This window comes from Bacillus sp. MSP13, from assembly GCF_000815295.1.
Taxonomy (GTDB): Bacteria; Bacillota; Bacilli; order Bacillales; family Bacillaceae; genus Bacillus; species Bacillus vallismortis.
The window spans coordinates 1-57,406 of record NZ_JXAQ01000008.1 but is presented as its reverse complement, the minus strand read 5'-3'; the positions used below and the strand labels follow the sequence as shown (position 1 = coordinate 57,406).

Annotated in this window: 57 protein-coding genes, 1 pseudogene and 1 other annotated feature (1 of these 59 cut by a window edge); of the genes and pseudogenes, 44 read left to right on the top strand and 14 right to left on the bottom strand. The window is 45.0% G+C overall.

Features of this window, described 5'->3' with window-relative positions:
• On the top strand, positions 1-629 hold the 3' portion of the coding sequence (locus SC79_RS09230; RefSeq protein WP_010329564.1) for a pseudouridine synthase. It extends 91 nt beyond the left edge of the window; 629 of the gene's 720 nt are visible here — the last part of the coding sequence; the start codon falls outside the window, past its left edge; it ends in the stop codon at positions 627-629.
• A gap of 377 nt (positions 630-1,006) precedes the next feature.
• Here the strand turns inward: SC79_RS09230 and SC79_RS09225 are convergent, their stop codons facing one another.
• Complete coding sequence (locus SC79_RS09225) at positions 1,007-1,228, bottom strand: DeoR family transcriptional regulator (protein ID WP_003152337.1); 222 nt, start codon at positions 1,226-1,228, stop codon at positions 1,007-1,009.
• A gap of 290 nt (positions 1,229-1,518) precedes the next feature.
• Here SC79_RS09225 and SC79_RS09220 point away from each other — a divergent pair, with 290 nt between their 5' ends.
• Both SC79_RS09220 and SC79_RS09215 read left to right on the top strand, forming a co-directional pair.
• Positions 1,519-2,229, top strand: coding sequence for an ABC transporter ATP-binding protein (locus SC79_RS09220; RefSeq protein WP_039074791.1), 711 nt, complete (start codon positions 1,519-1,521; stop codon positions 2,227-2,229).
• Complete coding sequence (locus SC79_RS09215; RefSeq protein WP_039074790.1) at positions 2,226-3,383, top strand: ABC transporter permease; 1,158 nt, start codon at positions 2,226-2,228, stop codon at positions 3,381-3,383. The genes SC79_RS09220 and SC79_RS09215 overlap by 4 nt, the downstream gene beginning before the upstream one ends.
• A 37-nt stretch (positions 3,384-3,420) precedes the next feature.
• Here SC79_RS09215 and pbuO read toward each other — a convergent pair whose 3' ends face one another.
• A complete protein-coding gene (pbuO, locus tag SC79_RS09210; RefSeq protein WP_039074789.1) occupies positions 3,421-4,719 on the bottom strand; it encodes a hypoxanthine/guanine permease PbuO in 1,299 nt (432 codons plus the stop codon).
• Between the two features lie 96 nt (positions 4,720-4,815).
• On the opposite strand from pbuO, the gene pepV reads away from it, so the two are divergent.
• Positions 4,816-6,207, top strand: coding sequence for a dipeptidase PepV (gene pepV / locus SC79_RS09205; protein WP_039074788.1), 1,392 nt, complete (start codon positions 4,816-4,818; stop codon positions 6,205-6,207).
• Positions 6,208-6,238: 31 nt separating this feature from the next.
• On the opposite strand, the gene cysK is transcribed toward pepV, so the two are convergent.
• Positions 6,239-7,174 carry a cysteine synthase A gene (gene cysK, locus SC79_RS09200; RefSeq protein ID WP_039074787.1) on the bottom strand — a complete coding sequence of 312 codons (936 nt, stop codon included), beginning with the start codon at positions 7,172-7,174 and terminating at the stop codon, positions 6,239-6,241.
• A 148-nt stretch (positions 7,175-7,322) separates the two neighbouring features.
• Between cysK and thpR the strand changes: the two genes are divergently transcribed.
• The 5 genes and pseudogenes from thpR (at position 7,323) to SC79_RS09175 (ending at position 11,546) form a co-directional block, all read left to right on the top strand.
• Positions 7,323-7,874, top strand: a complete 552-nt coding sequence (gene thpR, locus SC79_RS09195; RefSeq protein WP_039074786.1) for an RNA 2',3'-cyclic phosphodiesterase — start codon at positions 7,323-7,325, stop codon at positions 7,872-7,874.
• A gap of 25 nt (positions 7,875-7,899) precedes the next feature.
• On the top strand, positions 7,900-8,814 hold the full coding sequence (locus SC79_RS09190; protein WP_039074785.1) for a hypothetical protein: 915 nt from the start codon (positions 7,900-7,902) through the stop codon (positions 8,812-8,814).
• Positions 8,815-8,862: 48 nt separating this feature from the next.
• A complete protein-coding gene (locus tag SC79_RS09185) occupies positions 8,863-9,792 on the top strand; it encodes a YegS/Rv2252/BmrU family lipid kinase (protein ID WP_039074784.1) in 930 nt (309 codons plus the stop codon).
• A gap of 10 nt (positions 9,793-9,802) precedes the next feature.
• Positions 9,803-10,569: pseudogene (locus tag SC79_RS09180) on the top strand (type I pullulanase); the annotation flags it as partial.
• A gap of 179 nt (positions 10,570-10,748) precedes the next feature.
• On the top strand, positions 10,749-11,546 hold the full coding sequence (locus tag SC79_RS09175) for a phosphotransferase family protein (RefSeq protein WP_039074855.1): 798 nt from the start codon (positions 10,749-10,751) through the stop codon (positions 11,544-11,546).
• Here SC79_RS09175 and SC79_RS09170 read toward each other — a convergent pair whose 3' ends face one another.
• A complete protein-coding gene (locus tag SC79_RS09170; RefSeq protein WP_010329575.1) occupies positions 11,547-11,825 on the bottom strand; it encodes a YtzH-like family protein in 279 nt (92 codons plus the stop codon).
• Between the two features lie 205 nt (positions 11,826-12,030).
• Between SC79_RS09170 and trmB the strand changes: the two genes are divergently transcribed.
• The 3 genes from trmB (at position 12,031) to SC79_RS09155 (ending at position 15,373) form a co-directional block, all read left to right on the top strand.
• Positions 12,031-12,672 carry a tRNA (guanosine(46)-N7)-methyltransferase TrmB gene (trmB, locus tag SC79_RS09165; protein WP_039074783.1) on the top strand — a complete coding sequence of 214 codons (642 nt, stop codon included), beginning with the start codon at positions 12,031-12,033 and terminating at the stop codon, positions 12,670-12,672.
• Positions 12,673-12,741: 69 nt separating this feature from the next.
• On the top strand, positions 12,742-13,587 hold the full coding sequence (locus tag SC79_RS09160; RefSeq protein WP_039074782.1) for a YtnP family quorum-quenching lactonase: 846 nt from the start codon (positions 12,742-12,744) through the stop codon (positions 13,585-13,587).
• An 82-nt stretch (positions 13,588-13,669) separates the two neighbouring features.
• Complete coding sequence (locus SC79_RS09155; protein WP_039074781.1) at positions 13,670-15,373, top strand: NAD-dependent malic enzyme; 1,704 nt, start codon at positions 13,670-13,672, stop codon at positions 15,371-15,373.
• A 48-nt stretch (positions 15,374-15,421) separates the two neighbouring features.
• Here SC79_RS09155 and SC79_RS09150 read toward each other — a convergent pair whose 3' ends face one another.
• Positions 15,422-15,739 (bottom strand): PepSY domain-containing protein, encoded by a 318-nt coding sequence (locus SC79_RS09150; protein WP_003223432.1) that lies wholly within the window; start codon positions 15,737-15,739, stop codon positions 15,422-15,424.
• A gap of 158 nt (positions 15,740-15,897) precedes the next feature.
• Between SC79_RS09150 and SC79_RS09145 the strand changes: the two genes are divergently transcribed.
• Positions 15,898-16,971, top strand: coding sequence for a M42 family metallopeptidase (locus SC79_RS09145; protein ID WP_039074780.1), 1,074 nt, complete (start codon positions 15,898-15,900; stop codon positions 16,969-16,971).
• A gap of 57 nt (positions 16,972-17,028) precedes the next feature.
• Here the strand turns inward: SC79_RS09145 and SC79_RS09140 are convergent, their stop codons facing one another.
• On the bottom strand, positions 17,029-17,475 hold the full coding sequence (locus tag SC79_RS09140; protein ID WP_010329580.1) for a YtoQ family protein: 447 nt from the start codon (positions 17,473-17,475) through the stop codon (positions 17,029-17,031).
• Between the two features lie 78 nt (positions 17,476-17,553).
• On the opposite strand from SC79_RS09140, the gene SC79_RS20960 reads away from it, so the two are divergent.
• From SC79_RS20960 to motS, 13 genes are all read left to right on the top strand, one after another.
• The gene (locus SC79_RS20960; RefSeq protein WP_121643765.1) at positions 17,554-17,670 is read left to right on the top strand and encodes a hypothetical protein; all 117 of its coding nucleotides are present in this window, start codon (positions 17,554-17,556) and stop codon (positions 17,668-17,670) included.
• Positions 17,671-17,709: 39 nt separating this feature from the next.
• The gene (locus tag SC79_RS09135; protein ID WP_010329581.1) at positions 17,710-18,033 is read left to right on the top strand and encodes a thioredoxin family protein; all 324 of its coding nucleotides are present in this window, start codon (positions 17,710-17,712) and stop codon (positions 18,031-18,033) included.
• Positions 18,034-18,047: 14 nt separating this feature from the next.
• The gene (locus SC79_RS09130) at positions 18,048-18,857 is read left to right on the top strand and encodes a DUF1444 domain-containing protein (protein ID WP_082022631.1); all 810 of its coding nucleotides are present in this window, start codon (positions 18,048-18,050) and stop codon (positions 18,855-18,857) included.
• A gap of 15 nt (positions 18,858-18,872) precedes the next feature.
• On the top strand, positions 18,873-19,478 hold the full coding sequence (gene ytpR / locus SC79_RS09125) for a YtpR family tRNA-binding protein (RefSeq protein WP_039074779.1): 606 nt from the start codon (positions 18,873-18,875) through the stop codon (positions 19,476-19,478).
• 158 nt (positions 19,479-19,636) lie between these two features.
• Positions 19,637-22,525 (top strand): DNA translocase FtsK, encoded by a 2,889-nt coding sequence (locus SC79_RS09120; RefSeq protein ID WP_039074778.1) that lies wholly within the window; start codon positions 19,637-19,639, stop codon positions 22,523-22,525.
• A gap of 250 nt (positions 22,526-22,775) precedes the next feature.
• Positions 22,776-24,074, top strand: coding sequence for a UDP-N-acetylmuramate--L-alanine ligase (gene murC / locus SC79_RS09115; protein ID WP_039074777.1), 1,299 nt, complete (start codon positions 22,776-22,778; stop codon positions 24,072-24,074).
• 161 nt (positions 24,075-24,235) lie between these two features.
• Positions 24,236-24,658 carry a DUF948 domain-containing protein gene (locus SC79_RS09110; RefSeq protein ID WP_010329586.1) on the top strand — a complete coding sequence of 141 codons (423 nt, stop codon included), beginning with the start codon at positions 24,236-24,238 and terminating at the stop codon, positions 24,656-24,658.
• Positions 24,659-24,687: 29 nt separating this feature from the next.
• Complete coding sequence (locus SC79_RS09105) at positions 24,688-25,143, top strand: YtxH domain-containing protein (RefSeq protein WP_039074776.1); 456 nt, start codon at positions 24,688-24,690, stop codon at positions 25,141-25,143.
• Between the two features lie 23 nt (positions 25,144-25,166).
• Positions 25,167-25,493: a bacillithiol system redox-active protein YtxJ gene (gene ytxJ / locus SC79_RS09100; RefSeq protein ID WP_039074775.1), complete on the top strand. Its 327-nt coding sequence runs from the start codon at positions 25,167-25,169 to the stop codon at positions 25,491-25,493.
• A gap of 236 nt (positions 25,494-25,729) precedes the next feature.
• Positions 25,730-26,806 carry a bifunctional 3-deoxy-7-phosphoheptulonate synthase/chorismate mutase gene (locus SC79_RS09095; RefSeq protein ID WP_039074853.1) on the top strand — a complete coding sequence of 359 codons (1,077 nt, stop codon included), beginning with the start codon at positions 25,730-25,732 and terminating at the stop codon, positions 26,804-26,806.
• A gap of 273 nt (positions 26,807-27,079) precedes the next feature.
• Entirely contained in the window at positions 27,080-28,084 is a 1,005-nt protein-coding gene (gene ccpA, locus SC79_RS09090) for a catabolite control protein A (protein WP_039074774.1), read from the top strand.
• A gap of 63 nt (positions 28,085-28,147) precedes the next feature.
• Entirely contained in the window at positions 28,148-28,966 is an 819-nt protein-coding gene (gene motP, locus SC79_RS09085; RefSeq protein ID WP_039074773.1) for a flagellar motor protein MotP, read from the top strand.
• A complete protein-coding gene (gene motS, locus SC79_RS09080; protein WP_039074772.1) occupies positions 28,956-29,684 on the top strand; it encodes a flagellar motor protein MotS in 729 nt (242 codons plus the stop codon). Before motP ends, motS begins: the two co-directional genes overlap by 11 nt.
• A gap of 10 nt (positions 29,685-29,694) precedes the next feature.
• Here motS and SC79_RS09075 read toward each other — a convergent pair whose 3' ends face one another.
• The 3 genes from SC79_RS09075 to acuA are packed head-to-tail and all read right to left on the bottom strand — an operon-like array spanning position 29,695 to position 32,155.
• On the bottom strand, positions 29,695-30,861 hold the full coding sequence (locus SC79_RS09075) for an acetoin utilization protein AcuC (RefSeq protein ID WP_039074771.1): 1,167 nt from the start codon (positions 30,859-30,861) through the stop codon (positions 29,695-29,697).
• The gene (locus SC79_RS09070) at positions 30,858-31,502 is read right to left on the bottom strand and encodes an acetoin utilization AcuB family protein (protein ID WP_039074770.1); all 645 of its coding nucleotides are present in this window, start codon (positions 31,500-31,502) and stop codon (positions 30,858-30,860) included. The genes SC79_RS09075 and SC79_RS09070 overlap by 4 nt, the downstream gene beginning before the upstream one ends.
• 20 nt (positions 31,503-31,522) lie before the next feature.
• Positions 31,523-32,155: an acetoin utilization protein acetyltransferase AcuA gene (acuA, locus tag SC79_RS09065; protein WP_039074769.1), complete on the bottom strand. Its 633-nt coding sequence runs from the start codon at positions 32,153-32,155 to the stop codon at positions 31,523-31,525.
• 159 nt (positions 32,156-32,314) lie between these two features.
• Between acuA and acsA the strand changes: the two genes are divergently transcribed.
• The 3 genes from acsA (at position 32,315) to sr7p (ending at position 35,903) form a co-directional block, all read left to right on the top strand.
• Positions 32,315-34,033: an acetate--CoA ligase gene (gene acsA, locus SC79_RS09060; RefSeq protein WP_039074768.1), complete on the top strand. Its 1,719-nt coding sequence runs from the start codon at positions 32,315-32,317 to the stop codon at positions 34,031-34,033.
• A 54-nt stretch (positions 34,034-34,087) separates the two neighbouring features.
• Positions 34,088-34,325: a binding site (T-box leader), on the top strand.
• 49 nt (positions 34,326-34,374) lie between these two features.
• Entirely contained in the window at positions 34,375-35,643 is a 1,269-nt protein-coding gene (tyrS, locus tag SC79_RS09055) for a tyrosine--tRNA ligase (RefSeq protein ID WP_039074767.1), read from the top strand.
• Between the two features lie 131 nt (positions 35,644-35,774).
• Entirely contained in the window at positions 35,775-35,903 is a 129-nt protein-coding gene (gene sr7p, locus SC79_RS21520) for a small protein SR7P (protein ID WP_052245585.1), read from the top strand.
• A gap of 21 nt (positions 35,904-35,924) precedes the next feature.
• On the opposite strand, the gene rpsD is transcribed toward sr7p, so the two are convergent.
• A complete protein-coding gene (rpsD, locus tag SC79_RS09050) occupies positions 35,925-36,527 on the bottom strand; it encodes a 30S ribosomal protein S4 (RefSeq protein ID WP_039074766.1) in 603 nt (200 codons plus the stop codon).
• A gap of 294 nt (positions 36,528-36,821) precedes the next feature.
• Between rpsD and SC79_RS09045 the strand changes: the two genes are divergently transcribed.
• Positions 36,822-38,564 (top strand): diguanylate cyclase domain-containing protein, encoded by a 1,743-nt coding sequence (locus SC79_RS09045; protein ID WP_039074765.1) that lies wholly within the window; start codon positions 36,822-36,824, stop codon positions 38,562-38,564.
• Positions 38,565-38,598: 34 nt separating this feature from the next.
• On the opposite strand, the gene SC79_RS09040 is transcribed toward SC79_RS09045, so the two are convergent.
• Positions 38,599-39,090, bottom strand: a complete 492-nt coding sequence (locus tag SC79_RS09040; protein ID WP_039074764.1) for a GAF domain-containing protein — start codon at positions 39,088-39,090, stop codon at positions 38,599-38,601.
• 126 nt (positions 39,091-39,216) lie between these two features.
• Here SC79_RS09040 and refZ point away from each other — a divergent pair, with 126 nt between their 5' ends.
• Positions 39,217-39,840 (top strand): transcriptional regulator RefZ, encoded by a 624-nt coding sequence (gene refZ, locus SC79_RS09035; RefSeq protein WP_010329652.1) that lies wholly within the window; start codon positions 39,217-39,219, stop codon positions 39,838-39,840.
• On the opposite strand, the gene hisJ is transcribed toward refZ, so the two are convergent.
• On the bottom strand, positions 39,833-40,642 hold the full coding sequence (gene hisJ / locus SC79_RS09030) for a histidinol-phosphatase HisJ (protein ID WP_039074763.1): 810 nt from the start codon (positions 40,640-40,642) through the stop codon (positions 39,833-39,835). The two genes, refZ and hisJ, sit on opposite strands and share 8 nt — an antisense overlap.
• Positions 40,643-40,838: 196 nt before the next feature.
• Here hisJ and ezrA point away from each other — a divergent pair, with 196 nt between their 5' ends.
• Positions 40,839-42,542 (top strand): septation ring formation regulator EzrA, encoded by a 1,704-nt coding sequence (gene ezrA / locus SC79_RS09025; protein ID WP_039074762.1) that lies wholly within the window; start codon positions 40,839-40,841, stop codon positions 42,540-42,542.
• 99 nt (positions 42,543-42,641) lie between these two features.
• On the opposite strand, the gene brnQ is transcribed toward ezrA, so the two are convergent.
• On the bottom strand, positions 42,642-43,976 hold the full coding sequence (gene brnQ / locus SC79_RS09020) for a branched-chain amino acid transport system II carrier protein (protein WP_039074761.1): 1,335 nt from the start codon (positions 43,974-43,976) through the stop codon (positions 42,642-42,644).
• Positions 43,977-44,177: 201 nt separating this feature from the next.
• Here brnQ and SC79_RS09015 point away from each other — a divergent pair, with 201 nt between their 5' ends.
• From SC79_RS09015 to SC79_RS08995, 5 genes are all read left to right on the top strand, one after another.
• The gene (locus SC79_RS09015; RefSeq protein ID WP_039074760.1) at positions 44,178-45,323 is read left to right on the top strand and encodes a cysteine desulfurase family protein; all 1,146 of its coding nucleotides are present in this window, start codon (positions 44,178-44,180) and stop codon (positions 45,321-45,323) included.
• 3 nt (positions 45,324-45,326) lie between these two features.
• A complete protein-coding gene (gene thiI / locus SC79_RS09010; RefSeq protein ID WP_039074759.1) occupies positions 45,327-46,532 on the top strand; it encodes a tRNA uracil 4-sulfurtransferase ThiI in 1,206 nt (401 codons plus the stop codon).
• 92 nt (positions 46,533-46,624) lie between these two features.
• The gene (locus SC79_RS09005; RefSeq protein ID WP_010329658.1) at positions 46,625-46,840 is read left to right on the top strand and encodes an alpha/beta-type small acid-soluble spore protein; all 216 of its coding nucleotides are present in this window, start codon (positions 46,625-46,627) and stop codon (positions 46,838-46,840) included.
• Positions 46,841-47,019: 179 nt separating this feature from the next.
• Positions 47,020-48,609, top strand: a complete 1,590-nt coding sequence (mbcS, locus tag SC79_RS09000; protein WP_010329659.1) for an acyl-CoA synthetase MbcS — start codon at positions 47,020-47,022, stop codon at positions 48,607-48,609.
• Between the two features lie 21 nt (positions 48,610-48,630).
• Positions 48,631-50,220, top strand: coding sequence for an amidohydrolase (locus SC79_RS08995; RefSeq protein ID WP_039074758.1), 1,590 nt, complete (start codon positions 48,631-48,633; stop codon positions 50,218-50,220).
• Positions 50,221-50,454: 234 nt separating this feature from the next.
• Here SC79_RS08995 and SC79_RS08990 read toward each other — a convergent pair whose 3' ends face one another.
• Positions 50,455-51,258 (bottom strand): NAD kinase, encoded by an 804-nt coding sequence (locus tag SC79_RS08990; protein WP_010329661.1) that lies wholly within the window; start codon positions 51,256-51,258, stop codon positions 50,455-50,457.
• A 186-nt stretch (positions 51,259-51,444) separates the two neighbouring features.
• On the opposite strand from SC79_RS08990, the gene sppA reads away from it, so the two are divergent.
• The 7 genes from sppA to SC79_RS08955 all read left to right on the top strand — a co-directional run bounded on the left by sppA (position 51,445) and on the right by SC79_RS08955 (position 57,375).
• Positions 51,445-52,452: a signal peptide peptidase SppA gene (sppA, locus tag SC79_RS08985; protein ID WP_039074757.1), complete on the top strand. Its 1,008-nt coding sequence runs from the start codon at positions 51,445-51,447 to the stop codon at positions 52,450-52,452.
• A 12-nt stretch (positions 52,453-52,464) separates the two neighbouring features.
• Positions 52,465-52,959, top strand: a complete 495-nt coding sequence (locus SC79_RS08980) for an RDD family protein (protein WP_039074756.1) — start codon at positions 52,465-52,467, stop codon at positions 52,957-52,959.
• Between the two features lie 75 nt (positions 52,960-53,034).
• The gene (locus tag SC79_RS08975) at positions 53,035-53,715 is read left to right on the top strand and encodes a DUF2953 domain-containing protein (protein WP_039074755.1); all 681 of its coding nucleotides are present in this window, start codon (positions 53,035-53,037) and stop codon (positions 53,713-53,715) included.
• Between the two features lie 13 nt (positions 53,716-53,728).
• A complete protein-coding gene (ytfJ, locus tag SC79_RS08970) occupies positions 53,729-54,184 on the top strand; it encodes a GerW family sporulation protein (RefSeq protein ID WP_003223504.1) in 456 nt (151 codons plus the stop codon).
• Positions 54,185-54,292: 108 nt separating this feature from the next.
• Entirely contained in the window at positions 54,293-54,796 is a 504-nt protein-coding gene (tpx, locus tag SC79_RS08965; RefSeq protein WP_010329664.1) for a thiol peroxidase, read from the top strand.
• Between the two features lie 58 nt (positions 54,797-54,854).
• On the top strand, positions 54,855-55,841 hold the full coding sequence (locus tag SC79_RS08960) for a class I SAM-dependent methyltransferase (RefSeq protein ID WP_039074754.1): 987 nt from the start codon (positions 54,855-54,857) through the stop codon (positions 55,839-55,841).
• Positions 55,842-56,187: 346 nt separating this feature from the next.
• Complete coding sequence (locus tag SC79_RS08955; RefSeq protein ID WP_010329666.1) at positions 56,188-57,375, top strand: acetate kinase; 1,188 nt, start codon at positions 56,188-56,190, stop codon at positions 57,373-57,375.
• Positions 57,376-57,406: the final 31 nt, after the last annotated feature.

The following is a 57,406-nucleotide window of genomic DNA, read 5'->3' as shown; positions in this document are numbered from 1 at the left end:
GCAAACCGGCCAAAGATGTAAAGGCGCACGTTGATCCTGATGCGCAAGAGGTTACTGTATACGGGGAACCGGTTGATTACCGGGAATTCATTTATCTCATGATGAATAAGCCGCAGGGAGTGCTGTCTGCGACTGAGGACAGCCGTCAGCGGACAGTGGTCGATCTGCTGACGCCGGAAGAGATGAGATTTGAGCCCTTTCCCGCCGGAAGACTTGATAAGGATACAGAGGGCTTTTTGCTGCTCACAAATGACGGCCAGCTGGCACATCGGCTTCTATCGCCTAAAAAGCATGTTCCCAAAACGTATGAAGTCCATTTGCAATCACAGATTTCACCGGAAGCTATCGCGGATTTGGAAGCGGGTGTTTACATAGAAGGCGGCTATAAAACAAAGCCGGCAAAAGCGGAAGTCAAGACAAACGACAACGGCAATACCGTGATTTACCTGACGATTACTGAAGGGAAATACCATCAGGTCAAGCAGATGGCAAAGGCGGTCGGCAATGAAGTGATGTATTTGAAACGGCTATCAATGGGGCGTGTTTCTTTGGATCCTGCCTTGGCGCCGGGAGAATACCGTGAGCTTACGGAAGAAGAACTTCATTGGCTGAATGAGCCGCAGGCATAAAAAAATCCCGCATTTTCGATGCCGGATTTCAGCGTGACGACAAACCCTCGCATTCGTTGTCAGTCCTGCGCGTTGGTGCTCACGTGAAAAAAGATCAGCGGCTAAAAGCTAGAGCGTCCTGCTCAAACGCCCTTACCGCATCCTGCGGAAGTCTGCTCCAATGCTCGTCCTTTCTAGACTTCAAAGGTTTTCAATCACGCTGAAAGATGACAAAGTCATAAAACGAAAACTGTTTTATGACTTTGTCAACAATCTGAAATCCCGCATTTCGATATGCGGGATTTTTTATCTATAAGCACACAAAAACAAGGCTCAGACGGTTCTTCGCCTTGTATCGATCAGACCGCTATCAGGCGGCCCTATGTAATATGCAATGTTTATGATGTAATCTTTACTTTCTTTCTCGTTGTCTCCCACTTGCCACGGCTTGGACTATGAACAAGATCATTATATGCCAACACATTTAAGTCTCTTTGAATTGTTCTAGGTGTAATGCCGAATTCGTCAACCAGTTCCTGTGTTGTCACAAGGCCTTTTTCTTGAATGAACATGTAAACTGATTTAATTCGAGTTAGCATACGGTTTGTTGAAGGTTTCAAAAAACCACTCCCTATCATAAGATCGGATGGACTTGACTAACCACAACTCACGACTATCAACTGCGTACGAAAAAGCAACAAAGGCAGACATTTTTTCATTTTTAGATAATTCGCCCTCATTATACACGATATCGCAGCGATGAATCTAGGGATAACTCCTATTAACTTTTTCCAATTTGAGCTGGGCGGCCATCCTTGTTGGATTACTATGTATTTCGGCACAATATTATTATGGTTAAAGAAACTTTTTTTATTCTGTTACGTAGTAAATTCTGGAGGAGGAGTGAAAATTGACAAAATTGCTTGAGGCTTCAATAGAACAGGCAGGATATACAAGCCGAAAAAAAGTGCTCAACGATGTTTTTTTGGAAGTTGGAAAAGGGGAGCTTGTCGGACTGATCGGAGCAAACGGAGCTGGAAAAAGCACCGCTATCAAAGCGATACTCGGCCTTTCGGAAGACTTTAAAGGGCATATTGACTGGAATGATTGTTCATTTGCCTATATTCCGGAGCACCCCTCTTTTTACGAAGAACTGACGCTGTGGGAGCATTTGGATTTGGTCAGTAGGCTCCGCGGTATGGAGGAGAGTGAATTTGCGCCGCGGGCCGAAAGCTTGCTGCAGGCGTTTTCGCTTGATCATGTTATGCACGAGCTGCCTGTCACCTTTTCAAAAGGCATGCAGCAAAAACTGATGCTCATTCAAGCTTTTCTTTCTAAGCCGGATATGTATGTGATTGATGAACCATTTATCGGCCTTGATCCGATTTCAACGAAACGTTTTGTGGACATGCTTAAAGATGAAAAACAAAGGGGAGCCGGCATTCTTATGTGCACACATGTACTCGATACCGCAGAAAAAATCTGTGACCGGTTTTACATGATTGAGAAGGGCTCTTTGTTTCTCCAAGGTACATTACAAGATATTCAGGAACAGGCCGGATTAGAGGGGCAGTCGTTGCTAGACTGTTTTTATAAGGCGGTCCAAGGTGATCAGTCATGAACGGGCGATCGTTCTTTTTTCGAAGGCTGCTTGACTACTATAGGTATCAAATTAAGGTGTTGAATGCGGTCATTGATTGGACAGTCGCTCTCTATATTGTTTTACCGGCGCTTGCTTTTGTCATCTATCAATATATCGATTTGATGAACGGAAGAGGCCTTTTTTATGAGTGGTCTGAGATGATGGAATGGAGATGGCTGTATGCTTTGTGTGTGCTGATCGTGTGCACGGGCTCGGTCCATACGTTTTTAATGGAAGCGGACATCGTGTTTTTGCTGCAAAAGAGAGAGATAATCTATCAGCTCAAACGGTACGCGCTGGTGTATTCGTTTTTGGTCACGCTGGCTAAATGGATGCTGCTCTTTTTCATTGCTCTTCCCTTCATTAGTTATTCTGTTCACATTACATGGGCAGAAAGCGCGGCTTTATTTTGCTATCTTTTTGGCCTTCATATGTTCTTCTTATCCTTAAAGCAAGACAGGATCAGAAAGCCGCACTCCATGTCGAGCCGGATTGCCGACGTTTTTGTCAGAGCCGTTCTTTTCTCTGGTTCTGCGATCCTGATCGTTTTCGCTGAGTGGGGATTGCTTGCACTCATCGGCACTTTGTTTTTGATTGTCTCCCTGGTCCGCGGTTTGAAAAAGGCAGCATCGTTTTCAGCTTTTGAAGCAGAGGTGACTGAAGAGAAAAAAAGCCGGCTTGCGCTTGCCGGGCTTGTGATGATGATGAGCCAGGAGTCGGAAGTGCCGAAAGTGAAGGACAGGATGAGAAGAAAACCGTTAGTATACCGGAATTCAAGAAGGATATTTAAAAGAAGGACAATTGATACAGGCTATAAGGAATTGTTTTTGAAAGTTTTTTTGAGAAATAGCGAGTATATAAGGCGGATGTGCATGCTGTTGTCAGCATTCATCATTCTCATCTTTGTCTCCCCGATCTGGCTGAAGCTGATTGCGATTCTGGTGTATACAGGTGTTTGCCGTTATATCCTTGAGCTTATCTTTGACAAAGTGATGGATGCGCCGATTTTAATTGGCGCCGATAAGGAGAGTGATGAGTATCACCGATCTAGAAATAGCTGTGTGAATACCCTGCATTATGCATTTGTCGCCTGCTGCTCTTTAGCGGCCGCTGTCTCTTTATTGTTTACATAAAAAACCCAAACGCTGCCGTTTGGGTTTTCTGTATAAGCTATAAGATAAACAGCTGGATGAAAAACAGAATGGCGAAAACGATCACGAGCGGATGAATTTCTCTCCATTTTCCGCGCGCTGCTTTTACAATCGGGTACGAAATAAAGCCAAGCGCGATGCCTGTAGAAATGCTGGATGTCAAAGGCATCGACAGAATGACGAGAAACGCAGGAAATGCTTCGTCCATCTCTTTCCAGTTCATATTGGAAACCGAGCGCATCATCAGGCTGCCGACGATAATTAAAGCAGGAGAGGTGATGGCGGCTATGCCGGATAAGGCGCTGACAAGCGGACTGAAAAACATTGAAACCCCAAACAGCACTGCAACAGTCAAAGCGGTAAGCCCCGTTCTTCCCCCGGCTGCGACACCTGCGGAAGATTCAACAAATGCGGTCGTTGGACTTGTGCCGAAAACCGCCCCTACTGTTGTCGCCGTTGAATCAGCAAGCAGCGCTTTTCGCACGTTCGGCAGCTTGTTATTTTTCATCAGCCCGGCTTGCTCTGCTACGCCGATCATCGTGCCTGTCGTATCAAATATCGTGACCAGAAGAAAAGAAAAGACAACAGCGTACAGGCCGTGATGAACGACATCGCCAAAAGCGGAAAGCGGGTTTGAAATGATCAGGCCGTCCGGCAAATGAGGAAGCGACATAAACCCCTTAGGCAAATGCAGCTGGCCGGTAAAAAAGGCGATCAAAGCAGTCGCTGCCATTCCGATAAATAAGGCGCCGCTTACGTTCAGAACCATCAAGATCACACTGATCAAAAGCCCGATCAGCGTTAAAATCACACCAGGTGAATGCAAATTGCCGAGAGTAACCAAGTTTGATTCATCAGCCGCCACAATTCCCGCCTGCCGCAAGCCAATAAAAGCGATAAACAGCCCGATCCCGGTTGTGATCCCGTATTTTAAATTATTTGGAATCGCTTCTATAAGTTGTTTTCTTAAAGGCGTTAACGATAGAATAATGAAGAGAACCCCTGCTGTAAATACGGCGCTGAAAGCTGTTGCGTATGTGATGCCGCCATCGCTTGCGCTTACGACATGAAAGGCTAAATAAGCGTTCAAGCCCATGCCGGGCGCAATAGCAATCGGATAATTTGCTGCCAGGGCCATCCACAGCGTTCCGACAATGGAGGCAATAATCGTTGCGGTGAAAACCTGGTCGAAAGGAACCCCGGCGTTGGCCAGAATGACCGGATTAACCACAACGATATAGACCATGGTGAAAAAGGTCGTCAGCCCTGCTATGATTTCTTGCTTTATGGACGTTTGCTGCTCTTTTAGATGAAACATAGTATCCTCCAATTACGAACGTTTTAACAAAACACCATTAATATTATTCGTTTTATTTAGTTTTTGCAAGTGATTTCTTGCGGAAAGGGGATCATGATGAACTGGGAAGTTGAAGTCATCAGAAAAAAAGAGGATTTAATTCGTGATACACAGGCATTTTTGAGAATCAACAGTGTAATGGATGAAACAACCGCCGGACCCGGAAAACCGTTTGGAGAAGGAGTAAACGCCAGCCTGACTTCCTTGCTGGAGCTTGGAGGAAAAGAAGGCTTTGCCACAAAAAATCTTGACGGCTTCGCAGGCCATATTGAGTGGGGCGAGGGAGATGACATTGTCGGCGTACTTTGCCATGTTGACGTCGTACCGCCGGGAGACGGGTGGACAAGTGATCCGTTTTCAGCTGATATTCGTAACGGACGGATTTATGCAAGGGGCGCCATTGATGACAAAGGTCCGACAATGGCTGCGTTCTACGCGCTGAAAATCGTGAAAGACATGAACCTGCCGCTGTCCAAGCGTGTCAGAATCATTATCGGAACAGATGAAGAAAGCGATTGGAGATGCGTGGAGCATTATTTCAAGCATGAAGAAATGCCAACGCTGGGTTTTGCGCCTGACGCCGATTTTCCGATTATTAACGCGGAAAAAGGGATCATTGATGCTTCATTGCTCATCCCGCTTCGCTCAAAGCAAGCTGATTCTGAGGCATTGCTTGTCTCGTTTCAGTCAGGCCTTCGCCTGAACATGGTGCCTGACGCTGCGGAAGCTGTCATTGAAGGACCGAAACAAGAAGAGATTCTTGCTTCGTTTAAAGACATGCTTCGCAAGACGGATCAAAAAGGGGAAGCTGACATAAAGAACGGACAGCTCATTTTGCGTATGTACGGGCTTTCCTGCCATGCGATGGAACCGAACAATGGAATCAATGCCGGCATTTTATTGTGTGAATTTCTGCAGCAGGCTGAGCTTGACGAAGCAGGACAGCGATTTGTACAAGTTGTGACAGATAAGTTTTCAGGCGATACGAGAGGAAAGAACCTGAATATTGATTGCGAGGATGACATTAGCGGAGAGCTGACATTAAATGTCGGGACGCTGCGCTATACGAAAGGGCAAGGAGGCGAGCTTGGCATCAATATCCGCTATCCTGTGACTGCAGAAAGCAAAGTGATCCGTGATGCATTCGAAAGCGCCTCTGAATTTGAGCTGGGAGAATTCAAAGACAGCAAGCCGCATCACGTGTCAGCAGACCATCCGTTAGTCAAAACCCTGCAAAAGGTTTATGAAGGCCAGCTGGGCAAAAAAGCTGATTTAATCTCAATCGGCGGGGGGACTTATGCCAGATCTTTAAAAGCCGGTGTCGCGTTCGGCCCGCTCTTCCCCGGACGCCCTGACAGCGCACACCAAAAGGATGAATATATTGAAATCGATGATTTGCTGAGATCGACAGCGTTATATGCGCAGGCGATCTACGAGCTTGCAAAATAAAAGACGGGCTTCTTCTGAAGCCCGTCCTTTTTTAAATAAATGACCATAAATCAGTTGATAAATACCGTTCTCCCGTATCGGCTGTCATGCAGACCACGACTTGGTCAGGAGAGAGGCGTTTCGCTGTTTCGATTGCCGCATAGCAGGCAGCGCCTGATGAAGGGCCGACAAGTATTCCTTCTTCAGCAGCAAGGCGTCTAGTCGTCGTATAGGCGTCTTCATCAGAGATTTTGATAATTTCGTCATAGACGTCTTGATTTAAGATGGGAGGAATAAAGCCCGGGCTTGTCCCTACAAGCTTATGTGCGCCGGGCTTTCCTCCGGATAATACAGGCGAACCCGCGGGCTCGACAACATGAACCGTGATATCCGGGAAAAGCTCTTTGAGCGCTTCGCCTGTTCCGGTAATGGTTCCTCCTGTTCCGGAAGAGGCGACAAAAGCGCCGAGCGGTTTGCCGATTTCCTCTATTGCCCGGGCAATTTCAGGCGCCGTTGTTTTTCGGTGCGCGTCAGGATTTGCGGTGTTATCAAACTGCATGGGAATATAGCTGTTCGGAATTTGTTCAGCAAGCTCTTTTGCTTTTTTGATGCTGCCCGGCATTCTTTCTGCTCCGGGTGTTAACACAACCTCTGCGCCGTAAGCTTTTAGAAGGTTGATTCGTTCCTTTGTCATCGTATCGGGCATGACTAAGATTGCCTTGTAGCCGCGTGCCGCCGCATTCATGGCGAGCCCGATGCCGGTATTTCCGCTAGTCGGCTCTATAATCACTGATCCCGGTTTGAGCAAACCGTTTTGTTCTGCTTCTATTATCATATGATAAGCGGCTCTGTCTTTCACACTGCCGCTCGGATTGAAAAATTCAAGCTTTAAATAGACTTGTGCCGCGTTTTCCGGCTGAAGCCGATTCAATCTCACAAGCGGTGTATCTCCAATCAGGTCAGCTGTATTTTTAACGATTTTCAACATTGTCATTCCTTTCTGAATAAAACAAGTGTCATATAATATCCTAACATAATAAACGTTTGTGCGAGAGTGTTTTCATACACTGTTCCTCTATCCGTACAGCCTCTTTATTGATAAAATAATAGCAGTTGCAGAAGGGAGTGTCAGACGGATGCCAGATATACGGCCTCATTATTTCATCGGCGTTCCCATTCCTGAGGGAATTGCGAATCCGATTTACCGGGCTGCGAAAAACGAGCCGGTTTTGACGTTTCAAAAATGGGTGCACCCGCTTGACTATCATATTACGTTAATTTTTCTAGGAGCGGCGGATGATACACAAATCCAGCAGCTTGAAGGCTCGCTGGCTGCGCTTGCTTCAGATACCGATCCGTTTCCGATTGAGTTTGGCAAGATTGATGTATTCGGCGATCGGAGAAGGCCGCGTGTTTTACACCTCGAGCCAAAGAAAAACAAGGCACTTGACATCCTTCGGGAACAAACAAAACAGGCTGTTCTTCAAGCCGGATTTCAAGTGGAAAAAAGGCCGTATCACCCGCATATGACGCTGGCCAGAAAATGGACAGGCGAAGAAGGATTTCCGTCACATGTTCCATTTGAAAGCGGCGAGGTTTCGATGCGGGCTGAACGGTTTTCGCTCTTTCAAATACACTTAAACCAATCGCCAAAATACGAAGAAATATTCAAATTTCATTTATCATAATTCATTGCGGAGTGGAGAAACCAATATGGCACAAATCATCAAAATTCATGATTATATATCGAGATATGAGCTTGATCCGTACCATTACATCAATCAGTTTGTACGGCTGAAAAAAGAGCGCTGGCTTTCACTATTAGAAGCAGCGGAGCGCCAGCATGAAGAAAGACAATCCAGGGCCGAAGAGCCGGAACCGGTGCAAAAACGAAAAAAATTTTCATTGAAAAGAAGAAAAGAAGAGATAAACGCCGATATACAAGAAGAGAGACACCAGTGGTTTGAGGAAGAGGACAATTTCCATGTAAGGCTGCCGACGAGCAGAATGGGTCTTGCTTCTTTTTATAAAAGACATTTATATGAATTTCAGCTTAAATGGGCAAGCTCTACTCTTGCAGAAATGTCTCATCTCTCAAACCAGGTGAAGCAGGACCGCATTTTGCGTTATCTGACCCAGCAGCTGCCTGATTCTTATTTCATTATGTATAAGCCTGTGCTGAAAATTCAGCAGGCGGCGGTTGAATTAAGCATTGTGATTATTTCCCCTCTAGACATTTATTGCGTTACGTTCTTAGAGGCGGAGGAAGACAGTGTGTACATAGGGTCTAAAAATCGTTTTTGGGAGAAGAAAACAGCCTCTCAAACTGCATCAGTGTTAAATCCGGGGCTTAGCCTGTTTCGAACGGAATCCGTTGTGTCAAAGATCATAAAGGAAAAGCAGGCCGATATACCGGTTCGCAAATTGCTTCTGAGCAGAACATCGTATATCGATTATCCGGAGGCGCCATACGGATTGGAAATAGTGGATAAGCGGAGCGCCGAAGAGTGGATGGAGCGGCAGAAGAAAAACACCGCCCCGGTTAAACATCATCAGGTAAAGGCTGCAAAGGCTCTATTGTCTTACTGCATGTCTGATTCCTATCGCAGACGAGAATGGCTGGAGTAAAAGAGAACGATTTGAGCGGTTTTCTCATAACATAAGCAGGTGAGAAAGATGAGCCATTGGTTTTTTATTATTAATCCGACAGCGGGGCATCGAAACGGCCTGCGTGTTTGGAAGTCTATTCAAAAGGAATTGATCAAACGAAAAGTCGAGCACCGCTCATTTTTAACTGAACACCCGGGACACGCAGAGGTGCTCGCCAGGCAGATTTCAACGATACAGGAATACAAGCTGAAGCGCCTGATTGTCATTGGCGGAGACGGAACCATGCATGAAGTTGTCAACGGACTGAAAGATGTTGACGATATCGAACTAAGTTTTGTGCCAGCGGGTGCGTATAATGATTTTTCGAGAGGATTCTCTATTAAAAAAATGGATCTGATACAGGAAATCAGGAAACAAAAGCGTCCGTTAACCAGAACCTTTCATTTAGGAAGCGTTCAATTCCTTCAGGATAAATCACAGATCCTTTTTTTTATGAATCATATTGGAATCGGGTTTGACGCATATGTTAATAAAAAGGCGATGGAATTTCCGTTAAGGCGGGTTTTACTGTTTCTGCGCCTGCGATTTCTTGTGTACCCGCTTTCCCATTTGCACGCCTCGGCGACCTTTAAGCCGTTTTCATTAGCTTGTACAACGGAAGGCGAGACGCATGAATTTCATGATGTGTGGTTTGCGATTGCATCCAACCATCCATTCTATGGAGGCGGCATGAAGGCGGCGCCGCTTGCAAATCCGCGCGAGAAGGCATTTGATATCGTGATCGTTGAAAATCAGCCGTTTTTGAAAAAATATTGGCTATTATGTCTGATGGCTTTTGGTAAACATACAAAGATGGCCGGTGTTACGATGTTTAAAGCAAAAGACATTACGTTTTACACGAAGGACAAAATTCCGTTTCATGCTGACGGTGAAATCATGGGAACCACCCCGTTTCGTTTGGCATCCAGTCCTTCACCCCTAAAGATCAAAACATAAACGCCGTTAGAATGATACGTTTCGTGATGCTGTGAAAGGGAACACCTTTCACCTCATGGCAGCGGGCTTTGCGCTCGGCTGCGGCGAAGCAGCAGAAACCGTTATGCACGGAATTGACGGGTCTTCGGGATGGAAGGCATTAGCTCCAATCGTTCCTGAACCGAGCCAGTCCATCAATTATGTTAAGTCACACGACAATCACACTTTTTGGGATAAATGTCCTTTGCGCTGCCTCAAGAAACTGACAGCCGAAAGAGGAGCAGGAAAAGGCTGGCAGCCGCGATTCTCTTGCTTGCTCAAGGAGCGCCGTTTATTCACAGCGGACAGGAATGTTTCCGAACGAAGCAGGGTGTGGAAAACAGCTATCAATCCAGTGACAGCATCAACCAGCTGGATTGGGGTCGGCGTGAAACATTCAAAGAAGATGTTGACTACATCCGCAGACTGATGTCGCTAAGAAAAGCGCACCCGGCGTTCCGTCTCAGATCGGCTGCAGACATCAAGCGCCATTTGGAATGTTTGATGCTCAACGAACACCTCATCGCATACAGGCTTTTTGATCTCGGCGAGGTTGATGAATGGGAAGACATTATCGTTATCCACCACGCGAGTCCGGAATCTGTGGAGTGGAAGCTGCCAAACGACAAAACGTACCGGCTTTTATGTGATACATCGGGTTTTCGGCAAGACCTGAAAGAAATCAAGAAAGCGGTTGCGGTAAACGGCCTCGGAACGGTTATCTTATATTTAGCATCAGATCTTAAGAGTTTTGCTTGACGAAGTTTGTGCTATAGCGCTAAAATTTAAAGGACGGCTATTGATTAGCATATGAGACTCTCAATAGCTGTCTTTTTTATTTTCATGCGATTCGTACGAAAAAGGCACTCGCTGGATAGACTAGAGACGATGAGCCTTTATTCTAAAATATTTTAAGAAATGATGGGTTGAACATTGATATGAACTGGTTGGGACAATTACTAGGTAGCGATTGGGAGATCTTCCCCGCCGGAGGAGCTACAGGAGATGCATATTATGCGAAACATAACGGGCAGCAGCTTTTTTTAAAACGTAATAGCTCACCTTTTTTAGCTGTTTTATCCGCCGAAGGCATTGTTCCGAAGCTGGTTTGGACAAAACGGATGGAAAATGGGGACGTGATTACGGCCCAGCACTGGATGACCGGCAGAGAGCTGAAGCCAAAAGATATGAGCGAACGGCCCGTTGCTGAATTGCTTCGTAAAATACACACATCAAAAGCCTTGCTGGACATGCTGAAGAGACTTGGAAAAGAACCGCTGAACCCGGGGGCTCTTTTGTCTCAGCTTAAGCAGGCTGTATTTGCTGTGCAGCAATCTTCGCCGCTGATTCAAGAAGGGATCAAGTATTTAGAAGAACATCTGCATGAAGTGCATTTCGGTGAGAAAGTCGTTTGCCATTGTGATGTCAATCATAATAACTGGCTATTGTCTGAAGACAACCAGCTGTATTTAATTGACTGGGACGGCGCCATGATCGCCGATCCGGCGATGGATCTCGGCCCTTTGCTGTACCACTACGTCGAAAAGCCAGCTTGGGAGAGCTGGCTGAGCATGTACGGCATTGAGCTAACAGAGGGCCTGCGCTTACGAATGGCTTGGTATGTGTTAGCCGAAACAATCACTTTCATCGCCTGGCATCATGCAAAAGGCAATGATAAGAGATTTCATGATGCGATGGAAGAACTGCATATACTCATGAAACGTATCGCTGGATAATCAGGAATATGAATCCATTTGCTCTACCCATTGAGACAGGCTGGTTTGATGCTCTTGTATGTGTGAGTCGATGGATTTGGACGATATTCCTGATTGGCTGTAGCGGTAAACATCTTCAAGCACGTTTTTGAAGTTTGAATCAAGCTCGGTGTTTGCCATGAGCGATTTAATCACGCGTTCAAGCTGCTCGTACTCTGCAACGGTTCCGCAGCAGTCCAATTGATGGTCAGTCAATATATCCTTTAATAAATGAACTTGATGCTCATAATGTAAACCCATAACGGTACACATCCCTTCAGTATCATACGGGTTAAATTGTTCAAAACAGAGCGTTTTTATACATGTGCAAGGAGTGTTCCGACAGACGGGAACCTCTTTTTTTTATACTCAGCTTTAGCAGCCACGCTTTAAAAAAACGAGCTTGCGGGTCTTTTTAATTCATGGTATGTTGTTAGTCGAAATAATAGATAGAGGTGTCAATCATATGAGAATGCGCCACAAGCCTTGGGCTGATGACTTTTTGGCTGAAAACGCAAATATTGCCATCAGCAACCCTGCTGATTATAAAGGAAAATGGAAGACAGTGTTTGGCAACGACAATCCCATTCATATCGAGGTGGGGACAGGAAAAGGGCAATTTATTTCTGGAATGGGCAAACAAAATCCAGACATCAATTATATTGGAATTGAGTTATTTAAAAGCGTTATCGTGACAGCCGTGCAAAAAGTAAAAGATAGTGAAGTGCCAAATGTAAAACTTCTGAATATAGATGCGGACACGCTGACGGATGTATTTGAGCCAGGTGAGGTCAACCGGGTTTACTTAAACTTTTCTGATCCTTGGCCGAAGAAACGCCATGAAAAACGCCGTCTGACGTATTCCCACTTCCTCAAAAAATATGAAGAAGTAATGGGAAAAGGCGGAGCGATTCATTTTAAAACGGACAACCGCGGCTTGTTTGAGTACTCTTTGAAGAGCTTCTCTGAGTACGGCCTGCTGCTGACATATGTCAGTCTCGATTTGCATAACAGCCATTTGGAAGGCAATGTTATGACAGAATATGAAGAAAAATTCTCAGCGCTCGGCCAGCCGATCTATCGGGCTGAGGTTGAATGGAGAACATAAACAGACTCTGATACAGGAGTCTGTTTTTTTTATGGGCCGTTTGCTACCATGATCACAGGAGGGATGAAAATGGAGAGATTGAAAATGGGAAACATCACGTTGACCTGGCTTGACGGAGGCGTGACACATATGGACGGAGGCGCCATGTTCGGCGTTGTTCCAAAGCCGCTATGGTCAAGAAAATATCCAGTTAATGAAAAAAACCAGATTGAACTAAGGACAGATCCGATTCTCATTCAAAAGGACGGGCTCAATATTATCGTCGACGCAGGGATTGGGTCCGGCAAGCTGACTGATAAACAAAAACGAAACTATGGTGTGACACAGGAGTCGAATGTGAAAATTTCATTAACGGCACTCGGATTAACGGTGAATGATATTGATGTTGTCGCTATGACACACCTCCATTTCGACCATGCCTGCGGTTTGACGGAATATGAAGGAGAGCAACTCGTGTCAGTTTTTCCGAATGCAGTGATTTATGCATCAGCTGTTGAGTGGAATGAAATGCGCCATCCAAATATCAGATCGAAAAATACGTACTGGAAAGAAAACTGGGAGGCTGTTGCCGGCCAAGTCAAAACCTTTGAAGACACCTTGACGATCACAGAGGGGATTACGATGCATCACACCGGGGGCCATAGCAACGGACACAGTGTGCTTATATGCGAGGACGCGGGTGAAACCGCCGTACATATGGCAGATCTGATGCCGACTCACGCCCACCAAAATCCCCTATGGGTGCTGGCTTATGATGATTATCCAATGACCTCCATCCCGCAAAAGCAGAAATGGCAGGCATTCGCGACGGAAAAAGACGCTTGGTTTATTTTTTATCACGATGCCCAATACCGCGCGCTGAAATGGGATGAGAATGGAAGTATCAAAGATGCAGTCAAGCGCATAAAGCAATAGCATATTTTCATGTTTACCCTGCATGTTTTCCGGATAATAATGCAAACCTAGTACCAATTATGCTCAGAAAGGAAGAGGCAGGGTGAAACAATTCAAAGTAACAAACGAAGGAGACATTCAAACAACATTAAGAGGCCTTGAAATACTCTCTGTTCCTTTTTTGAACAAAGGTGTTGCTTTTACTGAAGAAGAAAGAAAAGAACTGGGGTTAAAAGGCTTTCTCCCGCCAAAGGTATTAACGATTGAAGATCAGGCGAAAAGAGCGTATGAACAATATTCCGCACAGCCTGATGACTTGAGCAAAAATGTGTATTTAACCGCGCTGCATGATCGGAATGAAACGCTGTTTTACCGCCTGTTAAATGATCATTTAGGGGAAATGCTACCGATTGTCTATACACCCACAGTCGGAACGGCGATTCAGAGATACAGCCATGAATACAGAAAGCCAAGAGGGCTTTACCTGTCAATCGATGACCCAGACGGTATGAGAGAAGCATTCAAACAGTATAAAGATCAACGCGATACAATCGATTTAATCGTTGCAACGGATGCGGAAGGAATTTTAGGAATCGGAGACTGGGGTGTCGGCGGAATCGCGATTTCTATTGGCAAGCTGGCGGTTTATACGGCTGCTGCCGGCATAGATCCAAGCAGAGTGCTGGCTGTTGTTTTAGATGCGGGGACAAACCAGGAGAGCCTCTTGAACGACCCGCTTTATGTCGGCAACCAGCATTCCAGAGTGCGCGGAGAACGCTATGACCAATTTATTGACGAGTATGTTGCGCTGGCGAGAGAAACATTCCCGAATGCGTTGCTGCACTGGGAGGATTTTGGAGCGAAAAACGCGCGCAGCATTTTGAAACGTTATAAAGACAAAATTTGTACATTTAATGATGATATCCAAGGAACAGGCGCGGTTTCACTTGCGGCCGTTTTATCTTGTGCAAAAGCGTCTAAAGTGCCGCTGAGAGATCACAGAGTCGTCATATTCGGAGCGGGGACGGCAGGAATCGGGATTGCTGAACAGCTGCGCGAGGCTTTGGTGCGTGAAGGATTGAGTGAGGAAGAATCTTTCAACCGCTTCTGGTGCATAGACCGAAACGGACTGTTAACAGATGATATGGAGCAGCTTCTTGATTTCCAAAAGCCTTACGCACGTCCGGCTGATGAGGTTAAGGATTATCAGCGGAACGGAGAAGGAGGAGGCATTGATCTCCTTGAAGTGGTCCGGCAGGCGAAACCGACGGTCCTGATCGGAACATCAACTGTTTCGGGCGCATTTACTGAAGAAATTGTTAAAGAAATGGCTTCACATGTGAAACGGCCGGCCATTTTGCCAATGTCGAATCCGACCGCTCTTTCTGAAGCGAAACCTCAGGATTTGATCGAATGGACGGAAGGCCGCGCGCTTGTCACGACAGGAAGCCCGTTTGCGCCTGTGGAATATGACGGCGTTACGTACCATATCGGCCAGGCAAACAACGCGCTTGTTTTTCCTGGTCTCGGGCTTGGAACGATTGTCACCAAATCAAAATTAATAACTGATGGCATGTTTGAAGCATGTGCCCGGGCGATCGCAAGTATGGTCAATGTCGGAGTGCCCGGCGCGCCGATGCTGCCGAAGATAGAGGATTTGCGGACTGTATCGGCAACCGTTGCGGTGGAAGTGGCTAAAACCGCGATTAAGGAAGGCGTTGCGACGGAAGAGCCTGAAGATATCATACAGGCTGTGCAGGACGCCATGTGGTATCCGGTATACAAACCGATACGCGCGATGTCATAAAAAGAGCCGCTGCGTGGGCAGCGGCTTCTATTTTATGCTTGTCCGGTGTTAGGAGGCAATTGTATCAATGACATCTACAATTTCCCCCGTTTTCGCATCCACCATGACTTCATACTGCTCTAATTCTCCGAAAGCGGATCGTGTAATGCCGGTTTTGTATACCTGTACCGTTTCTCCGTTCACATTGTAAGGCTCCGGCTGGGTGTAAATCCATGATCCGTCAATCGGCCCCCGCTGCTTAAAAGCGGATTTTACGATTCGAAGCGCTTTTTCTGAAGAAATATAAGGCTTCATCACATACTGTTTCACAACGACGGCCGTACAAATGCCAAGTCCTGCTCCTAAAAGAAGATGACGCAATTTCATAATAAAGCACCTCCTGGTTGATCGTACTTTTCATTATACAGAAACCGCCAAATCCTGTTAAGCAATACGCGGCTGTTGGAGCAGATTCAGTCACGGTGCTTGGAAAACTAGATTTTTTCGAATAAAATAAAAGGACTACATAGAAATGAGGGGAGAACATGAATCAAGAAACGAAAGCGCTTTTCCAAACACTGACGCAGCTTCCCGGCGCGCCGGGCAATGAGCATCAGGTTCGTGCTTTTATGAAGCAAGAGCTGGCTAAATATGCCGATGACATCGTTCAGGACAGACTGGGAAGTGTTTTCGGAGTCAGACATGGTCAAGAGGGCGCACCGAGAATTATGGTTGCCGGGCATATGGATGAAGTCGGCTTCATGGTCACGTCGATTACAGACAACGGGCTGCTCAGGTTCCAGACGCTCGGGGGCTGGTGGAGCCAGGTGCTGCTTGCACAGCGAGTTGAAATTCAGACAGATAATGGGCCGGTTCCGGGTGTGATTTCAAGCATACCGCCGCATCTGCTGACAGACGCCCAGCGAAACCGCCCGATGGATGTCAAAAACATGATGATCGATATTGGCGCGGATGATAAGGAAGACGCTATTAAAATCGGCATCAAACCGGGACAGCAAATTGTGCCTGTCTGTCCGTTTACAACGATGGCGAATGAAAAGAAACTTTTATCAAAGGCATGGGATAACCGATATGGCTGCGGCTTGAGCATTGAACTTCTGAAGGAATTGCACGGAAAGGAACTTCCGAACACGCTCTATGCGGGTGCGACCGTTCAAGAAGAAGTGGGGCTGAGGGGCGCTCAGACGGCTTCCCATATGATTAAACCGGACTTGTTTTTCGCCCTTGACGCCAGCCCGGCAAACGATATGAGCGGTGACAAAAACGAATTTGGCCAGCTTGGAAAAGGCTTTTTGCTCCGCATTCTTGACAGAACGACAGTCATGCACCGCGGTATGAGAGAATTTGTTCTTGATATGGCGGAAACGCATGATATTCCTTATCAATATTTTGTATCGGGCGGGGGAACGGATGCGGGCAGAGTCCATATTTCAAACAGCGGCGTTCCCTCAGCGGTTATTGGCATTTGTTCCCGCTACATTCATACGAACGCTTCTATCATTCATATTGATGATTATGCGGCTGCGAAAGAAATGCTCATCAAACTTGTAACAGCCTGTGATAAGCAGACGGTGGATGCGATTAAAGAAAATATGTAGGGGTTTTTTGAAAGCTTGTTGAACGGGGCAGTAAGCCCGGCTCGACAAGCTTTTTTCTTATTCTGTTTCAAATAGATAGGAGAGGGCTTTGATAGCTTGGTTCACGGTTTCAACCGTTATATTTGCTTTGTTGGAAAGCTCTTTTAAAGGATGATGGAGCGACTCCGGCCGGATCATAATCAGGGGTTTTCCTTTTGCGATCGCATACGAGGCATCCATTGCCGTGTTCCACTGTTTGTATTTTTCGCCAAACAGGGCGATCACAAAGTCTGCTTTATTCATCAGGACAGCGGTTCTGAAGTTGTTCATGTCAGAAGCTTTGTCATCCTTTAATACGGCATTTGGCTGAACGCCTACAATCTCTTCTCCGATATTGTCTGAGCGGTCATGATTCTCCATCGGGCCGACAAACGTAATCGGCAGCTTCAGTGATTTTGTTTTCTCTTTGATTTCCTCCCGCCAATTGCTGTGGATTTCTCCAGCTAAGTAGACGATAAACTCCATACTAAAATCACTCCTTATGTATGTCCATCTGTAAATGTTACCCTTATGAACACGATGTTAAACGAAACGAGCTTGATAATGCAAATAAAATATGATAATGATAATGGGAAAGCCAATCTTACATATTCATTTATTGCATATAAGTGGTGTTGCCGCAAGCAGTTTGGTATGATCCAAATGGACGAGTATCGATAAACCAACATGTAAGAACATCAACAACTGGAGGGATATGAAATGAAAAAAATTGAATCAACTCAAGAGCTGGAAAAAGCGGTAAAGGATGATTGGGCGGTCTTTATGTTTTCAGCCGACTGGTGCCCTGATTGCCGTTTTGTAGAGCCTTTTCTGCCTGAACTCGAAGCGGATTTCCCTGAATTCACTTACTACTACGTAGACCGTGACAAATTCATTGATACGTGTGCAGAGTGGGAAATTTACGGAATCCCAAGCTTTGTCGTGTTTAACGAAGGGAAAGAAGTGAATCGTTTTGTGAGCAAAGACCGCAAAACAAAAGAAGAAATAGAACAGTTTTTAACAGACTCTCTCGCTAAAGCGTAAAGGAGGACACCGGTTTGAAAATGACCTCAAGGAAGCTGTCAGATATCCTGAAACAGCGCCTCCAACACGAGAATCGCTCCTTTCTGTTTGACAGAGAAAAAGACACTCTCCGTGTTGAGGATCAAACGACCAAAAAAGGAATTACGCTCGACCTGCCGCCGATTATTGCAAAATGGGAAGTGAAAAAAGACGAAGCCATTGATGAAATTGTGTACTACGTTTCAGAAGCAATGACGGCAATGGCAGGAAAGGCTCAGGAAATGGCCGGAAAAGAAAGCCGCATTTACCCGGTGATCCGCTCGACTTCTTTCCCGGACAAGTCCAGCGAAGATATTCCGCTTATTTATGACGATCATACCGCAGAGACAAGAATTTATTACGCGCTTGACCTCGGGAAAACCTACCGTTTAATCGATCAGCGCATGCTTGAAAAAGAGAACTGGACAAAAGAGCGGATCAGAGAGACGGCTGCATTTAATCTCCGTTCCTTGCCTCCGGTTGTCAAAGAGGATACAGTTGCCGGCAATCACTTTTATTTCTTCAGAGCAAACGACGGTTACGATGCCAGCCGGATTCTGAACGAAGCGATTTTAAATGAATACAAGCAGCGTGCAGAAGGCGAGCTGGCGATCTCTGTTCCCCATCAAGACGTTCTGATTCTTGCTGACATCCGGAATGAATCGGGGTATGATATTCTAGGGCAAATGTCGATGAGCTTCTTTGCAAGCGGCACCGTTCCGATTACAGCCCTTTCATTTTTATACAATGAAGGAAAGCTGGAGCCGGTGTTTATCCTGGCGAAAAGCCGTCCGAAAAAGGATTAGAAAGGATTTTTACTTATGAACGCATTTTATAATAATGAAGGTGTGGGAGACACGCTTCTGATCTCTCTTCAAAATGTAACACGCGAACAAATAAGCTATGAAAAACATGGCGATGTCGTCAGAATTTTTCATAACGAAACAAAGGAAACAACAGGCTTCAACATTTTCAACGCGTCTTCCTATTTGACCATAGATGAAAAAGGTCCTGTTGCGCTCTCAGAAACGTTTGTGCAAGATGTAAATGAGATTCTAAACCGAAACGGCGTTGAAGAAACATTGGTCGTTGATTTATCTCCGAAGTTTGTTGTGGGATATGTGGAATCAAAAGAAAAGCATCCGAATGCGGATAAATTAAGCGTATGTAAAGTCAATGTAGGAGAAGAAACGCTTCAAATCGTCTGCGGCGCCCCAAATGTTGACCAAGGACAAAAAGTGGTCGTTGCCAAAGTCGGTGCTGTGATGCCGAGCGGACTTGTCATTAAGGATGCTGAGCTTCGCGGCGTTCCATCGAGCGGAATGATCTGCTCAGCGAAAGAGCTCGCTTTGCCGGATGCCCCGGCTGAAAAAGGAATCCTTGTGTTAGAAGGAGACCATGAGGCGGGAGACGCATTTCAGTTTTAGACTCCCATAAATCCGCCCAAAAAAACGAATCATGTGAAAAGCCGCTAAGCCCTTGTTTAGCGGCTTTGTTTTGCTGAAAGCTTAATCTTTTCTGGGCAGACCAGCAATGGTATACTAAAAAACGTCCCAGAAAACTATAAGGGAGTTAGAGATAAATTATGAGTTGGCTTCATAAATTTTTTGATTTGTTTTTAGGCGAGAGAAAAGAGGATGATGAACGGGAAACAAAAACCGCTCACATTCCGCAGCAACAAGAAGTAGATCATTCCGAAGGACAATTAAAAAGATTGGAAGATCCTAAAATATATTATGAATACCCAAACGGCAAGTTCCGTTTTCCAGTCGTGCCTGACGGATACAACAATCATGACCTGAGAAGGCGCCGCGCACCATCGGACAAACCGCAATCCGCGCCCCGTCCAAGCGCCGCCCCACAGAACGACCGTCAAAAAAATGAAAAAGAGCAGCATACATATCAAACATCAGAGCCGGCGAAGAAACCATTTAAACCAACAAATATCCCTTCGCCTATATATGGATTCAATCAAAAACCATCTGTCAAAAAGGATGTGCCAAAGCAGCCTTCTGACGCATTGAAGGCATCGGACAAATCTGTAAAAGAGAAGGTAACACTGCTGTCAGAAGAAATGGAACGTGAACGCTCCTATTCAGATCCAGCTCCAGACAGACAGAAACAGCACGTAAAAGAAGGGCCTTTCTTTCCGGATGCACAATTTGGAGAACAGCCTTCTGATGTCTTAAGCGGAACGTCTGCAGAGCGTGATGAAGCGCTGGCGCAGCGCCCAGCCGAGCCGTCAAATAACAAAGGACCGTCTGAATCGGGCATTCAGCAGCCGGAAAAAGAGGTGTCTTTATTCGATGCTGAACCCGATAAAGAGCAAACGGCACCTGAGACACTGACAAATACCGTAACTGAGAGAAAGGAAAGCCCGTCAGACAGCGGAGTGAGCTTTGAAGACACTGAGACGGTTCAGATTCAAGAAGAACGAGCAGTAAAACATCCTGAGAAATTAGAAGAACTTATCTTCCGCGCTGAACAGAATGAAGAACAAACAGCTCCTGAGTTGACAGAGGCAGTATCTGAAAGTGAAGGATGGGAAGAGCCGTCAGACAGCGCAGTAAATAATCAACCCGAAATCACGCGAGATGCTGCTGAGACCTCCGCTGTTCAAGAAGAACAAATAGATATTCAACAGGAAGAGCCTTTCTTGCATGCCGGCTTCGAGGAAAGGGAAACAGCATCGGAGTCTCCGACGCAAGCAGAAACCGTTGCCAAAGAATCACAAGAGCCATCAGACAGCATTATAGATGATCAGTACGACATCCCGGGAGAAGCTGAGAACACGAAGTTAGATGTTCAGCCAGACAGCGATGCAGAACAGGTGCAGAAGGACAGCCTGGAGCAAGGTTCCAGCCCGTTTGCTGCAGCCCATGAAAACCGGCGGGAAAGTCACGCAGACGAAACACATAGAGCAGTAGAAGAGCCGCAAAAGAAGCCTGTCCTGCAGGAGAAACGTACTGAGCGAAGCGCATCTCCTCAAAAAGGTCCGTCCGTTCCTTTTAATGTCATGATGCTGAAAAGAGATACACATAAACAGCAAAAAGCAGAGGAGCGCCGCGGCAGCTACGTGTTTCCGAATGTCGCACTGCTTGATGTCCCGCCAGCGCAAGTTCAAGATGATACTGCGTGGATCGAAGAACAGCGCCAGCTTCTTGATTTGACCCTGAAAAATTTCAATGTCCGCGCCAATGTCGTCCATGTGACCCAGGGGCCGTCTGTGACAAGATTCGAAGTGCACCCTGAGCCAGGCGTAAAAGTGAATAAAATCACCAACTTGTCTGATGATATTAAGCTCAGCCTGTCCGCAAAAGACATACGGATTGAAGCGCCGATTCCGGGGAAAAACACGATCGGAATTGAAGTTCCGAACCGCATGAGCAAGGTGGTTGATTTGCGCCAGATGATTCGAAGCTCAGCTTTCAGGACAAGCAAGTCACCGCTTACGGCAGCACTGGGATTGGATATCTCAGGAAACCCCGTTGTCATCGACTTAAAGAAAATGCCGCATGGCTTGATAGCCGGTGCTACGGGCTCGGGAAAAAGCGTATGCATTAATACAATCTTAGTCAGCCTGCTTTATAAAGCTGACCCGAGCGAGGTAAAGGTGCTGCTGATTGATCCGAAAATGGTAGAGCTGGCTCCTTACAATAAAATTCCTCACCTCGTCAGCCCGGTCATTACGGATGCCAAAGCGGCTACTGCTGCATTAAAATGGGTAGTTGAGGAAATGGAGCGGCGCTATGAACTATTTGCCCATTCCGGTGTCCGCGACATTGACCGCTTTAATCAATTAACGGCGGATCACCACACGGGCGAAAAGCTGCCGTATTTAGTTGTCGTTATTGATGAGCTTGCCGATTTGATGATGGTGGCTCCAAATGATGTCGAAGAGAGCATTGCGCGGATCGCCCAAAAAGCCAGAGCGTGCGGAATCCATCTGCTCGTCGCGACTCAGCGGCCGTCAGTCGATGTCATTACCGGTCTGATTAAGGCGAATATCCCGACTAGAATCGCATTCTCTGTCTCAAGCCAGGTTGATTCCCGTACAATCATTGACATAGCCGGAGCGGAAAAGCTTCTTGGAAAAGGCGATATGCTCTTTTTGGAAAACGGCTCGGGAAAACCTGTCCGTTTGCAAGGAAACTTTGTATCGGACCGCGAAATCGACCGTGTTGTTTCCCACGTCAGAAGTCAAATGCCGCCAACCTATTTATTTGAACAAGAAGAGCTGGTAAGACAAGGATCAGCCCTGAAAGAAGAGGATGAACTGTTTGACGAAGCGTGTGAGTTTGTGGTTGAGCAAAACAGCGCGAGCACTTCAAGCCTGCAAAGAAGATTCAGAATCGGATATAATCGCGCGGCAAGGCTGATTGATATGATGGAAGCGGAAGGCATGATCTCAGAGGCAAAAGGAAGCAAGCCTCGTGAGGTGCTGATCACAGCAAGTGATTTAATAAACGAATAATATAGGTTCATTTTCACACCAAACATGGTATGATAGTGTTTAGAGCATTTAACAGCTATGCCGCTTTACAGCAGATGGGCATAGACAAATCTTGATATCTAGGTTTAATCAGATAGAAATAACCGGATACTGAACATAACAAAATATATAAAAATACGCCGCAAAGGGTGGCTTTTCAGCCGCCGCGGTCGCAAATTGAAATGAGCGTCATATACTGGGGAACAGATAGACGTTTGTTGGAGGTACAATTATGACTGTTTATCATTTTGTTGGAATCAAAGGGACCGGTATGAGTCCGCTTGCCCAAATACTTCATGATAATGGATATACTGTCCAAGGATCGGATATCGAAAAATTTATTTTCACGCAAACAGCGCTTGAAAAAAGAAATATTACCGTTCTTCCTTTTAGCGCGGATAATATCAAACCGGACATGACAGTCATCGCCGGAAACGCATTCCCAGACACGCATCCAGAGATTGAAAAAGCCATGTCTGAAGGCATTCCGGTGATACGTTATCATAAGTTTTTAGGCGACTATATGAAAAAATTCACCAGTGTTGCCGTTACAGGCGCACACGGAAAAACGTCGACTACGGGTCTGCTGGCTCACGTGATCCGAAACGCAAAACCGACCTCTTTCTTAATCGGGGACGGAACAGGCCAGGGAAATGAAAACAGTGAATACTTTGTGTTTGAAGCGTGTGAATACCGCCGCCATTTCTTAAGCTATCAGCCTGACTACGCGATCATGACGAATATTGATTTTGACCACCCGGATTATTTCTCAAGCATTGACGATGTGTTTGACGCTTTTCAAGAGATGGCTCTTCAAGTCAACAAAGGCATTATTGCCTGCGGAGACGATGAGCATCTGCCGAAAATCCATGCAAACGTCCCGGTTGTGTATTACGGCACTGGGGAAGAAAATGATTTTCAAGCTAGAAACATCGTAAAAAGCACGGAAGGGACAACTTTCGATGTATTTGTCCGCAATACATTCTATGATACGTTTTATATTCCTGCGTACGGCCACCACAATGTATTAAACTCATTGGCGGTCATTGCGTTATGCCATTATGAAGAAATTGATTCCAGCATCATTAAGCACGCCCTCAAATCATTCGGCGGCGTCAAACGCAGATTCAATGAAAAGCAGCTCGGGGATCAAGTGCTGATTGATGATTACGCACATCACCCGACAGAAATAAAAGTGACGATTGAGGCGGCAAGACAGAAATATCCTGATCGTGAAATCGTCGCGGTATTCCAGCCTCATACATTTACGCGGACGCAGCAATTTCTTGACCAATTCGCAGAAAGCCTGAGCGGGGCTGATTGCGTGTATTTATGCGATATTTTCGGCTCAGCCCGGGAGAATGCAGGAAAGCTGACGATCGGCGACCTGCAGGGAAAAATTAATAATGCAAAGCTTATTGAAGAAGATGATACATCTGTTTTAAAAGCTCATGAAAAAGCCGTTCTCATCTTTATGGGAGCTGGAGATATCCAAAAATATATGAGAGCCTACGAAAACGTCATGGCATAATAAAAAGCAGTGTTTTCACTGCTTTTTCTTTATCTGATGGATAAGCTTGTTAAAGGATTTTCTTACATAATAGAGAATACTATGTATACAGCCCAGTATACATGTTTATGATTTTAGAAAACGGGTAAACAGCAGTATATCCTGCAGCAAGGAGGTTTAAGATGATTATTATTCTTTATTTAAGCGTTGCCCTCATCGCAATTGCATTTCTCGTATTAGTGATCTACTTGTCCAAGACATTGAAGTCACTGCAGCTCACCCTAAAACATGTCGCATCCACTCTCGAAGGGCTGGAGGGACAAATGAAGGGCATCACAACTGAAACAGCCGAGCTTTTACATAAGACCAACCGCCTGGCTGAAGATATTCAGGAAAAATCAGAAAAGCTGAACACGGTCGTCCATGCTGTTCAAGGAGTGGGAACTTCTGTACAGCAGTTCAATACATCCATGAAACAGGCGGCGGGGTCTGTATCGGCATCAGTAAGAGAAAACCAAGACAAGATCAATCAAGTTGTCACATGGAGCCAAGCAGCGATGGAAATGTGGGAGAAATGGAAACTAAGAAAAAAATCAACTCTCTAAGAGAAAAAACACTATGAGGAGGAATAATGATGAGTAAAGATGGAATTAATAGTAAAGATTTTTTAATCGGAACTTTAATCGGGGGAATCATCGGTGCCACTACCGCTCTTTTTCTAGCGCCGAAATCAGGAAAAGAACTTCGTGACGATCTCGGCAGCCAAGCTGTTGCTTTGCGTGACAAAACGGACAGAATGACGGCAGATGCGAAAGAAAAAGGCACGCAATATGTCAGCATCGCCAAAGACAAAACATCAAACATCACGCAGCTTGTAGCGGATCAGTCAGGGCAAATCATGAACAAGGTGAAGGATTTAAGAGACCGTTCCAAATCTGCAACAAGCGATTCATCAACTGACATGCAAGAAATGAGAGAAGAAGCGATGCAGGCGGCCAGCGAAACAAAAGACCAAGTCCGTCAAACGAAAGAAGATGTAAAAGACGAACTGAAAGATGCACAAAAACAGGCTGAGCATATCAACCGCTAAGCAGGGAAGGAAGATCTTGAGTCATGGCAAAACAGCTTATTCAATCTGAAGAAGAATTTAAACGGATTGCGGAACAGGAAGACACTTTCGTCTTCTTTAAACACAGTACCACATGCCCGATCAGCCAGGCAGCATTCCATGAGTTTGATGCCTTTGCAAGTCAGCATGAGGATGTGCCGGCTTACTATCTTCAAGTACAAGCAGCTCGCCCGCTGTCAAATTTCATCGCAGAAACATACGGCATAAGGCACGAAAGCCCTCAGGTTTTCGTCATCCAAAACGGTGAAGTAAAATGGCACACCTCACATTCACAAATTACAGAAGCGGCTATCAAGCAGCATTTGTCATAGAAAAAAGCGTCCAGATTCAATCTGGCGCTTTTTTTTTGAAAAAACCCTTGAACAATGCCCTTACATCATGTAGGATAGCAACATAGATTACTTTATCACTTAAAAGCGTTTGGGTAATAAAGAGGAGTTTTTATAAAATTTTTTGTATTTCAGTATTTCCATTTGGAATTACTTATAGTAAGATGCATGATAACTACAAAATAAAAAAATGAATGTGCAGGGAAAGGATGAAAAAAATGAGCAACACAGAGTTAGAGCTTTTAAGGCAAAAAGCAGACGAATTAAATCTGCAAATTTTAAAATTAATCAACGAACGCGGAAATGTTGTAAAAGAGATTGGTAAAGCGAAGGAAGCACAGGGTGTCAATCGATTTGACCCTGTCAGAGAACGCACAATGCTAAACAACATCATTGAAAACAATGACGGCCCGTTTGAAAATTCCACCATCCAGCACATTTTTAAAGAGATATTCAAAGCCGGTCTAGAGCTTCAGGAAGAAGACCACAGCAAAGCGCTGCTTGTCTCCCGCAAGAAAAAACCTGAAGATACAATTGTAGATATCAAAGGTGAAAAAGTCGGAGACGGCCAGCAAAGATTCATTGTCGGCCCGTGTGCGGTAGAGAGCTACGAGCAGGTGGCTGAAGTGGCTGCGGCTGCGAAAAAGCAAGGAATTAAGATTTTACGCGGAGGAGCCTTTAAGCCTCGTACGAGCCCTTACGATTTCCAAGGCCTTGGTGTTGAAGGCCTGCAAATTTTAAAACGTGTAGCGGACGAATTTGATCTGGCTGTGATCAGTGAAATCGTAACTCCGGCTCATATCGAAGAAGCGCTTGACTACATTGATGTCATTCAAATCGGAGCGCGCAACATGCAAAACTTCGAATTGCTGAAAGCGGCCGGCGCAGTGAAAAAACCGGTGCTTCTGAAGCGCGGGCTTGCTGCAACGATTTCTGAATTCATCAATGCCGCTGAATACATCATGTCACAAGGAAACGACCAAATCATCCTTTGTGAGCGCGGGATCAGAACATATGAAACAGCAACGAGAAACACACTGGATATTTCCGCTGTACCGATTTTGAAACAAGAAACGCATTTGCCTGTTTTTGTTGATGTTACGCATTCAACTGGCCGCCGCGACCTCTTGCTTCCGACAGCTAAAGCCGCTTTAGCGATCGGTGCAGACGGCGTAATGGCTGAGGTTCACCCTGATCCGTCAGTCGCACTTTCTGACTCTGCGCAGCAAATGGCGATTCCTGAATTCGAAAAATGGCTGAATGAACTGAAACCAATGGTGAAAGTTAACGCATAATTACAATACAAAAGGCCGCGGACGCGGCCTTTTTTTATGTTTTCTCGTTTATTTAGTTATAAAATCCAAGTATACGTTTTCATCAACTATAAAAACGTGTATAATTTCATGAGAAGTATTTAAATTTGATGAATAATGAAAAATAATGTAAACTACTGACTTACGCTTACAAAACATAAACGACATAAATTTGGACATTGTGACATTTCTCTACATAAAGTGTTTATGCTATAGATAAGGATAAGTGTATCCAGTAAAAGGAGTGGTTTTAGGATGAGCAATATTACGATCTACGACGTAGCGAGAGAAGCGAATGTAAGCATGGCAACTGTTTCCCGTGTCGTGAACGGCAACCCGAATGTAAAACCGACAACGCGGAAAAAAGTCTTGGAAGCCATTGAGCGTCTCGGCTACCGTCCAAACGCGGTGGCAAGAGGGCTGGCAAGCAAAAAAACAACAACTGTGGGTGTCATCATTCCCGATATCTCAAGCATTTTCTATTCAGAGCTTGCGCGCGGAATTGAAGATATCGCGACAATGTATAAATACAACATTATTTTGAGCAACTCCGACCAAAACATGGAGAAAGAGCTGCACCTGTTAAACACTATGCTCGGCAAACAAGTGGACGGCATCGTGTTTATGGGCGGGAACATTACGGACGAGCATGTTGCGGAATTTAAGCGTTCACCAGTGCCGATCGTACTTGCCGCTTCTGTTGAAGAGCAGGAGGAAACACCGTCAGTCGCGATCGATTACGAACAGGCGATTTATGATGCAGTGAAGCTTTTGGTTGATAAAGGACATACAGACATCGCATTCGTTTCCGGACCAATGACAGAACCAATCAACCGCTCGAAAAAACTCCAGGGCTATAAACGTGCGCTTCAAGAATCGAACCTTCCGTTTCATGAACAATTTGTCGCTGAAGGGGATTACACATACGATTCCGGGCTTGAAGCGCTCCAGCATTTGATGAGTCTGGACAACAAACCGACAGCCATTCTTTCTGCAACTGATGAAATGGCACTCGGCATTATCCATGCGGCTCAGGATCAAGGCTTATCCATTCCTGATGATCTCGACATCATCGGCTTTGATAATACGAGACTAAGCCTCATGGTTCGCCCGCAGCTTTCAACAGTTGTTCAGCCAACATACGATATTGGCGCTGTTGCGATGAGACTGCTGACGAAGCTCATGAATAAAGAGCCGGTTGACGAGCATATTGTCGAACTGCCGCACCGCATAGAGCTAAGACAGTCAACCAAGTCATAAGAAAAACTAGAGAGCAAGCTTCACCTCTAAGGTGAATTCTTGCTTTTTTCATGGGGAGAAATGATGAAACGTTTTGATTATCTTACACCTGTTGGTTTTGTGTTAGGAACGATTATAATTGTAATCGGAATTATGTCGGGATCAGGAATAAGCGGTTTCCGCTCATTTCTTGATCTGACCTCTTTCTTCATCGTTACAGGAGGGCTCTGTGCCGCTGTCTTTATCAGCTTTCCGCCGAGAGAGCTGAGAAAAGCGCCCTCTGTGCTAAAGCAGGCATTTATCCGCCAGGAAGACAATGTGAAAGATCTCGTAAAAACCTTTGTTTCTCTTTCAGATCACGCCCGAAAACAGGGGCTTTTATCATTGGATGATCAGGCCCGGGAAATCAAGGATCCATTCCTGAAAAAAGGGCTGCTTTTAGCAATTGACGGCTGGGATGAAGAAACGATTCGGCTCGTCATGGATTCAGAGATCGCGGCAATGGAGGAACGGCATCGCAAAGGACGGCGTGTGTTTGAAAAAGCGGGGGAATTCGCTCCGGCATGGGGAATGATCGGAACACTCGTCGGGCTCGTGCTGATGCTTAAAAACTTAAATGACCCGCACATGCTTGGGCCGAATATGGCCGTTGCGCTTCTGACAACCTTATACGGTTCATTGCTGGCAAACATGGTGTTCAACCCGATTGCGGCCAAGCTCGAAGAAAAAACAGAAAGTGAAATCTTCATCAAGCAGGTCATGGTTGAAGGCATAGTCGGAATCCAATCAGGAAAAAACCCTCGCAACCTTGAAAGCCAGCTTGTCGTTTTCAGTTCCCGGGAAGAATGGCGGAAGCAGCCAAATCAAGCAAAAGCAAAAAAGGGATCTGTACATGAAGCTTAGAAGGGAACGTTTTGAAAAAAAGAATGGCAGCGGAAAAAAAAGACAACCTTCATCCAGCTGGATTGTCACTTTTTCGGACCTCATCACTTTGATCCTTGTGTTCTTTATTTTACTTTTTTCTATGTCCCAAATCGATCTGCAAAAATTTAAAGCGGCCGTCCAATCGATCCAAAAGGAAGGCGGCGGGATCCAGCCAGACCAAGCGTCCATAGTAAAAAAGGACACAGACCCAGCCGATGCAAAGAAACAAAAAGATCAGCAGGACCAGCTTCTTAAGAAAGTAAATGCATATATAAAAGACCACCATCTGAAGGCCCAAATGACAGCCAAACGGGATGAACGCGGTGTCGTGCTCGTTCTGCAGGAGTCTGTGCTGTTTGAATCAGGTGAGGCCAAGGTGCTGAAAAACGCTGAAGCACTTCTTCGCCAAATTGCCACTTTTCTGAAAACCATTCCAAATGACATTCAGGTAGAGGGGCATACAGACAGCCGAAATATTTCGACCTACCGTTATCCGTCGAACTGGGAACTCTCAGCAGCACGCGCGAGCGGAGTCATTCAATACTTCACATCAAAGGAGACACTTCCCTCAACGCGCTTTATCGCTGTTGGTTATGCGGATACAAAACCTGTAAAGGATAACAAGACAAACGAACACATGATGGAAAACCGGCGTGTGGAAATTGTCATCAAAAAAACAAAAACGACCTCTTCGTGAAGGTCGTTTTTTACTTCATTCTTTGCTGTTGCTCAGATCGTATTGCATATAAAGCTTTGCTGACGGTTTGGGCATTTTTTTCCGTGATTTCAGGCTTGCGGGGAATCGGAGGATATAAATCGGGCGGATCGCTCCAGCTGGACGGAAGGGTGACAGGGCATTGTTTTTGCCATTTCGCGATCCATTCAGTCGGAATCTCCTGCCCTGGCTCAATTCCCTTCATTTCAAGCCATATTCTGGCCCAGGCACGGGGGACGACTCGCCATATATCATATCCGCCGCCTCCGACTGCAATCCATTTTCCTCCGCAATATTGATGCGCTAACGTGTGAGCAAGCCGAGGAATTTCTTCATAGATGCTGATGGTTGCGGATAAATGCGTTAGCGGGTCATAGTAATGGGCATCGGCACCGTTTTGGCTGATAATCACATCTGGCTGAAAATATGCGGCCACTTCAGAAGCTGCTGTCCGATACGCTTCAAGAAAAGAATCATCCTCCGTAAAAGCGTCAAGCGGGATATTAAAGGAATAGCCATATCCTTTTCCGCTGCCTTTTTCCTGAATCTGGCCGGTTCCGGGGAATAAATACCTTCCTGTTTCATGGATGGACAGTGTGCATACGCCCGGGTTATCGTAAAACGTAAATTGCACACCGTCCCCGTGGTGGGCATCGGTATCAATATAAAGCACCTTGGCTTTGTATTTTTTCTGGATATATTGGATGGCCACAGCACTGTCGTTATAAATACAAAATCCTGAAGCTCTACCCCGAAAACCGTGATGAAGGCCTCCTCCAAGGTTGGCGGCATGCAGGGCTTGTCCTGACATCACCCAGTCTGCGGCCGTTAAGGTGCCGCCGACTAAGAGTGATGCCGCTTCGTGCATGCCCGCAAAGACAGGTGTATCTTCTGTGCCGAGCCCATAGCTTTCTCCTTCTTCTGCGGGAAGCTTGCCGGCGCCCGCAAGCTTGACCGCCTGAATGTAATCGTCTGTGTGGACAAGGGCAAGCTCTTCTTCTGACGCGAGTCTGGGACTGATAATGTCACCATCGTCAAAGGCATTGATCCTCTTAAGCAAATCGTATGTTAACAGAACCCGCTGCTGGTTAAATGGATGTTCTTGATGAAACATATAGGTTTGATACGAAGGAGAATAGATAAATACACTGTCTCTCATAGCAAATCCCTTTGCTCTGACGGCCATATGACGTGGTGCCGATTTCTTTGTAATGCCTGCAAAAACGGCAGCGGATTCATCATTTTTACACGAAAGACAAGCACTTTTACACCGGGATCATCATGCGGATAGACAAGCACGCTTAATATTTTCACTTGCAGGTCTTGGCAAAGGCTGCTGATCTCCGTGAGGCTTTTGGTGATGTCGTTTACTTTTATTTCGATTTGCGATCCCGGCTGGTCAGCGCCTGTCAATTTGACAAACGTCCGCAGCAAATCGGCCTTTGTCAAAATGCCTACTAATTTTTGATGCTGCACCACTGGGAGACAGCCGATGCCATGCTCGTAGAACACAGCAGATATTTCTTCGACAAAATCTAACGGGTGGGCGCAAACGACATCTGTTTTCATAATTGAATCTACGCTTCGTGTGAGAAATCGGCTTCGTTTGCTTTCTTCAAATATACTCGGGCTGGCCTGTTTCAAGTCTCTGTCTGTCATCATGCCGATCACATGGCGGTCGGCATCTATAACAGGCAGGTGCCTGATATGGAATTCCTTCAGTTTGCATATTGCGGTTTCGAGTGTATCGGTCTTCGTTAACGTAATGACATCCCTTTTCATGATCTGCTCAACAATCATTATTTTTTCCCCTTTGTCAGTTAATACATAAAGCGATGATAAAAACGGAGCCTATCGAATTGTTCAATTGATTCTTGGCTGACGTTTTTTCCGATGCGTGCCATCAGGCAGTTTGCGGGGTGGGAGCTGATCTCCGGCTCATCCGTGGCAAACCAGACCAATCCTCCCGCGTTCATCATCTTCTCCATGAGCTTTCTGTATTCCCACACATCTTTTTTCATCCCTTTTAAATCCCAATGCCAGTAATATTCCGTCGTCATTACGATATAGTTCTCCATTTGTTCATCCATCATGCTGACAGTCAGAAGCGTCTTTCCGACAGAACATCCCCGATAGGCCGGCGCCACCTCAATGGCCCCAAGCTCTAGCAAATCCTCCATATTTCCTTCAGACCATCTTTCGAGCGGATCGGGATATACATACGTCACATAGCCGATAATGGTTTGGCCGTCTCTGGCGATAATAATGCGTCCTTCGGGTAGGCCCGCAATGTCAACTAACGCTTCATGCTGCTCGCGGGGCGGGCGAAATGCGGTTAAATCGTTATGAAACTCGTAACCTGCCAGATCTTCTGGAGAGACAGGCCCTTCTATCAGTAAGGAGCCGGTTGCTGTTTTGATGTTTGCTGAATGGTATGTTTTATGATGTTCCACTGATCCACCGTCCCATCAATTCTTATCAAAATATGTGCCTTCTTTAAGAATAACAAATTATAAAGCGTTTTCAATATGGTTTATATTTTAAAAATTGAGAACAATATGAATATATACTATAATAAATGTGACAACTTCAGCAAAGGGGGATGTTTGGGCATGAATTTGAAAGCGTTACCAGCAACAGAGGGGGATCATCATTTAAAAAATTATGAAGAAACGTACCGGCATTTTGATTGGGCCGAGGCAGAGAAACATTTCTCCTGGCATGAGACAGGGAAACTGAATGCGGCGTATGAAGCGATTGACCGCCATGCCGAATCGTTTCGAAAAAACAAAGTAGCGCTTTATTATAAAGACGCAAATCGGGATGAAAAATACACATTTAAGGAAATGAAGGAGGAATCAAACAGAGCCGGGAATGTGCTGAAACGGTATGGAAATGTGGAAAAAGGGGACCGCGTTTTTATTTTTATGCCGAGATCACCCGAGCTTTATTTTATTATGCTTGGCGCTATCAAGATTGGCGCCATCGCAGGGCCGCTCTTTGAAGCATTTATGGAGGGGGCGGTGAAGGACCGGCTTGAAAACAGCGAGGCGAAGGTGGTTGTCACGACGCCTGAGCTGCTGGAAAGAATACCGGCTGACAAACTGCCTCACTTACAGCATATATTCGTAGTCGGCGGAAAGGGTGAAAGCGGCGCAAACGTCATCAATTACGATGAAGCGGCAAAACAGGAGAGCCCAAGACTTGATATCGAATGGATGGACAAAAAAGACGGCTACCTGCTTCACTATACATCGGGTTCTACCGGAACGCCAAAGGGTGTGCTGCATGTCCATGAAGCGATGATTCAGCAATATCAGACAGGGAAGTGGGTTCTTGATTTAAAGGAAGAAGACATTTACTGGTGCACAGCTGATCCGGGCTGGGTGACGGGGACGGTATACGGCATTTTCGCGCCATGGCTGAACGGCGCGACAAATGTCATCGTCGGCGGACGTTTCAGCCCGGAAAGCTGGTACGGAACGATTGAGCAGCTTGGCGTCAACGTTTGGTACAGCGCGCCGACCGCTTTTCGAATGCTGATGGGAGCGGGAGATGAGATGGCTGCGAAATATGATTTAACCTCACTTCGGCACGTGCTCAGTGTCGGTGAGCCGTTAAATCCGGAAGTGATCAGATGGGGGCATAAAGTCTTTAACAAACGAATTCATGATACGTGGTGGATGACAGAAACGGGCAGCCAGCTCATCTGCAACTATCCTTGCATGGATATCAAACCGGGTTCAATGGGTAAGCCGATTCCCGGTGTAGAGGCGGCGATCGTTGACAATCAGGGCAATGAGCTTCCACCGTACCGAATGGGCAATCTCGCCATTAAAAAGGGCTGGCCTTCCATGATGCATACCATTTGGAATAACCCTGAAAAGTATGAATCGTATTTCATGCCTGGCGGCTGGTATGTGTCTGGGGATTCTGCTTACATGGATGATGAGGGATATTTCTGGTTCCAAGGAAGAGTTGATGACGTCATTATGACCTCCGGTGAACGCGTCGGCCCATTTGAAGTGGAAAGCAAGCTTGTCGAACATCAGGCCATTGCAGAAGCAGGCGTAATCGGGAAGCCTGATCCGGTGCGGGGAGAAATCATTAAAGCCTTTATCGCACTCAGAGAAGGCTATGAGCCGTCCGATAAACTGAAAGAAGAGATCCGCCAATTTGTAAAGCAGGGCCTTGCTGCCCATGCGGCTCCGCGTGAAATTGAATTTAAAGATAAGCTGCCGAAAACCCGAAGCGGAAAGATCATGAGACGAGTGCTGAAGGCATGGGAGCTTAACCTTCCGGCCGGAGATCTGTCAACGATGGAGGATTAAAAGGCGGCGTTGACACGGGATTTTATTTATGTTAAAAATGATATAGCTTCATATGAAAAGGTAAAGATTGAGACAAGTAGAATATCCTCACGTTGCAGAGAGCTGATGGCCGGTGAAAATCAGCACAGACGGATATATCGAATACACTCATGAACCGCTTTTGCAAACAAAGCCGTCCTGGCTTTCAGTAGTGAAAGAACGGACCTGATCCGTTATCAGGCAAAGTGATAAGACGAATGTTTGGCGTTCTCTTATTAGTAGGGTGGTACCGCGATAATCAATCGTCCCTTCGTGTAAACGAAGGGGCGTTTTTTATTTTATTAAAAAAGGAGCTTTAATCTATGACAAACTTACTTGAAGACTTATCCTTCCGTGGATTGATTCAGCAAATGACGGATGAAGAAGGATTAAATAAACAGCTGAATGAAGAAAAAATCCGCCTGTACTCAGGCTTTGATCCGACAGCGGACAGCTTGCACATCGGACACTTGCTGCCTATATTAACTCTGCGCCGTTTTCAGCTTGCGGGTCATCATCCGATTGCGCTTGTGGGCGGAGCGACGGGTCTCATCGGCGATCCGAGCGGAAAAAAAGCGGAGCGCACACTAAACACTGCTGACATCGTATCCGAATGGTCACAAAGCATCAAAAACCAGCTGTCCAGATTTCTAGATTTTGACGCAACAGAAAACCCTGCTGTCATTGCGAACAACTTTGACTGGATCGGCAAAATGAATGTGGTCGACTTCCTTCGTGACGTCGGCAAAAACTTCGGCATCAATTACATGCTGGCAAAAGACACGGTCAGCTCAAGAATTGAATCCGGCATCTCATACACGGAATTCAGCTACATGATTCTTCAATCGTATGATTTCTTAAATCTGTACAGAGAGAAAAACTGTAAGCTGCAAATCGGCGGAAGCGATCAGTGGGGCAATATCACAGCGGGCCTTGAACTAATCAGAAAATCAGAGGAAGAAGGGGCAAAAGCGTTTGGCCTTACCATTCCGCTTGTCACAAAAGCAGACGGCACGAAGTTTGGGAAAACGGAAGGCGGCGCGATCTGGCTTGATAAGGAAAAAACATCGCCGTATGAATTCTATCAATTCTGGATCAACACAGATGACCGTGACGTTGTCAAATACTTAAAATACTTCACGTTCCTATCAAAAGAGGAAATTGAAGCATACGCTGAGAAAACAGAAACGGCGCCTGAAAAGCGTGAAGCGCAAAAACGTCTCGCGGAAGAAGTGACAGCGCTCGTTCACGGACGTGAGGCGCTGGAGCAAGCCATCAACATCTCCCAAGCATTATTCAGCGGAAATATTAAAGAGCTTTCTGCCCAAGATGTAAAAGTCGGCTTTAAGGATGTCCCTTCCATGGAAGCTGACAGCAGCCAAGAGCTTTCACTTGTAGATGTATTGGTGCAATCTGCATTATCTCCTTCTAAACGCCAAGCCCGTGAAGACATTCAAAACGGGGCTGTTTACATTAACGGCGAACGCCAGACGGAAATCAATTATCTCTTATCGGCTGATGACCGTATCGAAGATCAATTTACGGTTCTGCGCCGCGGGAAGAAAAAATATTTCCTTGTGACATATAAATAAAGAAAAAAAGATCCTTTGCCAATATGGGCAGAGGATCTTTTTTTGGTTTATCGCATAGGAATGAAAGGAAAAGAGTATATTAGATAGGGCAAACACGACCAATCACCACCTTTTAGAAAGGAGCGCTGACCATGAATCTCATGTGCACCATTGCAAAAGAGAGGCTTCAGCGGGATTATTGGGAGCAACAGACGCGAGATAGTGTTGGCGAACCAGAGGCAATAGACGATACAGACGATAAAAAAACCCCGACCGCATAGCGGCAGGGGTTTTTAAAACGATTAACGAGAGTAGAACTCAACGATAAGCGCTTCGTTAATTTCCGGAGCAAGTTCAGAACGCTCAGGAAGACGAGTGAATGTACCTTCAAGCTTTTCTGCATCGAAAGTAAGGTATTCAGGAACGAAGTTGTTCACTTCAACAGATTCTTTGATGATAGAAAGGTTTCTTGATTTTTCACGAACACCGATTGTTTGACCAGCTTTAACTTGGTAAGACGGAATGTCAACGCGGCTTCCATCAACAAGAATGTGACCGTGGTTAACCAATTGGCGAGCTTGACGGCGAGTACGTGCTAAACCTAGCTTGTACACAACGTTATCAAGACGAGCATCTAAAAGAATCATGAAGTTTTCGCCGTGTTTACCAGCTAATTTGCCAGCTTTGTCAAATAAAGTGCGGAATTGGCGTTCGTTTACACCGTACATGTGACGAAGCTTTTGCTTTTCTTGCAATTGCAAACCGTATTCTGATAATTTTTTGCGTTGTCCTGGACCGTGTGGGCCTGGAGCGTAAGGGCGTTTTTCTAATTCTTTTCCTGTACCGCTAAGAGAGATTCCTAGACGGCGGGACAGTTTCCAAGATGGACCTGTATAGCGAGCCATAATGTGACTCCTCCTTTGGTTTTATTTTTGTGAAAAATAAAAACCGTCTGCTCTATTCGACCATGTACATTTTGTTTTCATGTATCCTCGCTCCAGCAGCAGAGAGTTACACGATACACCTTATGGATAAGGAACAAAATGAAAACATAGAAGCTGAACAAAAAGGCTGCAATATTTCACACAAAGGTCATTATATAATTGATTTGATTTGAAGTCAACTATTTCTCCATTATTGCTTCGCCGTTTATGATATAATAAACAAAAATGAGTAGTAAACTTTTAGGTGATAAAAACATGGTAGAACAAACAAAAGAACAATTATCCGCCTTTCATTATCATATGCTGGACTTTTTATTAACAAAATCCGAAAAAGTCACTTATACAGACTCTTTCATATGGCTGACATCGGCTATTCAAACCTATTTTTCGTCTCTATGTGTTTCGCTTACGCCGGCGCCATCCAGCGGCTCTGTTTCAACACAGGCCGATGATGAAGTGCGGTTTTCCGCTTCGAAGATCAACGCCTCATTTTATCTGATTGAGGACAACGATGACAGGCGCTATCATTTGACATGCAGGCAGGATGCAGAGATGCCTGAAGGGCTTCCCGACGTGGTTTCATCATTTTTACACCAGTCAATGAAACAGGAAAGGCTTTATATCAAAACGATCTATCAAAAAAAGATATACAAAATGACAGAGCTGTTTCATTCACTTCTTGACCAGACAGAAGTGCTGAAGCAGCTTTTAGAAAGCTTAACGCGCACGTTTTCTCTTTTTGAGTTTTCTCTTTATATATCGCACGATCAAGATCAATGTTTAGGTGTTCCTGCAAAAGAATTGTATATGGAAGGGGAAAAATCCGATTCCTTTGCACTCAAAGTGTATTTATCCGGGGATATTTTGCGTAAAAATGAATATTCCGCTTACATTCCGATCAAAGGACAGCAGGGTACGTACGGGGTGTTGAGGGCTGAAGGCGCGTGCGGCACTTTTCTTAATGACGCCTATCTTGATGAAATGTCGCTGATCGCAAATGCGGCGGGAAAAGCGTTTGAAAACGCCCAGCTCTATGAGCAATCCAAAGCAAGCATCGCAAATTTGGAATTGATTAATGAAACGTCACGGCGCCTGAATCAGCGGCTGACACTGACCGATACGATGAATGATCTGGCTGTGAGAATGGCAGAATCGTTTCAGGCGGAGGAAGTGGGTTTCTTTCATATAGACCATTTTGAAAACCTGACATTGCTGCCCGGCAGCACAGCGTTTTTTAAAGAAGCCAAGCCATCTGATTTTTATCATGAAGTGAAAGAAAAACTGTATGAAGGGGAAAATGGGGTTTTCATCGGAAATGGCCAGTCTGTTTTCGGAAAGTCCGGCTATGGTTCACTGATGGCTGTTCCGATGATTGAGAATGACAGGCTTTTAGGCTTTGCGGTTTTATTGAAAGAGGAACTGTACGCTTTTACATTTGAAATGTACAAGCTGTTTCAAGCGTTGATTCGTCACGCAACATTGGCTGTAACCAATTCCATGCTTCGCGACCGTCTTGAGCATCTTGTCAAAACAGATCAGCTGACTGAACTGTATTCAAGGGTGTATTTAGATGAAAAGATTCAATACAGCATGAAAATCCACCAAAAGGGTGTTTTTATCCTTGTTGATATTGATAATTTCAAGAATGTAAATGATACGTATGGTCATCAGACGGGAGACGAGATTTTAATTCAAGTTGCTTCGGTGATGAAAAACAACATCCGAAAGCATGATGTCGGCGCCCGCTGGGGAGGCGAGGAGCTGGCGATTTACTTGCCAAATGTGACCGTTGCGACGGGAAAACGGATTACGGAGAGGCTGGTTTATGCGGTCAGAAAAAACACGAAACCCGAGGTGACCATTTCATGCGGGATTTCCTGCTGGACGGCAGAATCGAGAAAGTCCCTGAAAGAGCTTGTGCATGAGGCTGATGAAGCGCTCTACAGCGCGAAACGAAACGGGAAAAACCGCTTGATGATACACGAATCAATCAAATAATAAAAAGCAACAATAGCAGTTTGGCTTTTTTATATTATTGCGCTAACGCTTTTTCAAGCGTTTCGGCAAACTGTGATAAATACGTTTCATCAATTTCGTCGAAACGGTTTTTTACTGGGCTGTCGATGTCCAAGACGCCGACAACTTTTCCGCCTACATGAATGGGAAGCACGATTTCTGATTGAGACGCCGCATCGCATGCGATATGTCCCGGAAACGCGTTTACATCCTCGACACGCTCCACTTTTCCGTTTGTATATGCTGTGCCGCAAACGCCTCTGCCGAAAGGAATCCGAACACATGCCGGCAGACCTTGGAACGGTCCTAATACAAGCTGTCCATCCTCTTCTTTGGCAAAATAGAAGCCTGCCCAGTTGACTTCAGGCAGCGAATGATAAAGAAGCGCTGAGGCATTTGCATAGTTTGCAATTGGATCTGTTTCGTCTTCGGTCATGGCTTCGAGCTGTTTGAGCAGAAGCTGATAGTCTTTTTCTTTATCTCCAGATTGTTTTTCGACATGAAACATGGAAAACCCTCACTTTTTCTATAATATAAAACAAAGTTCCGGCTTTTCTGCCGGCATTTGTCGATAAGTTCTTACAGGAACAGCGCCCTTCTGCTTGAATTGTATCAAGAGGAAGGAGTGAGCCGAATGAAAGTAAGCACCAAAGACAAAATTATTGAATCTGCTGTCAAGCTCTTTAACCAAAAAGGATTTTCTGGCACGTCTGTACGTGAAATCGCTAAGTCAGCTGATGTAAATGTTGCGCACATCTCCTACTATTTTAAAGGCAAAGGAGGTTTGATGGAACACCTAGTTTCAGAATTTTACGAAGGCTACAGCCAAACGCTTGAAACAGCGGCGGGAAATATCTCTTCTCAAAGCACGCAAGAACAGCTTCTTCAATTGGTTTTCGATATTTTATCCTATCAGCATACTCATCGTCAATTAACTCGTTTTGTCTACCGGGAAGTCACAATTGATTCCACGTTAATCAGGGAAATTATGTCGACATATTTAATGAAGGAAAAGTATATCTTCCAGCTGATCATTGAGGAAGGAGAAAAACAGAGTGAACATTTAACCCTGCCGCTGCCTCATTTTATTCTCCAATTAAAATCTCTCTTGATGATGCCTTATCTCCAGCCTCAATATATTTCAGAAGTGCTCTACATGCAGCCGCACGAGCCGTACTTTTATAAAATGTATTTTGAAGAAATCAAGATTTGGATCAGAAGCGTCTTCCGGACAGGAGACGTGGCGCTTATCAATTAGCCTGCTTCACAAACGTCTCATAAGCGTATCCGACATCTCCCGCTTGATGGGCATCAGACCCGAACACAAGCGGGATCTTCTTTTGCTTCGCTTCATTTATCATCCAATCCTCGATATAAATGCCGCCTGCATACGTTTTTCGTAAGCCGGAAGTATTGAAGTCGAGCGCCATTCCGTTTTCACCAATGGCATTCAGGCACTGAGAAACGAGTCCGCGAATCTGTTTAGACATGCTGTATGGAAACAGCTTGATGAATTTTTGGACGAGTGTGATGTGACCGACTCTTTTTGGCTTATAACTGCCGAGAGATGCTACAATGGAAGAATAGATGCTGCGGTAATACTTCTCGTATACAGCTTCAATGCTTCCGCAGGCTGAAATCAGCTCTTTAAAGGTATGTTCATCATAATCAAGGCACAGATAGGAAGAACCTGCCCGCAAAAAATGAACGGATAAAATGCTGTCGTCTAAATATGGACCGTATGTGTCCAGTAATAATGTGATTTCATCTTCAAATGCGGCAATATAATCGACCTCAAGCCCCGTCTGTATATGAATCTGTCCGCGATATTCTTTTTTTAATAAAGAAATGTCATCGATATAGCGTTCCAAAGAATCGTGCGCCATCGCGCTGTCTTTCAGCGGCGTCGGATCAGCAAAAGAGGGCGGCAATGGGGCGTGTTCTGTAAAAGTAATCGATTGAAAGCCTTTTTTTAAGGCTTCTTCTGCATATTGTCTGAGTGTGTCGTTTGAGCCGTGAGGGCAAAATGGTGTGTGAATATGCCCGTCTCGCTTTTGCATTGGCGTCACCCCGTGAAAAAATAGTCAAATCCTGCCGATTTTGCATAAAAAGTTTTTGATTTCTGGTCAAAAAATGTTGGTTACATGGTATCATAATAACAATGAAAACGACAGTTTTTCTCAATACATATCCTGAAATCTTTCTGAATAAATAAAACACCCTGACAGATTAAGGTTAACAGCAAGGGGGCTCATTATGGAGTTTGTCATTGGATTATTAATTGTACTGCTTGCCCTGTTTGCGGCGGGCTACTTTTTCAGGAAAAAAATCTACGCCGAAATCGACCGGCTGGAATCGTGGAAGATTGAAATTCTAAACCGGTCGATTGTGGAAGAAATGTCCAAAATTAAACATTTAAAAATGACGGGTCAGACAGAAGAGTTCTTTGAAAAGTGGCGTGAAGAATGGGATGAGATTGTCACAGCCCACATGCCGAAAGTGGAAGAGCTCCTTTATGATGCCGAGGAAAATGCAGACAAATACCGGTTTAAAAAGGCCAATCAAGTGCTCGTTCATATCGACGACTTGCTGACGGCGGCGGAATCGAATATTGAAAAGATTCTGCGGGAAATCAGCGACCTTGTCACAAGTGAGGAAAAGAGCCGCGAAGAGATTGAGCAGGTGAGAGAGCGTTATTCAAAATCGCGGAAAAACCTGCTGGCATACAGCCATCTTTACGGTGAGCTTTATGACAGCCTTGAAAAGGATCTTGACGAGATTTGGAGCGGAATCAAACAATATGAAGAAGAAACAGAAGGCGGAAACTATATTACCGCACGAAAAGTTCTGCTTGAGCAGGACCGCAATCTTGAACGGCTTCAGTCATATATAGATGACGTGCCTAAGCTGCTGGCTGACTGCAAGCAGACGGTGCCCGGCCAGATTGCAAAGCTCAAGGACGGTTATCGTGAAATGAAGGAAAAAGGCTATAAGCTTGAGCATATCCAGCTTGATAAGGAGTTAGAAAGTCTGTCAAATCAGTTGAAACGGGCGGAACATGTCTTGTTGACTGAGCTGGATATTGATGAAGCGTCCGCAATTCTGCAGCTCATTGATGAAAATATTCAATCTGTTTATCAGCAGCTGGAGGGTGAAGTCGAAGCCGGCCAATCTGTGCTAGGCAAAATGCCTGAATTGATCATTGCTTATGACAAGCTGAAAGAAGAGGAAGGGCATACAAAGGCGGAAACTGAGCTGGTGAAGGAAAGCTACAGACTGACAGCTGGCGAGCTCGACAAACAGCAGGCTTTTGAAAAACGCCTTGAGGAAATTGGCAAGCTGATCTCATCCGTTAAAGATAAGCTCGATGCAGAGCATGTCGCCTACTCGCTTTTAGTAGAAGAAGTTGCTTCAATAGAGAAGCAGATTGAAGAAGTGAAAAAAGAGCATGCTGAATACCGTGAAAAACTGCAAGCGCTGAGAAAAGAGGAGCTTCAGGCGAGAGAGACGCTCAGCAATTTGAAGAAAACAATTTCTGAAACGGCAAGATTGCTGAAGACAAGCAATATTCCAGGCATTCCGAGTCATCTTCAAGAGATGCTGGAAAACGCGTATCATCACATTCAAGAAACAGTCAACCAACTGAACGAACTTCCACTAAATATGGAAGAAGCCGGAGCCCATTTGAAACAAGCGGAAGATATCGTCAACAGGGCAAGCCGGGAATCGGAGGAACTTGTCGAGCAGGTAATCCTCATTGAAAAGATCATTCAGTTCGGAAACCGGTTCAGAAGCCAGAATCATATTTTATCTGAACAGCTGAAAGAAGCGGAAAGACGTTTTTATGAATTTGATTACAATGAAGCGTATGAAATTGCAGCAGCCGCAGTTGAAAAAGCTTCTCCCGGTGCTGTTCAAAAAATAGAATCACAAAAGAAAAAAGAGCACCAATATCAATAAAGTGTATATCAAAGGCCGAAGCAGAAGTGCTCGGCCTTTGATATGTATCCAATATAAAAAAGCCTTTTTGGATGTACATCCAAAAAGGCTTTTCGTTTACTAGTTGTTATCAGCTGGTTTTTTATTTGAACCAATAAGTGTAATCAGATAACCGGCAATGCCTCCAATGATAGCAGGGAGGACCCAGCCGAATCCTAGACTGTAAAGCGGCAGCGATTGACCGAGAACTTTATTTAAAGAACCGAGCGGAATGCTCGCGGCATTCAGGCCGTCGATAATACTAAAAATACCAGTGGCGATCAAGCAAAGAATATATACTTCACGTCTGCCATTAAATGATTTTTCAATAAACGAAAGCAAAATGATAACAATTGCTAATGGATAAATAGCTGATAAAATAGGAACTGAGAATAAAATGATATTCGACAGCCCAAAGTTAGAAATAATAAAACTGAACACAGTGACAATCGTTACAACAGCTTTATAAGATAAAGAAGGAATCAGCTTTGAGAAATAATTTCCGCATGAAGAGACAAGGCCGATACTTGTTGTCAAACACGCGAATAGGATTGCGACACCTAAAATGATATTTCCCAAAGACCCGAACAGATGCTGTGATGATGCTGATAAAATTTTGCTGCCCGCACCAAGCAGTCCGATAGATTCTGTGCTTGTTGCTCCTAAATAGGCGAGTGAAACGTAAACAAGACCGAGTCCTGCTGCTGCAACAAGTCCCGCTTTAATACATACGGAAGCTACTGATTTGCGATTGGTGATGCCTCTGTCCTTAACGGCATTGACAACGACAATTCCGAACACAATAGAAGCAAGTGCATCCATTGTTTTATAGCCTTCTAAAAATCCTTTAAACACTGATCCAGAAGTATACGCCTCATGAGGCGACTGAATGTCTCCCATTGGTGTCACGATGCTCTTAATGACTAAAATGGCAATAACAGCAAGCAAAATAGGCGTTAACACTTTACCAATCCGGTCAACAAGCTTTGTAGGATTTAAAGCCAGGTAGTACGTAATAGCAAAGAAAGCGAGCGTAAACAGCAGAAGTGTGAGCCATGCCGGCATGCCGTCTACAAAAGGTACAGCCGCAATTTCATAAGAGACAGTGCCTGTTCGCGGAATCGCAAACAGCGGTCCGATTGTTAAATAAAGAACGACTGTAAAAATAGTTCCAAAGACGGGGTGTGCTTTATCAGCAAGGCCTTTGGCATCCGTACCTGTTAATGCTACAGCCACTACGCCTAAAAGCGGCAAGCCGACACCTGTCACGAGAAACCCTGTCATCGCTTTCCAAACATGTTCACCGGCCGCTTGTCCAAGTTCCGGCGGAAATATCATATTTCCTGCGCCAAAGAACAAAGCGAAAAGCATAAGCCCGATGGCGATCGTTTCCTTGGCTGAGAGTGATGATTTCATAACGTATAAATCCTCCTAATTTCCCTATGGTAGAATATTCTGTCAATTAATTATCAGATAATATGACGAAAGTAACAAATCTAATTATAGGTGAATGTATGAAGAAGTCAATAGTAATTTTATTTACTTTTTCAGCACTAATTTGTTATGGTAACATATAAAATTAGTTTTGTATCGCTTTCATATTAAAGGAGTAAAAAGATGTTATATTTAGACAATAGTTCAACGACTAAACCTTACGACGAAGTCTTGGACACATATGAACAAACAAGCAGACGATACTTTGGAAATCCTTCATCTTTGCACCGGTATGGAGCTGAAACGGAACAGCTGCTTCAGGCAGCTAAACATCAGATAAAAAGAGCCTTAGGCCTAAAGAATTATGATATTATCTTTGCGTCAGGCGCTACAGAAGCTAATAACTTGGCTTTAAAAGGAGCCGCTTTGTCAAAAATAAAAGCAGGCAAACATATCATTGCCACTTCGATCGAGCATCCATCTGTTACGGAATCATTAGAACAGCTGACAGAGTTATTCGGGTTTGACGTCACTTATCTTTCAGTGAACGAAGACGGATTTGTCTCAATTGAAGAACTGAAACAAGCCATACGCCCTGATACAGTGCTTGTCAGCATGATGCATGTGAACAATGAAGTCGGTTCCGTACAGCCGATTGAAGAAGCGGGTGAAGTGCTGAAAGAGCACCCGAACATTTTGTTTCACGTCGATTATGTGCAGGGCATCTATAAAGTGCCATTGGCCATTGAAAAGGCAGGCATTGATCTTTGTTCGATTTCCGGGCATAAATTTCACGGCCTAAAAGGGACAGGCGCGCTTATCGTAAAAGAAGGAACACGCTTGATTCCGTTGATCACAGGGGGCTCCCAGCAAAAAGGCATACGGGCCGGAACGGAGCATATTGCGGGCGCGGTTTCGCTTGCCAAAGCCATTAATCTTGCCGCTGCTGATTTTGAAACACGCCTTGACACGATGGCAGCCGCGAAGGAATTGTTTATGATAAAGCTGAGTGAAACCGAAGGCGTTGTGGTCAACACGCCACACATAAATAGTGCGCCGCACATTATTAATTTCTCTGTTCCGGGGATTAAAGCAGAGGTGCTTTTGCACATGCTTGAAGAACAGGATATATTCGTCTCAACCACTTCGGCCTGCTCGGCAAAAGAGCATAAGCCCAGCAAAGTTCTCCTGCAGATGGGCAAGGGAGAGCAAATTGCCGGCAGCAGCATCAGAATCAGCTTAAACTACAGCCAGACAAGCGATGTGGCAGAACCGTTTATGAGCGCGCTCCGTCCTGGCATCAAAAAATTAAAGAAAATGATGAGGTAGAACATGAATTACGATCATATATTAATTCGTTTTGGGGAAATTTCAACCAAAGGCAAAAACAGAAAAAGCTTTATTGAGCGCTTAAAGCAAAACGTCAGACTCGTTTTGAAAGACTATCCGAACTTGAAATACTTTTCCAATCGGGACCGGATGACGATTACATTAAATGGAGAAGATCCGGAGGCTCTTTTTCCTCATTTAAAGCAGGTGTTTGGCATTCAAAGCTTCAGCCTGGCGATTAAATGTGACAGCCGCCTAGATGAGATTAAGGCAACTGCTCTGCAGGCTATTGAGGATCAGTATCAGCCCGGTGATACGTTTAAAGTGGCGACAAAGAGAGCGTATAAACAATTTGAATTAGATACAAACGAAATGAACGCTGAAATCGGCGGCCACATTTTGAGACATACAGAAGGACTGACAGTCGATGTCCGCAACCCTGATATTCCGCTCAGAATCGAAATCAGGGAGGAAGCGACTTTTTTGACGATTCGCGATGAAAAAGGTGCAGGCGGACTGCCAGTTGATTCAGCAGGCAAAGCGATGCTCATGCTTTCCGGCGGTTTTGACAGCCCTGTGGCAGGTTTTTATGCGATGAAACGGGGACTGTCGGTAGAAGCTGTACATTTCTTCAGTCCGCCATACACAAGCGAGCGCGCAAAGCAAAAGGTAATGGACCTGGCAAAATGTTTGTCCCGCTTTGGGGGAAGCATGACGCTTCATATCGTTCCGTTTACAAAAACGCAGGAGCTCATCCAAAAACAAATCCCTGAGAACTACACAATGACGGCAACCCGCCGCCTTATGCTTCAAATTGCTGACAGAATCCGAGAAAAGAGAAACGGGCTTGCGATCATTACAGGAGAGAGCCTCGGCCAGGTAGCGAGCCAAACGCTTGAAAGCATGTATGCGATAAATGCGGTGACGTCAACCCCGATTTTGCGTCCGTTAATCGGCATGGATAAAACAGACATCATCGAAAAGTCACGGGAAATCGGCACATACGAGACAAGCATTCAGCCGTTTGAAGACTGCTGCACGATCTTTACGCCGCCAAGCCCGAAAACACGTCCTAAAAAAGAAAAAATCGAACACTATGAAAGCTTTGTTGATTTCGAACCGTTTATCCAAGAAGCGGTTGAAAACATTGAGACCATGACGCTGTATAGCGAACTAGAAGCAAACGATAAATTCGCGGAACTCTTTTAGGTCAGCCCAGCTCCCTGTCTACAATTACCAAAGTTTTTCTGAATGAAGCCATGTGTTTTAACACAATCTATACTCACAAGGAGGTGAGACACATGGCACAAAACAGTCAAAACGGTAACAGCAGTAACCAACTTCTAGTACCAGGAGCTGCTCAAGCGATCGACCAAATGAAATTAGAAATCGCTTCTGAATTCGGTGTAAACCTTGGAGCGGACACAACTTCTCGCGCTAACGGTTCTGTTGGAGGAGAGATCACAAAACGTCTTGTATCTTTTGCTCAACAAAACATGGGCGGAGGACAATTCTAATTTACAATTTCACATAATGGCTTAGGAGTGGGGTTTTTCCCCACTCTTTTTCGTTTTTATATACATAAAAGGACCAGCGACCTATAAAAACACATGTTTATCGAGCTTGTTTTTAGGCAAATCCTTACGGAAAGAGCTTGTATTTATGTATAATGGGTGGAGAAAGTGAGGAGTTGTTCGTGTTAAAACGAGAAGATTTAATTGCCCCTATGCAATATAATTTAGTCAATGAAATGGAAAAGTTCAGTGCGGCTGGACAAAAAACCGCTCTTCTATGGGAGGATGAGACTGGCAAGCAAGAATCCTGGTCATACGAAAAGCTGATGGAAGAAACAAATAAAATCGGAGCGGCTTTGGCTGACCTTGGATTTAAAAAGGGCGACAAGGTGATTGTAATGGTTCCGCGGGTGCTCGAAGCCTATGCTGTTTATCTGGCTATCCTGAAATCAGGAATGGTTGTCATCCCGTGCTCTGAAATGCTTCGTGCGAAAGATCTTGAATACCGGATAGAACACGCGGAAGTGAAAGGCGCTATTGTCTATTCTGCGTTTATTGGCGCTTTCCGTGATGTCAGTACAGCTGACAAACTGATTAAGCTGTCTATTGGCGAAAACGAGGCCGGCTGGAAAAATCTCTTATCGATTGAAGCGGACGGAAGCCAATTTCAAACGGCTGACACAACTAGGGAAGATATGGCATTTTTATCTTATACCTCCGGAACAACAGGTCAGCCTAAAGGTGTTGTACATACGCACGGTTGGGCATTTGCTCATTTAAAAACATCTGCCGGCGCTTGGCTTGATATTTCTGAAAAGGATATCGTCTGGGCGACTGCTGCCCCAGGCTGGCAAAAGTGGGTGTGGAGCCCATTTTTAGCGGTGCTCGGCAGTGGAGCAACGGGTTTTGTGTACCAAGGCAGATTCAAAGCAGAAAAATATTTAGAACTGTTAAACCGCTACAAAGTCAATGTCTTCTGCTGTACGCCGACGGAATACCGCTTAATGGCGAAAGTCGAAGGCTTGGACCGCTATGACCTTTCTGCTTTGCACAGCGCCGTTTCTGCAGGCGAGCCGCTCAATCGTGAAGTCATTGATGTGTTCCAAAAGCACTTCGGCATTAAAGTTCGGGACGGATACGGCCAAACAGAAAGCACGCTTTTAGTCGGTGTCTTAAAAGACATGGATATTAAACCGGGAAGCATGGGAAAACCGACACCGGGAAATCAGGTGGAGATCATTGATGGAGACGGTGAAATCTGTAAAACTGGCGAAGTTGGCGATATCGCTGTCCACCTTAGCACGCCGGCACTCTTTAAAGAATATTACAAAGATCCGGACAGAATGAAGACACAAATTCGCGGTGATTATTTCCTAACAGGAGACAGAGCAAAAAAAGACGAGGAAGGTTATTTCTGGTTTGAAAGCCGAAATGATGATATCATCATCAGCTCCGGCTACACGATCGGGCCATTCGAAGTGGAAGACGCGCTCGTTAAGCACCCTGAAGTAAAAGAATGTGCTGTTGTTGCAAGCCCCGATGAAATCAGAGGCTCGATCGTTAAGGCGTACGTTGTCCTGCAAGATCATGAAAAACGCAGTGATGAGCTTGTCAAAAAGCTGCAAAACCATGTGAAGACCATCACGGCTCCATACAAATATCCTCGAGAAATTGAATTTGTGGAGAGCCTGCCGAAAACGGCTTCTGCAAAAATCAGACGCGTGGAATTAAGAAAACGTGAAGAACAGCTCAAAGCCAATAAAAAGGCGTAGAAGAAAGAGAGTGAACGTGAAGTGAAGGCGATATGGCACGGCGGTTTCATTTATACGATGCTCGAAGAAGGCGATCGTACAGAGGCGGTTTATGTTGAGGATGGTGTCATAAAAAGCACTGGGAGCTATGAGCATCTGAAGAAAAAGTACGGGTCTCCGGAAACAGAAGAAATCAGTCTGAACGGGGCAGTGATGTTTCCCGGATTTGTCGACAGCCATTTGCATTTAATCGGTCACGGTGAGAAACAGCTTCAGCTTGATCTGTCTGCGCTGACGTCTAAAGAAGCTATTGTACAGGCAGTGAAGGAAAGAGAACGGCAGTGTCCTGAAGGCGATTGGCTCATTGGAGAAGGATGGAATGAAAATCAATTTGAGACACCGGACTATTTGACAAAGCATGATCTTGACCGTTTATTTCCAGAGAGACCCGTCTTGCTTAAGCGAATATGCCGGCATGCGCTGACTGTTAATTCTGCGGCTCTTCAAGCGGCAGGGATTACAAGACACACTCCTGACCCTGACGGAGGGGTCATCGTAAAAGATGCAAATGGTGAGCCGACCGGGCTTCTGTTTGACAAGGCGCAGGATCTCATTCTGAAGGCTGTCCCGCCAGTCTCCCAGCAATATGTTGATGAGGCGCTTACAGCTGCAATAAAAGACTGCTGGACAAAAGGCCTGACGGGGGGACATTCGGAAGACTTGTCCTATTATGGTGATGTGTCGGTGCCGATAAAAGCTTATGAGAAAGCTGCCGCAAGCGGAAGGTATCCGTTTCGCTGTCATTTGCTCGTTCATCATGAAGCGGTTGATCGCTGGGAGCGTCTGGAGCAGCCGTCGGGCCCGTATGTGGAATTCGGTGCGATGAAAATTTTTGCTGACGGGGCGCTTGGCGGAAGAACGGCTTTATTGAAAGAACCATATCACGACGATCCATCCACTAATGGTGTTCAAGTTCATGATGACGAAACCCTTGGCCGGCTCATTCGAAAAGCGAGAGAAAAAGGCATGGAGGTTGCCGTTCATGTAATCGGTGATCTTGCGTTTGAAAAAGTGCTGAACGCAATTGAAAAGCATCCGCCAAAAAGCGGCCGGCATGATCGGCTCATTCACGCTCAGGTGCTCAATGATGAATTAATCGAAAAAGCGGCACGCATGCCGATCGCGCTTGACCTTCAGCCCCATTTCGTCGCCAGTGATTTTCCGTGGGTCATTGACCGTCTTGGAAAAGACCGAATGAACACAGCTTTTGCGTGGAAAACGCTGCTGTCTAAAGGCATGTTATGCGCGGGAGGCTCAGACGCACCGATTGAGCCTGTTGACCCGCTTCTTGGCATTCAATCCGCGGTGCTCCGGAAAAGCAGCCATGAGAAGAACGGGCCGAGCTATCATGAAAGCGAATGTTTAACGGTGTATGAAGCGATTGAGCTCTATACAAAAGGAAGCGCCAAGATCATTTATAAAGAGAAGTCACGAGGGAAAATTGCAGAGGGCTATGATGCGGATTTTACGGTTCTCAGCGATGACCCATTTACAATTGACCCTGCACAGCTTCATCTTTTGGACATTAACAAGACCGTAATCAACGGTCAAATTGTATATGAGAAATCATAAAAGGACAGGCGGAAGCCTGTCCTTTCAGCGTGTCGACAAACCCTCGCATTCGTTGTCAGTCCTGCGCGTTGGTGCTCACGAATTGCTACATTCGCTGTGCTCCAATGCTCGTCCTTCCTAGACTTCAAGGGTTTTCAATCACGCTGAAAAGATGACAAAGTCATAAAACAAAAACCGTTTTATGACTTTGTCAACAATCTGAAAGGACAGGCGGCAGCCTGTCCTTTTCATTTTCTATAAAAAAGTGCGCTTCACTTTCTCCCAAAAAGAATTGTCTTTTAGTTTGACTGTTTTGATTTTTTTGTCAGACAGTTTGATTTCGATCGTTTTCACGTTTCTCGTGCTGAGTGCTTCATTGTCCAAGCCGATAATTGGGTGTTCATTGCCGTCTTGCATCACGCGAAGGGTCAGCTTTCGGTCAGAACTGAGGACAAATGGCGAGCCTAGTGTCCTATAGGTGTTATTGTTAAGAGATGCAAGCTCAGAGACCTGAATGCATGGAAGCAGCGGATCAACAACTGCTCCTGCAACGGACTTGTTATATGCGGTGCTGCCTGTCGGCGTTGAGATAATCATGCCGTCTCCTCTAAACGTTTCGAAGTGCAGGTCATCAATCAGCACATCCATCACAAAGGTCTTAATAATGCTTGAACGGATGGAAACCTCGTTTAAGCAGTGAAAAGGGCTGGCGTTGTCCACTGTCACTTCAATCAGCGGATATTTTCTGACTTCTATTTGTTCAAACGTCATTGCATCGACCATTTTTCCGTGATCATCACTATGAAAGTCACAATATAAATGAGCTTTCCCTTTTTTGGTAATGCCGACGTACAAGCAATCGTCACGGAAATTCGTCTTTCTGACTGCTTGCAAAAATGTGCCGTCCCCGCCAATACTTGCGATAATATTGGCGTCTGATGGCTGATTCACAACTGTAAATCCATGCTCTTCAGCCAATTGTGTTAACGAGCTGGCTTGTTCGTTTGTTTTCTGGTCTTGTTTGTGAAAAAAATAAACATTACGGCGTTGATCGGTCATATCCCATTTCCCCTTTAGCTGTCATATTTAAGTTTTTCTGTTATCCAGTATTTATGATAAAATACCTTTGGCCATAAGTGTACCATGTTTGCCGGCAGTCAGTTAAGCAGGAGCTTTCTCATCACATGAAACATTTTTCATATTGAACCGTATAATGAGAGAGTCTGGGAAAAAGGAGGAGAAAAAATGAATGCAAAAAGATGGATTGCATTAGTGATTGCCTTGGGTATTTTCGGTGTCTCCATCATCGTCAGCATCTCAATGAGTTTCTTTGAAAGCGTCAAAGGCGCTCAAACGGATCTCACATCACTGACGGATGAATCGCAGGAAAAGACCCTGGAAAACGGCAGTCTCACAAGTAAAATTGCTGTATTGGAAGTCAGCGGCACCATTCAGGATAATGGGGATTCAAGCAGTCTGCTCGGTTCAGGGGGATATAACCACAGAACGTTTTTGAAAAACCTTGAGCGTGCAAAAGATGACAAGGCAGTTAAAGGAATCGTACTGAAGGTGAATTCTCCGGGCGGCGGAGTCTATGAAAGTGCTGAAATACATAAGAAGCTGGAAGAAATCAAGAAAGAAACAAAAAAACCGATTTACGTGTCGATGGGATCGATGGCAGCATCCGGCGGCTATTACATCTCAACGGCGGCTGATAAGATTTTTGCCACCCCGGAAACCTTGACCGGGTCACTTGGCGTCATTATGGAAAGCGTCAATTATGCAAAGCTTGCTGATAAGCTCGGTATTTCTTTTGAAACAATTAAGAGCGGGGCCCATAAGGATATTATGTCTCCTTCCCGTGAGATGACGAAAGAAGAAAAGAACATCATGCAATCAATGGTCGATAATTCTTATGAAGGTTTTGTTGAAGTCATTTCTGAAGGCCGCGGCATGCCGAAAGCAGAGGTAAAGAAAATTGCGGACGGACGCGTATATGACGGTCGGCAGGCGAAAAAACTGAATCTCGTTGATGAGCTTGGTTTTTATGACGATACCATTTCAGCGATGAAAAAGGATCATAAAGATTTGAAAAGCGCCTCTGTCATTTCTTACGAGAAAAGCTTCGGGTTAGGCTCGCTGTTTTCCATGGGCGCCAACAAAATGTTTAAGAGTGAAATCGATTTTCTGAATATGAAAGAAATCCTTTCACAATCTGGTTCGCCGAGAATGATGTATCTCTATGCGAAGTAGGAGGGGTCTATAATGGATGTGACTTATGAAGAGTTAGAGCGCAATGACTTCAAAGGCCCGCTAGAAGCGGAGCAGCTTACACATGCTTATGCGGGCTTTTGGGTTCGTTTCTGGGCTTTTTTGCTTGATTGGCTCGTTGTATGGGGATTAAACCATTTACTTGTTTCTCCCCTCTTTACCGTAATGGATCTGCCGAAAACATCCGGCATGTTTACCTTCTCGGCCTACAGTGTGACTACGCTTATTGTGTATCTTGCCTATTTTGCGCTGATGACAAAGTTCTTTAGGCAGACGCTTGGAAAAATGGTATTCGGCCTCAAAGTGGTTTCCGTGAAGCATGATCATCAGCTGACATGGAGTACAGTGATTTTTCGTGAAGTAGTCGGACGGTATATTGATAAGATTTGGATTCTATATATCGTTGTTGCTTTTTCGCCTACAAAACAGGGGATTCATGATTACATTGCGGATACGACTGTGGTGCATGAAAAACTATATCGTAAATAACCGATAAACCCGGACCTCGTCCGGGTTTATTTTTTTCTGAATTGGCGATAATGCTCCTAGAGGAAGTGAGAGAATATGGTATATGTGCTGACAGCCATTCTTATTCTTATAGGTATCGTGCTGCTTCTCAGAATGAAAATGTATGTTGCTGTTGAGTATCTTCATGCTGATGATAACGACAAACTGACCTTGAAGATCACAGCGCTGTTTGGCCTGATCCGGATCAAAAAAATGATCCCGGCCATTAAGGTGAACAAAGCTGACGGAACAGTTGATATCAAACAAAAAACAAAATCCAAAGTGAAAAAAAGCAGCAGCGAGAAAAAAATTACGTTTGATGATGTGCAGCAAAGCATTCATAGAATCGAAATGATTTTGCATCAGGTCAAAAATTTGCGGAAAATCAGCGCGTCTTTTCTGGCGCATTTACATATTACAAAACTCGAATGGATTACAATCGTAGGAATTCAAGACGCAGCAGTGACAGGTGTGTTAACAGGTGCTGTTTGGGGTGTGAAAGGCGGCATCGCTGCAATGCTTTATGACCATCTGAACTTTGTCAATAAGCCCGTCTATGAAGTGATTCCGTCATTTCAAGTCCCTGTCTCCAGAACCCACTTTCAGTGTATATTCTTTTTTCGCTTTGGACATGCTATGCTTGCAGCTTTCAAATTCGTCAAATACGGACGGGAGCTATCCGTATTAAAGAAGAATCCGTCGTCCCGAATGACTTCAAAGAATGATTCATCAGTTTAAGGAGGAAGCGTATATGGCAGACCATCCCATCCAAGGTTTAATGAAAACCGCAATGGAAAACTTGAAGGAAATGATTGATGTTAACACCATCATCGGAGATCCGGTTGAAACGCCGGATGGAAGCGTGATTTTAACCGTTTCTAAAGTTGGATTCGGCTTCGCCGCAGGCGGAAGCGAGTTTGGCGGAAAGCCGGCTGAAAAGAAATCGGAAGACGATGAGACAAGGGAACAAAAACTTCCTTTCGGAGGCGGAAGCGGGGGCGGTGTGTCCATTACGCCGATCGCGTTTTTAATTGTCGGATCGACAGGAATTAGAATGCTTCATTTAGATGAAAATACCCATTTGATTGAGAAAATCTTAGACGCAGCCCCTCAAACCCTTGAACGCATCCAGCAAATGTTCAAGAAAAATAACAAGAACCAAGGCCAGGGCCAAAATCAAAACCAAATGAACAATATGAATTATTAAAGAAGGTTAACTGCGGCCGCCGCAGTTAACTTTTTTTTGGCATAAACTTTGCAGTTTACAGGAAACTTTACTATGATAGAGACATACATACAAAAGGGAGGAATTATAATGGCTGAAATTACATTTAAAGGCGGTCCGGTTACACTTATCGGACAAGAAGTGAAAGTAGGAGAACAAGCTCCTGACTTCACAGTGCTGACTAACAGCCTTGAAGAAAAATCGTTAGCTGATATGAAAGGAAAGGTAACGATTATTTCTGTTATCCCTTCAATTGACACAGGTGTTTGTGATGCGCAAACACGCCGTTTTAACGAAGAAGCAGCTAAGCTTGGAGATGTCAACGTCTACACAATCAGTGCAGACCTTCCCTTTGCACAAGCCCGCTGGTGCGGCGCAAACGGAATTGATAGAGTGGAAACGCTGTCTGACCACAGAGAGATGTCATTTGGCGAAGCGTTCGGTGTGTATATTAAAGAACTTCGTCTGCTTGCGCGTTCCGTATTCGTCCTTGATGAGAGCGGAAAAGTCGTTTACGCAGAATATGTAAGTGAAGCAACAAACCATCCGAACTATGAGGAGCCTATTGAGGCTGCCAAGGCATTAGTGAAGTAAGCAGGGAAAAAGCTCCTGGCTGCCGCCGGAGCTTTTTTTATGGCAAGGAGGAACACATATGCAAAAAGACAATGTAGGCGCGGTGTACGAGCTGTTAGACGAAGCCGCGATCATCATAAAGAATGAATGGCAAATTTCATATATAGAGGCGCTGGCTGAGGCGGGAGAAATGTATTTTCTTGAAAAAACCGACCAGCTGAAACTGTCTGATAAGAAAAACGAACAGCTTCAGGCTTTGCTCGGGAAAGCGGAGTTCGGCACTTATGAGCACGAATGGGTGCGCAAAGCTTTTCAGCTATCCGTCCTGAAAGGGCTGAAAGATATCTCCCATCCGAACAGACAGATGACGCCTGACACGATTGGGCTATTCATCAGTTATTTGGTGAATAAGTTTATGGCGGACAAAAAGGAACTGACAATCCTTGATCCTGCTGTGGGAACGGGGAATCTTCTGTTCACCGTGCTGAACCAGCTGTCTGAAAAAACGGCCAATAGCTATGGAATTGAGATTGATGACGTGCTCTTAAAGATCGCGTATGCCCAAGCGAACCTTTTGAAAAAAGAGCTTGAGCTTTTCCATCAGGACAGCCTTGAACCGCTGTTTATCGATCCTGTTGACACGGTAATATGCGATCTGCCGGTCGGCTATTATCCGAATGACGAAGGAGCAGAAGCGTTTGACCTCAAAGCGGACGAAGGCCATTCCTTCGCACATCATCTGTTTATTGAACAGAGCGTCAAACATACCAAACCGGGTGGCTATTTATTTTTTATGATCCCGAATCATTTGTTTGAGAGCTCTCAAAGCGACAAGCTGAAACAGTTTTTCAAAGATAAGGTTCATATCAACGCCCTTTTGCAGCTCCCAAAATCGATATTTAAAGATGAGGCTCATGCCAAAAGCATTCTTGTGCTTCAGAAAAAAGGAGAGGAGACAAAAGCGCCGGGGCAAATTCTGCTTGCGAATCTTCCGTCTTTCTCCAATCAGAAGGCAACGCTTGATATGATGGCTCAAATAGATGCGTGGGTTACAAAAGAAAAATAGATGTCGAATAGCAGCTTAGGCAGCCGTCATACGATGGATACCTAAGCTGTTTTTATTATGACGCTTGATGACCGAACAGACGAATGGAAACAAGCTTTACAACACAAAATACAGAAGGGAAAAACCGCAACATGTAAGCGTTCATCAATACGAAATCTGCAGATAATATATCAGAAAATAACGACTTCTAAGTGTAAGCGTTACCAATATACAAGTTGACTTGAAATGCCGACATGACAATGTTTAAATGGAAAAGTCAGATATTTTTCGGAGAAGATAAAGATATTCACCGGGAAAAAAGTACGAAAACGAAGTTGTTGATACAGAGTATAAAGGAGCGTCAATCATGTCCAAAATTATTGCAATTAACGCAGGAAGCTCGTCTTTGAAATTTCAGCTTTTCGAAATGCCTTCAGAAACTGTTTTAACGAAGGGTTTAGTTGAACGAATTGGTATCGCCGATAGCGTATTCACGATTTCTGTAAACGGCGAAAAAAATACAGAAGTAACTGATATTCCGGATCATGCTGTAGCGGTTAAAATGCTGCTGAGTAAGCTAACGGAATTCGGCATTATTAAAGATTTAAACGAAATTGACGGAATTGGCCACCGTGTCGTTCACGGCGGAGAAAAATTCAGCGATTCTGTCTTATTAACGGATGAAACCATTCAGGAAATTGAAGATATTTCTGAATTGGCACCGCTTCACAACCCGGCAAATATCGTTGGAATTAAAGCGTTCAAAGAAGTGCTTCCAAATGTTCCTGCGGTTGCTGTTTTTGATACGGCATTCCACCAAACAATGCCTGAGCAGTCTTACCTGTACAGCCTGCCGTATGACTACTATGAAAAATTCGGCATCCGTAAATACGGCTTCCACGGCACTTCACATAAATATGTGACTGAGCGCGCGGCAGAGCTTCTCGGCCGTCCGTTAAAAGACTTACGCCTGATTTCCTGCCACCTTGGAAACGGCGCAAGTATCGCTGCTGTTGAAGGCGGAAAATCAATTGATACATCTATGGGCTTTACGCCGCTTGCCGGTGTTGCAATGGGTACACGCTCTGGAAACATCGACCCTGCCCTGATTCCATATATCATGGAGAAAACAGGCCAAACGGCTGACGAAGTACTGAATACATTAAATAAAAAAAGCGGCCTGCTCGGCATTTCCGGTTTCTCAAGCGATCTTCGTGACATCGTTGAAGCAACAAAAGAAGGAAATGAGCGCGCGGAAACGGCTCTTGAAGTCTTCGCAAGCAGAATCCACAAATACATCGGTTCTTACGCTGCAAGAATGAGCGGTGTGGATGCGATCATCTTTACTGCCGGCATCGGTGAAAACAGTGTGGAAGTCAGAGAACGCGTTCTTCGCGGCTTAGAATTCATGGGCGTATACTGGGATACTGCGCTTAATAACGTACGCGGCGAGGAAGCTTTCATCAGCTATCCGCATTCTCCAGTAAAAGTCATGATCATTCCGACTGATGAAGAAGTCATGATTGCACGCGACGTTGTTCGTTTAGCAAAATAAATCGCATGAAAGCACATTCTCTTGAATGTGC

Coding starts and splice junctions, on each gene's coding strand:
- SC79_RS09215 (WP_039074790.1), top strand. CDS start 2,226: ATGAACGGGCGATCGTTCTTTTTTCGAAGGCTGCTTGACTACTATAGG.
- pbuO (WP_039074789.1), bottom strand. CDS start 4,719: ATGTTTCATCTAAAAGAGCAGCAAACGTCCATAAAGCAAGAAATCATA.
- pepV (WP_039074788.1), top strand. CDS start 4,816: ATGAACTGGGAAGTTGAAGTCATCAGAAAAAAAGAGGATTTAATTCGT.
- cysK (WP_039074787.1), bottom strand. CDS start 7,174: ATGTTGAAAATCGTTAAAAATACAGCTGACCTGATTGGAGATACACCG.
- thpR (WP_039074786.1), top strand. CDS start 7,323: ATGCCAGATATACGGCCTCATTATTTCATCGGCGTTCCCATTCCTGAG.
- SC79_RS09190 (WP_039074785.1), top strand. CDS start 7,900: ATGGCACAAATCATCAAAATTCATGATTATATATCGAGATATGAGCTT.
- SC79_RS09185 (WP_039074784.1), top strand. CDS start 8,863: ATGAGCCATTGGTTTTTTATTATTAATCCGACAGCGGGGCATCGAAAC.
- SC79_RS09175 (WP_039074855.1), top strand. CDS start 10,749: ATGAACTGGTTGGGACAATTACTAGGTAGCGATTGGGAGATCTTCCCC.
- SC79_RS09170 (WP_010329575.1), bottom strand. CDS start 11,825: ATGGGTTTACATTATGAGCATCAAGTTCATTTATTAAAGGATATATTG.
- trmB (WP_039074783.1), top strand. CDS start 12,031: ATGAGAATGCGCCACAAGCCTTGGGCTGATGACTTTTTGGCTGAAAAC.
- SC79_RS09160 (WP_039074782.1), top strand. CDS start 12,742: ATGGAGAGATTGAAAATGGGAAACATCACGTTGACCTGGCTTGACGGA.
- SC79_RS09150 (WP_003223432.1), bottom strand. CDS start 15,739: ATGAAATTGCGTCATCTTCTTTTAGGAGCAGGACTTGGCATTTGTACG.
- SC79_RS09145 (WP_039074780.1), top strand. CDS start 15,898: ATGAATCAAGAAACGAAAGCGCTTTTCCAAACACTGACGCAGCTTCCC.
- SC79_RS09140 (WP_010329580.1), bottom strand. CDS start 17,475: ATGGAGTTTATCGTCTACTTAGCTGGAGAAATCCACAGCAATTGGCGG.
- SC79_RS20960 (WP_121643765.1), top strand. CDS start 17,554: ATGCAAATAAAATATGATAATGATAATGGGAAAGCCAATCTTACATAT.
- SC79_RS09135 (WP_010329581.1), top strand. CDS start 17,710: ATGAAAAAAATTGAATCAACTCAAGAGCTGGAAAAAGCGGTAAAGGAT.
- ytpR (WP_039074779.1), top strand. CDS start 18,873: ATGAACGCATTTTATAATAATGAAGGTGTGGGAGACACGCTTCTGATC.
- SC79_RS09120 (WP_039074778.1), top strand. CDS start 19,637: ATGAGTTGGCTTCATAAATTTTTTGATTTGTTTTTAGGCGAGAGAAAA.
- murC (WP_039074777.1), top strand. CDS start 22,776: ATGACTGTTTATCATTTTGTTGGAATCAAAGGGACCGGTATGAGTCCG.
- SC79_RS09110 (WP_010329586.1), top strand. CDS start 24,236: ATGATTATTATTCTTTATTTAAGCGTTGCCCTCATCGCAATTGCATTT.
- SC79_RS09105 (WP_039074776.1), top strand. CDS start 24,688: ATGAGTAAAGATGGAATTAATAGTAAAGATTTTTTAATCGGAACTTTA.
- ytxJ (WP_039074775.1), top strand. CDS start 25,167: ATGGCAAAACAGCTTATTCAATCTGAAGAAGAATTTAAACGGATTGCG.
- SC79_RS09095 (WP_039074853.1), top strand. CDS start 25,730: ATGAGCAACACAGAGTTAGAGCTTTTAAGGCAAAAAGCAGACGAATTA.
- ccpA (WP_039074774.1), top strand. CDS start 27,080: ATGAGCAATATTACGATCTACGACGTAGCGAGAGAAGCGAATGTAAGC.
- motP (WP_039074773.1), top strand. CDS start 28,148: ATGAAACGTTTTGATTATCTTACACCTGTTGGTTTTGTGTTAGGAACG.
- motS (WP_039074772.1), top strand. CDS start 28,956: ATGAAGCTTAGAAGGGAACGTTTTGAAAAAAAGAATGGCAGCGGAAAA.
- SC79_RS09075 (WP_039074771.1), bottom strand. CDS start 30,861: ATGAGAGACAGTGTATTTATCTATTCTCCTTCGTATCAAACCTATATG.
- SC79_RS09070 (WP_039074770.1), bottom strand. CDS start 31,502: ATGATTGTTGAGCAGATCATGAAAAGGGATGTCATTACGTTAACGAAG.
- acsA (WP_039074768.1), top strand. CDS start 32,315: ATGAATTTGAAAGCGTTACCAGCAACAGAGGGGGATCATCATTTAAAA.
- tyrS (WP_039074767.1), top strand. CDS start 34,375: ATGACAAACTTACTTGAAGACTTATCCTTCCGTGGATTGATTCAGCAA.
- sr7p (WP_052245585.1), top strand. CDS start 35,775: ATGAATCTCATGTGCACCATTGCAAAAGAGAGGCTTCAGCGGGATTAT.
- rpsD (WP_039074766.1), bottom strand. CDS start 36,527: ATGGCTCGCTATACAGGTCCATCTTGGAAACTGTCCCGCCGTCTAGGA.
- SC79_RS09045 (WP_039074765.1), top strand. CDS start 36,822: ATGGTAGAACAAACAAAAGAACAATTATCCGCCTTTCATTATCATATG.
- SC79_RS09040 (WP_039074764.1), bottom strand. CDS start 39,090: ATGTTTCATGTCGAAAAACAATCTGGAGATAAAGAAAAAGACTATCAG.
- refZ (WP_010329652.1), top strand. CDS start 39,217: ATGAAAGTAAGCACCAAAGACAAAATTATTGAATCTGCTGTCAAGCTC.
- hisJ (WP_039074763.1), bottom strand. CDS start 40,642: ATGCAAAAGCGAGACGGGCATATTCACACACCATTTTGCCCTCACGGC.
- ezrA (WP_039074762.1), top strand. CDS start 40,839: ATGGAGTTTGTCATTGGATTATTAATTGTACTGCTTGCCCTGTTTGCG.
- brnQ (WP_039074761.1), bottom strand. CDS start 43,976: ATGAAATCATCACTCTCAGCCAAGGAAACGATCGCCATCGGGCTTATG.
- SC79_RS09015 (WP_039074760.1), top strand. CDS start 44,178: ATGTTATATTTAGACAATAGTTCAACGACTAAACCTTACGACGAAGTC.
- thiI (WP_039074759.1), top strand. CDS start 45,327: ATGAATTACGATCATATATTAATTCGTTTTGGGGAAATTTCAACCAAA.
- SC79_RS09005 (WP_010329658.1), top strand. CDS start 46,625: ATGGCACAAAACAGTCAAAACGGTAACAGCAGTAACCAACTTCTAGTA.
- SC79_RS08990 (WP_010329661.1), bottom strand. CDS start 51,258: ATGACCGATCAACGCCGTAATGTTTATTTTTTTCACAAACAAGACCAG.
- sppA (WP_039074757.1), top strand. CDS start 51,445: ATGAATGCAAAAAGATGGATTGCATTAGTGATTGCCTTGGGTATTTTC.
- SC79_RS08980 (WP_039074756.1), top strand. CDS start 52,465: ATGGATGTGACTTATGAAGAGTTAGAGCGCAATGACTTCAAAGGCCCG.
- SC79_RS08975 (WP_039074755.1), top strand. CDS start 53,035: ATGGTATATGTGCTGACAGCCATTCTTATTCTTATAGGTATCGTGCTG.
- ytfJ (WP_003223504.1), top strand. CDS start 53,729: ATGGCAGACCATCCCATCCAAGGTTTAATGAAAACCGCAATGGAAAAC.
- tpx (WP_010329664.1), top strand. CDS start 54,293: ATGGCTGAAATTACATTTAAAGGCGGTCCGGTTACACTTATCGGACAA.
- SC79_RS08960 (WP_039074754.1), top strand. CDS start 54,855: ATGCAAAAAGACAATGTAGGCGCGGTGTACGAGCTGTTAGACGAAGCC.
- SC79_RS08955 (WP_010329666.1), top strand. CDS start 56,188: ATGTCCAAAATTATTGCAATTAACGCAGGAAGCTCGTCTTTGAAATTT.